Annotated in this window: 54 protein-coding genes and 6 pseudogenes (2 of these 60 only partly in view); 31 read left to right on the top strand and 29 right to left on the bottom strand. The window is 69.0% G+C overall.

The features are described from left to right. Positions 1–792: the 5' portion of an SDR family oxidoreductase gene (locus ABD378_RS03005; protein ID WP_344518719.1), read on the bottom strand. It extends 69 nt beyond the left edge of the window; the window shows 792 of its 861 coding nt (coding positions 1–792); it begins with the start codon at positions 790–792; the stop codon falls past the left edge of the window. Between the two features lie 92 nt (positions 793–884). On the opposite strand from ABD378_RS03005, the gene ABD378_RS03010 reads away from it, so the two are divergent. Then, positions 885–1,397 carry a MarR family winged helix-turn-helix transcriptional regulator gene (locus tag ABD378_RS03010; RefSeq protein WP_344518721.1) on the top strand — a complete coding sequence of 171 codons (513 nt, stop codon included), beginning with the start codon at positions 885–887 and terminating at the stop codon, positions 1,395–1,397. 57 nt (positions 1,398–1,454) lie between these two features. Here the strand turns inward: ABD378_RS03010 and ABD378_RS03015 are convergent, their stop codons facing one another. The 3 genes from ABD378_RS03015 to ABD378_RS03025 are packed head-to-tail and all read right to left on the bottom strand — an operon-like array spanning position 1,455 to position 4,738. Then, the gene (locus ABD378_RS03015; RefSeq protein WP_344518722.1) at positions 1,455–2,690 is read right to left on the bottom strand and encodes an NAD(P)/FAD-dependent oxidoreductase; all 1,236 of its coding nucleotides are present in this window, start codon (positions 2,688–2,690) and stop codon (positions 1,455–1,457) included. 58 nt (positions 2,691–2,748) lie between these two features. Beyond that, on the bottom strand, positions 2,749–4,320 hold the full coding sequence (locus ABD378_RS03020; protein ID WP_344518723.1) for a multicopper oxidase family protein: 1,572 nt from the start codon (positions 4,318–4,320) through the stop codon (positions 2,749–2,751). Then, positions 4,313–4,738 carry a hypothetical protein gene (locus ABD378_RS03025; RefSeq protein ID WP_344518724.1) on the bottom strand — a complete coding sequence of 142 codons (426 nt, stop codon included), beginning with the start codon at positions 4,736–4,738 and terminating at the stop codon, positions 4,313–4,315. The genes ABD378_RS03020 and ABD378_RS03025 overlap by 8 nt, the downstream gene beginning before the upstream one ends. 98 nt (positions 4,739–4,836) lie before the next feature. Here ABD378_RS03025 and ABD378_RS03030 point away from each other — a divergent pair, with 98 nt between their 5' ends. After that, positions 4,837–5,733, top strand: a complete 897-nt coding sequence (locus ABD378_RS03030) for a LysR family transcriptional regulator (RefSeq protein ID WP_344518725.1) — start codon at positions 4,837–4,839, stop codon at positions 5,731–5,733. A gap of 62 nt (positions 5,734–5,795) precedes the next feature. On the opposite strand, the pseudogene ABD378_RS03035 reads toward ABD378_RS03030, so the two are convergent. After that, positions 5,796–6,211: pseudogene (locus ABD378_RS03035) on the bottom strand (MarR family winged helix-turn-helix transcriptional regulator). Between ABD378_RS03035 and ABD378_RS03040 the strand changes: the two are divergent. From ABD378_RS03040 to ABD378_RS03060, 5 genes are all read left to right on the top strand, one after another. Continuing rightward, positions 6,176–7,108, top strand: a complete 933-nt coding sequence (locus ABD378_RS03040) for an NADH:flavin oxidoreductase/NADH oxidase (RefSeq protein WP_344518798.1) — start codon at positions 6,176–6,178, stop codon at positions 7,106–7,108. The pseudogene ABD378_RS03035 and the gene ABD378_RS03040 overlap by 36 nt on opposite strands. 2 nt (positions 7,109–7,110) lie before the next feature. After that, positions 7,111–7,644: a hypothetical protein gene (locus ABD378_RS03045; protein ID WP_344518726.1), complete on the top strand. Its 534-nt coding sequence runs from the start codon at positions 7,111–7,113 to the stop codon at positions 7,642–7,644. Positions 7,645–7,699: 55 nt separating this feature from the next. After that, on the top strand, positions 7,700–8,722 hold the full coding sequence (locus tag ABD378_RS03050; RefSeq protein ID WP_344518727.1) for an alcohol dehydrogenase catalytic domain-containing protein: 1,023 nt from the start codon (positions 7,700–7,702) through the stop codon (positions 8,720–8,722). Between the two features lie 137 nt (positions 8,723–8,859). Continuing rightward, the gene (locus ABD378_RS03055; RefSeq protein ID WP_344518729.1) at positions 8,860–9,480 is read left to right on the top strand and encodes a TetR family transcriptional regulator; all 621 of its coding nucleotides are present in this window, start codon (positions 8,860–8,862) and stop codon (positions 9,478–9,480) included. Between the two features lie 359 nt (positions 9,481–9,839). Further along, entirely contained in the window at positions 9,840–10,826 is a 987-nt protein-coding gene (locus ABD378_RS03060; RefSeq protein WP_344518730.1) for an aldo/keto reductase, read from the top strand. Between the two features lie 147 nt (positions 10,827–10,973). Here the strand turns inward: ABD378_RS03060 and ABD378_RS03065 are convergent, their stop codons facing one another. Next, positions 10,974–11,903 (bottom strand): helix-turn-helix domain-containing protein, encoded by a 930-nt coding sequence (locus ABD378_RS03065; protein ID WP_344518731.1) that lies wholly within the window; start codon positions 11,901–11,903, stop codon positions 10,974–10,976. An 88-nt stretch (positions 11,904–11,991) separates the two neighbouring features. Between ABD378_RS03065 and ABD378_RS03070 the strand changes: the two genes are divergently transcribed. The 3 genes from ABD378_RS03070 to ABD378_RS03080 all read left to right on the top strand — a co-directional run bounded on the left by ABD378_RS03070 (position 11,992) and on the right by ABD378_RS03080 (position 14,124). Next, positions 11,992–12,387 (top strand): MmcQ/YjbR family DNA-binding protein, encoded by a 396-nt coding sequence (locus tag ABD378_RS03070; RefSeq protein WP_344518732.1) that lies wholly within the window; start codon positions 11,992–11,994, stop codon positions 12,385–12,387. After that, positions 12,384–12,752 carry an MmcQ/YjbR family DNA-binding protein gene (locus ABD378_RS03075; RefSeq protein WP_344518734.1) on the top strand — a complete coding sequence of 123 codons (369 nt, stop codon included), beginning with the start codon at positions 12,384–12,386 and terminating at the stop codon, positions 12,750–12,752. Before ABD378_RS03070 ends, ABD378_RS03075 begins: the two co-directional genes overlap by 4 nt. 67 nt (positions 12,753–12,819) lie before the next feature. Beyond that, positions 12,820–14,124, top strand: a complete 1,305-nt coding sequence (locus ABD378_RS03080; protein ID WP_344518735.1) for a replication-associated recombination protein A — start codon at positions 12,820–12,822, stop codon at positions 14,122–14,124. Positions 14,125–14,744: 620 nt separating this feature from the next. On the opposite strand, the gene ABD378_RS03085 is transcribed toward ABD378_RS03080, so the two are convergent. Both ABD378_RS03085 and ABD378_RS44110 read right to left on the bottom strand, forming a co-directional pair. Continuing rightward, positions 14,745–15,407, bottom strand: a complete 663-nt coding sequence (locus tag ABD378_RS03085; RefSeq protein ID WP_344518736.1) for a restriction endonuclease — start codon at positions 15,405–15,407, stop codon at positions 14,745–14,747. A 243-nt stretch (positions 15,408–15,650) separates the two neighbouring features. Then, positions 15,651–15,751, bottom strand: a pseudogene (locus tag ABD378_RS44110) (IS982 family transposase); the annotation flags it as partial. A 149-nt stretch (positions 15,752–15,900) separates the two neighbouring features. On the opposite strand from ABD378_RS44110, the gene ABD378_RS03090 reads away from it, so the two are divergent. Then, a complete protein-coding gene (locus tag ABD378_RS03090) occupies positions 15,901–16,632 on the top strand; it encodes an alpha/beta fold hydrolase (RefSeq protein WP_344518738.1) in 732 nt (243 codons plus the stop codon). A gap of 377 nt (positions 16,633–17,009) precedes the next feature. Here the strand turns inward: ABD378_RS03090 and ABD378_RS03095 are convergent, their stop codons facing one another. The 4 genes from ABD378_RS03095 to ABD378_RS03110 all read right to left on the bottom strand — a co-directional run bounded on the left by ABD378_RS03095 (position 17,010) and on the right by ABD378_RS03110 (position 23,465). Then, on the bottom strand, positions 17,010–19,700 hold the full coding sequence (locus tag ABD378_RS03095) for an NACHT domain-containing protein (protein ID WP_344518739.1): 2,691 nt from the start codon (positions 19,698–19,700) through the stop codon (positions 17,010–17,012). Positions 19,701–20,160: 460 nt separating this feature from the next. Continuing rightward, entirely contained in the window at positions 20,161–20,817 is a 657-nt protein-coding gene (locus ABD378_RS03100) for a DUF7691 family protein (RefSeq protein WP_344518740.1), read from the bottom strand. Between the two features lie 680 nt (positions 20,818–21,497). Further along, positions 21,498–22,538: a hypothetical protein gene (locus ABD378_RS03105; protein ID WP_344518742.1), complete on the bottom strand. Its 1,041-nt coding sequence runs from the start codon at positions 22,536–22,538 to the stop codon at positions 21,498–21,500. Between the two features lie 183 nt (positions 22,539–22,721). Then, positions 22,722–23,465 carry a TetR/AcrR family transcriptional regulator gene (locus tag ABD378_RS03110; protein ID WP_344518743.1) on the bottom strand — a complete coding sequence of 248 codons (744 nt, stop codon included), beginning with the start codon at positions 23,463–23,465 and terminating at the stop codon, positions 22,722–22,724. 87 nt (positions 23,466–23,552) lie between these two features. Here ABD378_RS03110 and ABD378_RS03115 point away from each other — a divergent pair, with 87 nt between their 5' ends. The 5 genes from ABD378_RS03115 (at position 23,553) to ABD378_RS03135 (ending at position 26,985) form a co-directional block, all read left to right on the top strand. Then, entirely contained in the window at positions 23,553–24,512 is a 960-nt protein-coding gene (locus tag ABD378_RS03115) for an ATP-binding cassette domain-containing protein (protein ID WP_344518744.1), read from the top strand. After that, positions 24,512–25,333 (top strand): ABC transporter permease, encoded by an 822-nt coding sequence (locus ABD378_RS03120; protein WP_344518745.1) that lies wholly within the window; start codon positions 24,512–24,514, stop codon positions 25,331–25,333. The genes ABD378_RS03115 and ABD378_RS03120 overlap by 1 nt, the downstream gene beginning before the upstream one ends. Positions 25,334–25,484: 151 nt before the next feature. Continuing rightward, positions 25,485–26,117 (top strand): FMN-dependent NADH-azoreductase, encoded by a 633-nt coding sequence (locus tag ABD378_RS03125; protein ID WP_344518747.1) that lies wholly within the window; start codon positions 25,485–25,487, stop codon positions 26,115–26,117. A gap of 287 nt (positions 26,118–26,404) precedes the next feature. Further along, entirely contained in the window at positions 26,405–26,659 is a 255-nt protein-coding gene (locus ABD378_RS03130) for a recombinase family protein (RefSeq protein ID WP_344518748.1), read from the top strand. 26 nt (positions 26,660–26,685) lie between these two features. Beyond that, complete coding sequence (locus ABD378_RS03135; protein ID WP_344518749.1) at positions 26,686–26,985, top strand: serine integrase family protein; 300 nt, start codon at positions 26,686–26,688, stop codon at positions 26,983–26,985. 100 nt (positions 26,986–27,085) lie between these two features. Here the strand turns inward: ABD378_RS03135 and ABD378_RS03140 are convergent, their stop codons facing one another. Then, positions 27,086–27,802, bottom strand: a complete 717-nt coding sequence (locus ABD378_RS03140) for a TetR/AcrR family transcriptional regulator (protein ID WP_160502304.1) — start codon at positions 27,800–27,802, stop codon at positions 27,086–27,088. A 98-nt stretch (positions 27,803–27,900) separates the two neighbouring features. On the opposite strand from ABD378_RS03140, the gene ABD378_RS03145 reads away from it, so the two are divergent. Next, positions 27,901–29,103, top strand: coding sequence for an FAD-dependent monooxygenase (locus tag ABD378_RS03145; protein ID WP_344518751.1), 1,203 nt, complete (start codon positions 27,901–27,903; stop codon positions 29,101–29,103). On the opposite strand, the gene ABD378_RS03150 is transcribed toward ABD378_RS03145, so the two are convergent. The 3 genes from ABD378_RS03150 to ABD378_RS44115 all read right to left on the bottom strand — a co-directional run bounded on the left by ABD378_RS03150 (position 29,097) and on the right by ABD378_RS44115 (position 30,369). Further along, entirely contained in the window at positions 29,097–29,840 is a 744-nt protein-coding gene (locus tag ABD378_RS03150; protein ID WP_344518752.1) for an ATP-dependent DNA ligase, read from the bottom strand. The two genes, ABD378_RS03145 and ABD378_RS03150, sit on opposite strands and share 7 nt — an antisense overlap. Continuing rightward, positions 29,755–29,940 carry a hypothetical protein gene (locus tag ABD378_RS03155; RefSeq protein WP_344518753.1) on the bottom strand — a complete coding sequence of 62 codons (186 nt, stop codon included), beginning with the start codon at positions 29,938–29,940 and terminating at the stop codon, positions 29,755–29,757. Before ABD378_RS03155 ends, ABD378_RS03150 begins: the two co-directional genes overlap by 86 nt. 198 nt (positions 29,941–30,138) lie before the next feature. Beyond that, entirely contained in the window at positions 30,139–30,369 is a 231-nt protein-coding gene (locus ABD378_RS44115) for a DUF7701 domain-containing protein (protein ID WP_425583808.1), read from the bottom strand. On the opposite strand from ABD378_RS44115, the pseudogene ABD378_RS03160 reads away from it, so the two are divergent. Continuing rightward, positions 30,345–30,560 (top strand): annotated as a pseudogene (locus ABD378_RS03160) (transposase); the annotation flags it as partial. The gene ABD378_RS44115 and the pseudogene ABD378_RS03160 overlap by 25 nt on opposite strands. A gap of 201 nt (positions 30,561–30,761) precedes the next feature. Here the strand turns inward: ABD378_RS03160 and ABD378_RS03165 are convergent. Both ABD378_RS03165 and ABD378_RS03170 read right to left on the bottom strand, forming a co-directional pair. Continuing rightward, positions 30,762–31,025, bottom strand: coding sequence for a hypothetical protein (locus ABD378_RS03165; protein ID WP_344518754.1), 264 nt, complete (start codon positions 31,023–31,025; stop codon positions 30,762–30,764). 232 nt (positions 31,026–31,257) lie between these two features. Continuing rightward, complete coding sequence (locus ABD378_RS03170) at positions 31,258–32,121, bottom strand: immunity 49 family protein (RefSeq protein ID WP_344518755.1); 864 nt, start codon at positions 32,119–32,121, stop codon at positions 31,258–31,260. 384 nt (positions 32,122–32,505) lie between these two features. On the opposite strand from ABD378_RS03170, the gene ABD378_RS03175 reads away from it, so the two are divergent. Further along, complete coding sequence (locus ABD378_RS03175; RefSeq protein WP_344518756.1) at positions 32,506–33,177, top strand: HNH endonuclease family protein; 672 nt, start codon at positions 32,506–32,508, stop codon at positions 33,175–33,177. Positions 33,178–34,346: 1,169 nt separating this feature from the next. Further along, entirely contained in the window at positions 34,347–36,671 is a 2,325-nt protein-coding gene (locus ABD378_RS03180) for an NACHT domain-containing protein (RefSeq protein WP_344518758.1), read from the top strand. 116 nt (positions 36,672–36,787) lie between these two features. Here ABD378_RS03180 and ABD378_RS03185 read toward each other — a convergent pair whose 3' ends face one another. Together ABD378_RS03185 and ABD378_RS03190 are read right to left on the bottom strand one after the other, a co-directional pair. Beyond that, the gene (locus ABD378_RS03185) at positions 36,788–37,240 is read right to left on the bottom strand and encodes a hypothetical protein (RefSeq protein WP_344518759.1); all 453 of its coding nucleotides are present in this window, start codon (positions 37,238–37,240) and stop codon (positions 36,788–36,790) included. Between the two features lie 130 nt (positions 37,241–37,370). After that, positions 37,371–38,270: an aminoglycoside phosphotransferase family protein gene (locus ABD378_RS03190; protein WP_344518760.1), complete on the bottom strand. Its 900-nt coding sequence runs from the start codon at positions 38,268–38,270 to the stop codon at positions 37,371–37,373. Positions 38,271–38,536: 266 nt separating this feature from the next. On the opposite strand from ABD378_RS03190, the gene ABD378_RS03195 reads away from it, so the two are divergent. Together ABD378_RS03195 and ABD378_RS03200 are read left to right on the top strand one after the other, a co-directional pair. Next, positions 38,537–39,142, top strand: a complete 606-nt coding sequence (locus tag ABD378_RS03195; RefSeq protein WP_344518761.1) for a hypothetical protein — start codon at positions 38,537–38,539, stop codon at positions 39,140–39,142. 480 nt (positions 39,143–39,622) lie between these two features. After that, positions 39,623–40,008: pseudogene (locus tag ABD378_RS03200) on the top strand (single stranded DNA-binding domain-containing protein); the annotation flags it as partial. A 91-nt stretch (positions 40,009–40,099) separates the two neighbouring features. Here the strand turns inward: ABD378_RS03200 and ABD378_RS03205 are convergent. Continuing rightward, positions 40,100–40,489 carry a RidA family protein gene (locus tag ABD378_RS03205; RefSeq protein WP_344518762.1) on the bottom strand — a complete coding sequence of 130 codons (390 nt, stop codon included), beginning with the start codon at positions 40,487–40,489 and terminating at the stop codon, positions 40,100–40,102. 72 nt (positions 40,490–40,561) lie between these two features. On the opposite strand from ABD378_RS03205, the gene ABD378_RS03210 reads away from it, so the two are divergent. After that, a complete protein-coding gene (locus tag ABD378_RS03210) occupies positions 40,562–41,470 on the top strand; it encodes a LysR family transcriptional regulator (protein ID WP_344518763.1) in 909 nt (302 codons plus the stop codon). On the opposite strand, the gene ABD378_RS03215 is transcribed toward ABD378_RS03210, so the two are convergent. After that, positions 41,467–41,874, bottom strand: a complete 408-nt coding sequence (locus ABD378_RS03215; protein WP_344518765.1) for a MarR family transcriptional regulator — start codon at positions 41,872–41,874, stop codon at positions 41,467–41,469. The genes ABD378_RS03210 and ABD378_RS03215 overlap by 4 nt on opposite strands. Positions 41,875–43,017: 1,143 nt before the next feature. On the opposite strand from ABD378_RS03215, the gene ABD378_RS03220 reads away from it, so the two are divergent. Next, positions 43,018–43,818 (top strand): SAM-dependent methyltransferase, encoded by an 801-nt coding sequence (locus ABD378_RS03220; RefSeq protein ID WP_344518766.1) that lies wholly within the window; start codon positions 43,018–43,020, stop codon positions 43,816–43,818. 416 nt (positions 43,819–44,234) lie between these two features. Further along, on the top strand, positions 44,235–44,669 hold the full coding sequence (locus ABD378_RS03225; protein ID WP_344518767.1) for a VOC family protein: 435 nt from the start codon (positions 44,235–44,237) through the stop codon (positions 44,667–44,669). Between the two features lie 72 nt (positions 44,670–44,741). Here the strand turns inward: ABD378_RS03225 and ABD378_RS03230 are convergent. Next, positions 44,742–45,227, bottom strand: a pseudogene (locus ABD378_RS03230) (transposase family protein); the annotation flags it as partial. Between the two features lie 17 nt (positions 45,228–45,244). On the opposite strand from ABD378_RS03230, the gene ABD378_RS03235 reads away from it, so the two are divergent. Then, positions 45,245–45,805: a dihydrofolate reductase family protein gene (locus tag ABD378_RS03235; RefSeq protein ID WP_344518768.1), complete on the top strand. Its 561-nt coding sequence runs from the start codon at positions 45,245–45,247 to the stop codon at positions 45,803–45,805. Positions 45,806–46,096: 291 nt separating this feature from the next. On the opposite strand, the gene ABD378_RS03240 is transcribed toward ABD378_RS03235, so the two are convergent. The 3 genes from ABD378_RS03240 to ABD378_RS03250 all read right to left on the bottom strand — a co-directional run bounded on the left by ABD378_RS03240 (position 46,097) and on the right by ABD378_RS03250 (position 49,274). After that, positions 46,097–47,095 (bottom strand): bile acid:sodium symporter family protein, encoded by a 999-nt coding sequence (locus ABD378_RS03240; RefSeq protein ID WP_386542767.1) that lies wholly within the window; start codon positions 47,093–47,095, stop codon positions 46,097–46,099. Positions 47,096–47,256: 161 nt separating this feature from the next. Continuing rightward, on the bottom strand, positions 47,257–48,294 hold the full coding sequence (locus tag ABD378_RS03245) for an NAD(P)/FAD-dependent oxidoreductase (protein WP_344518770.1): 1,038 nt from the start codon (positions 48,292–48,294) through the stop codon (positions 47,257–47,259). 68 nt (positions 48,295–48,362) lie between these two features. Next, entirely contained in the window at positions 48,363–49,274 is a 912-nt protein-coding gene (locus ABD378_RS03250; protein WP_344518799.1) for a LysR family transcriptional regulator, read from the bottom strand. 199 nt (positions 49,275–49,473) lie between these two features. Between ABD378_RS03250 and ABD378_RS03255 the strand changes: the two genes are divergently transcribed. The 3 genes from ABD378_RS03255 to ABD378_RS03265 all read left to right on the top strand — a co-directional run bounded on the left by ABD378_RS03255 (position 49,474) and on the right by ABD378_RS03265 (position 51,872). Beyond that, complete coding sequence (locus tag ABD378_RS03255) at positions 49,474–50,106, top strand: NADPH-dependent F420 reductase (RefSeq protein ID WP_344518772.1); 633 nt, start codon at positions 49,474–49,476, stop codon at positions 50,104–50,106. Positions 50,107–50,198: 92 nt separating this feature from the next. Further along, positions 50,199–51,134, top strand: a complete 936-nt coding sequence (locus tag ABD378_RS03260) for an SDR family oxidoreductase (RefSeq protein WP_344518773.1) — start codon at positions 50,199–50,201, stop codon at positions 51,132–51,134. Positions 51,135–51,212: 78 nt separating this feature from the next. Then, the gene (locus ABD378_RS03265; protein WP_344518800.1) at positions 51,213–51,872 is read left to right on the top strand and encodes an NADPH-dependent F420 reductase; all 660 of its coding nucleotides are present in this window, start codon (positions 51,213–51,215) and stop codon (positions 51,870–51,872) included. Positions 51,873–51,965: 93 nt separating this feature from the next. Here the strand turns inward: ABD378_RS03265 and ABD378_RS03270 are convergent, their stop codons facing one another. Both ABD378_RS03270 and ABD378_RS03275 read right to left on the bottom strand, forming a co-directional pair. Next, positions 51,966–52,103, bottom strand: a complete 138-nt coding sequence (locus tag ABD378_RS03270) for a hypothetical protein (protein ID WP_344518774.1) — start codon at positions 52,101–52,103, stop codon at positions 51,966–51,968. 928 nt (positions 52,104–53,031) lie between these two features. Further along, on the bottom strand, positions 53,032–53,625 hold the full coding sequence (locus ABD378_RS03275; protein WP_386542768.1) for a CGNR zinc finger domain-containing protein: 594 nt from the start codon (positions 53,623–53,625) through the stop codon (positions 53,032–53,034). Between the two features lie 90 nt (positions 53,626–53,715). On the opposite strand from ABD378_RS03275, the gene ABD378_RS03280 reads away from it, so the two are divergent. After that, positions 53,716–54,516, top strand: coding sequence for an MBL fold metallo-hydrolase (locus tag ABD378_RS03280; protein WP_344518777.1), 801 nt, complete (start codon positions 53,716–53,718; stop codon positions 54,514–54,516). A gap of 55 nt (positions 54,517–54,571) precedes the next feature. Next, a pseudogene (locus tag ABD378_RS03285) lies at positions 54,572–54,679 on the top strand (IS5/IS1182 family transposase); the annotation flags it as partial. A gap of 41 nt (positions 54,680–54,720) precedes the next feature. Here ABD378_RS03285 and ABD378_RS03290 read toward each other — a convergent pair. Beyond that, a protein-coding gene (locus tag ABD378_RS03290) for a phage baseplate protein (protein ID WP_344518778.1) crosses the window boundary here: on the bottom strand, positions 54,721–55,318 show its 3' portion. The gene runs 392 nt beyond the window's last position; only the last 598 of its 990 coding nucleotides appear in the window; its start codon lies off the right edge, out of view; it ends in the stop codon at positions 54,721–54,723.

A 55,318-nucleotide genomic window follows, 5' to 3' on the forward strand; every position in this document is an offset into this window, starting at 1 on the left:
CCGACCCAGGATCCGTTCCACGGTGTCGTAGGTGCGGCCGGGCGTCTTGGCGTAGTCGGCCAGCGAGCCGAGCAGCCGTTCGGAGACGTCGGCGGGCAGCCCTTGGGCGAGCATCGTGCGGCGGACCTGCTCGGGGTCGACCTCGTGGAAGGCCAGCTCGCGGTCGATGGTCTCGCCGATGATCCGGACCTTGTCCCGCTGGTCGAGGGACCGGGGCCCGGTCAGCGCGAGGGCCTGCCCCGTGTGTCCGGGGCCGGTGAGCGCGCGTACGGCCACCTCGGCGATGTCGCGCGGGTGGACCGGCGACGTGGCAGCCGCGGCGTAGGCGCCGTGCACCGCGCCGCTCGCGCGGATCTGTGGAGCCCAGGCCAGGGAGTTGGCGGCGAAGTCGGCGCACCGCAGGACCGTCCACGGCAGCCCGGAGGCGCGCACCACGTCTTCGAACGCCCGGAACTCCTCGATGAACCGCGGGTGACCGACGGGCTGTTCCACGGTCAAGGCCGACAGCGCCACAACCCGCTTGGCTCCTCGCTCGGCTGCCAGGGACAGCAACTCGGCGCCTGCGGTGCCTACCGGACGCGGGCCGAGCAGCAGCGCTTCGATGCGGTCGGGGAGGGCCGAGGCCAGGGATGCGGGGCGGGAGGGGTCGCCGCACACGGCGTGCGCGCCGTCCGGCAGGACTGCGGAGGGGCGGTCGCTACGGGACACGGCAGCCACCTCCTGACCTCTCTCCAGCAGCAGCCGCACGGCTTCGCGCCCGACGTGGCCGGTCGCTCCGATCACTGTGAACATGACGGTGCCTTTCTGTCGAGTCTGTCCGGCTCAGTAGTCCGAGTGCCGTAAGATACGAGAACCGTAACACTTTATTTTGGAGCCCGTACATTATGAATCCCGTAGCAGGTGGGTCGGCAGGATCGTCCGGGCCGGCCGGGCCCGAAGGCCGCAGCCGCAGCCGCAGCCGCGCGACCGCCGGGGTCAAGCAGGGGCTGCGCGAGCTGGACGCACAGCTCACCCTGCTCAACCGGCAGGTCGGCGCCCGGGTCGGCCTCAAGGATGTGGACATGGACTGCCTCGACCTCATCAACGCCCACGGGCCGCTGAGCCCTGGCGCCCTTGCCAGGCGCGCCGGTTTGCACGCCGCCACCATGACCGGCGTCCTCGACCGGCTCGAACGCGCCGGTTGGATCGCCCGCGAACCGGACCCCGCGGACCGCCGGGGGTCCCTTGTCCGGGCGCTGCGCGAACGCAACGCCGAGCTGCTCAAGCACTTCGCCGGGATGGCCGCGTCCGTGGACCGGATCTGTGATGACTACCCGGACGCCGAACTCGAACGCTTCGCCGAGCTCCTCCAGCGCCTCGCCGAGGCCGGGCGCACCGCGGCGGAAGACCTCACATAGCCGGTGGTCTCGCAACGCGCGCTGTCGAACCGGCCGCACTGCTCCGGGGGCGGGCGGTCAAGCTGCCGGGCGGGCCAGGTCCGGCAGGGGGACGCCTGGATCTCCCAGCCGGTCGGCGTCCACGGGCCGGGCGGCGGCGACCAGGGCGCGCAGGTGTTCTGCCGCGCCCCAGTTGTCCAGCGTCATCGCGGCGACGGGGACCTCACCGTCCAGCCAGAAGGCCGTGAAGCCGGGGGAGTCGGGTGTGCCGCGGGTGATGACGCGGTCCCAGCGGAGGGGGTGACCGACGTATTCAAGGGTCGAGGCGTACTGGGTCGAGAAGAAGTACGGCACGGCGTCGACGGCCGCCGACGTGCCGGTCAGCGAAGCCGCTGCGGCCGTGCCGTGGACGATGGCGTTGTCCCAGTGCTCGACCCGTACGGGGTTGAGGTGGCGCGGATGGCGCTGGCGGGCGACGTCGCCCGCGGCGAAGGCCGCCGGGCAGGAGGTACGCAGGTCGGCATCGACGAGGATGCCGGAGTCGGTCTTCAGCCCTGCCCGTTCGGCGAGCTCGGTGTTGGGGATCGCGCCGATGCCGACGATGACCAGGTCGGCGGGGATGGTGTCGCCCGTGGTGGTACGGACGGCTTCGACCGCATCGGCGCCGAGGAGGGCCTCCACGCTCTCGCCGCAGCGCAGGTCGACGCCGTGGTCGCGGTGGCGTTGGGCGAAGAGGCCGCCGATCTCGGGGCCCAGCACCGCGTAGAGCGGGGTGGGAAGTGGGTCGATGACGGTGGTGGTACGGCCCAGAGCGCGGGCCGCCGCGGCGAGTTCGGAGCCGAGCCAGCCGGCACCGACAATGACCACGTCGGCGGCGGACCGCAGCGCCGCCCGCAGCCGGTCGCTGTCGTCGCGACTGCGCAGGTAGTGGACGCCGGGCAGGTCGGCGCCGGGTACGCCGAGCCGTCGCGCCCGTGCCCCGGTGGCGATGACCACCTGGTCGAAGGCCAGGTCTGTGCCGGTGCCTGTGCGGAGTCTGCGGGCCTCGAGGTCGAGGTCGGTGGCGGTCTCGCCGAGGAGCAGGGTGATGTCCTGGTCGCGGTAGAAGCCGACCGGGTGGACGTCGAGTCCGGCGGCGTCCGCGGTGCCGAGCAAGTAGCCCTTGGAGAGCGCCGGTCGCTCGTACGGGGCGTGGGCTTCGTCGCCGATCAGGGTCACCGGGCCGTCGTATCCGTGGGTCAGGCGCAGGGCCTCGGCGGCCTTGGCGGCGGCGAGGCCGGCGCCGATGATCGCGATTCCGTGGTTCGTCGGCATGGTGCAGGGATCCGTTCGTAGGCGGTGGTCGGTGGTCGGTGCCTGTTATCCGCTGATGTCAGGTGATTTCGAGGTTCGCCATCATTCCCATGTCCTCGTGCTCGGCGTTGTGGCAGTGGAAGAGGTAGCGGCCCCGGTAGCCGTCGAAGCGTGTGATGATCTCGGCCGACTCGCCGGGCCGCAGCGAAACGGTGTCCTTCAGCCCCGCGTCCTGCGGCAGCGGCGGGCCACCGCCGCGGGAGAGCACGCGGAAACCCACCAGGTGCAAGTGGATCGGGTGGTGGACGTCGGCGACGAACCGCCACACCTCGACCGCACCGAGCCGGGTGGACACGTCCGTACGCCCGGGATCGAAGGCCCGCCCGCCGATCAGCCAGCCGCGGCCGTGCTGCATGTGCCCGGCCCGGAAGGCGAACTCGCGGACCGCGGTCGCCTGCGAGCGACGCCAGACCGGCAGGTCGGTGGCGAGCCGCCTGGGTATGCGGCTGGCGTCCTTCGCCTGCCGCGCGATACGGAAGGCCAGCACCTCGCGGGTGCGCCCGCTGCCCAGCCGGTTGCGCAACCGCACCCGGGTGCCGGGCTTCAGGCCGCCGAAGTCGACCACCACGTCGTAGCGTTCCGCCGGTGCGATCGGCAGCCGGGTGTGGGTGACGGGGCCGGCCAGCAGGCCCTGGTCGGAGCCGACTTGCACCAGGTCGAGGCGGCGGCCGTCGTCGGTGACGACTTCGAGGTCGTAGTGGCGGGCGTTCGAGCCGTTGAGCAGCCGCAGCCGGTAGCGGGCGGCGTCCGCCTCGTGCACCGGCCAGGGAGCGCCGTTGACCAGGATGACGTCCCCGAGCACCCCGGCCGCGTACGGGCCGCGCACCCCCGGGCGATCGCGCAGCGCCGGATCGAGGGCGGGGTAGCGCAGCGCGCCGTCCGCGTCGAAGGACCGGTCGCAGAGCAGCAGCGGCAGCTCGCGCTCGCCGCCGGGGAGGTCCAGGGCGTCCTCGACGTCGTCGCGGACGATGTGCAGGCCGGCGAGGCCGCGCCAGATCGCCGGGGCGGTGAAGTCCATCCGGTGGTCGTGGTACCAGAGCATGGTGGCGCGCTGGTCGTTGGGGAAGACGTACTCCCGGGTGACCCGGCTGGTCACGGCGCGCGGATCGGCCATCGCGTGCCCGGCGCCGTGGTGCTCGCGCGGCCAGTCGGCCGGCAGGTTCAGGTCGGTCGGGTAGCCGTCCGAGTCCGCCGGCGTGCGGCCGCCGTGCAGGTGCACCGCAGTCGGCACCGGCAGCTCGTTGCGGTGCACCACGCGGACCGTACGGCCACGGCGGGACTCGATCGTCGGTCCTGGGAAGGTCCCGTTGTACGTCCACAGCCTGGTCCGCGTCCCGGGCAGGATCTCCGCGCTCGCCTCGCGCTGGGTGATCTCGTACCGGCCGGCGGCCGGGCTCAGCACCGGCGGGACCGGCAGCGGCACGGTGTACGGCTCCGGCCCCGGCCCCGCGCTGCGCAGCACTCCGCCGGTATGCGCGGGGCGGTGGGCGAGCGCGCCGGAGAGTCCAAGACCGCCCCCGGACAGCAGCCCCAGCGCCCCGCCGACTGCGAGCACCTGACGCCGCGAGGGCCGCGTGCGGGGCTCAGCCATCGGACCGCACCCGGCCGGGCAGCGGCCGCGTCCACACCACGGCGAAGAGCACCACCAGCGCCGCGATGACCGCCACCCCGAGCGGCAGGTGCAGCCACAGCGCGCCATCCATGCCCGCCATGTACTGCACCGACTCCGCCACCACCAGCAGCAGCGACGCCGACGCCGGCCACCACCAGCGCGTCCGTACGGAGAGGACGACGCCCGCGACGGCTTGCGCCAGGCCCAGCGCGAAGACCACATCGGCGCCCCTGGCATGCAGTTCGAGGCCGTCGATGTCCCCGGTCAGAAAGACTCCGGCGAACACCGGCTGGCCGAAGGCCACCACGGTGTGCAGCGCCACCGAGGCCCGGAACAGCCCGCCCGCGACGCCAGTACGCGTATCGCGCGCCGCAGTTGATTCGTGAGTGCTGGTCATGCCTCCACGGTCATGCTCGGTGAGGCATCACGTCAAAGATCAATATTGCTAACTCGCTATAGTCCCAGGGTTATGTGCCCTGCGGGGAGGGAGCGGACATGGACCTGCACGCACTCCGGCAATTCCTGGTGATCGCACGCCTGGAGCACCTCAGCCGGGCCGCGGAACAACTCCGCGTGGCCCAGCCGTCGTTGAGCCGCACCATCGCCCGCCTCGAGGCGGAGCTCGGCGCCCCGCTCTTCGACCGCGGCGGGCGGCTGCGGCTCAACGAGTCCGGCAGGCTCTTCCGCGACCACGTCGAACGGGCCCTCGGCGAGCTGGAGGAGGGCCGGCGCGCGGTGGCCGCGGCCACCCGCGAGGGGATCGGCGGCGTGCGGCTGGCCTCCGAGACGTTCCTGACGGTCACCGGCCCGCTGGGGGCATACAAGCAGGCCCACCCGGACATCGACATCCAGCTCCACCAGATGGCGGCAGCGGAGATGCACCGCGCGCTGCACGCCCGCGAGGTCGATCTGTGCGTGGCCTCCCAGCCGATCCCGGGCGACGGCCTGGAGAGCGTCCACCTGCACGATGAGCCGGTGTGGCTCGCCGCCCCGCCCGGCCATCCCCTCGCCGCCCGCGCCTCGGTCGCGGTCGAGGAGCTGCGCGACGAGCCGTTCGTCATCTCCCGCCCCGGCCACTGGCAACGCCGCCTGCTCGACCACCTCTTCGCCGCCGCCAACCTCACCCCGCGCATCGTCTGCGAAGGGGAGGAACCGGCCGCCACGGCCGCCCTGGTCGGCGCCGGAGTGGGCCTCACCCTCATCCCCGCCGTGGCCCGTACGTCCGACACGGGCACACCGGTCGCCTGGATCGCCGTCGACGCCCCGTCCTGCCGCCGCACGCTCACGCTGTACAGCAGGTCGGGAAGCCGTCTGTCCACGGCGGCGCGACTGATGCGCACCACCCTCACGACGTGGCCGTGGAGCACCACGGCCGAGCGTCAGCCGGGGTGAAGTCGGCCGTGCGGAAGCCGCCTTCGACAGGTTGGCCCTGACCCCGATGCCGCCGCGAACGGTCAGGGGTGTGGCGCCTCGTCGGTTCCGCCTCCCGCGTTCCCGTCCAGCTTCGCGGCGACGTGTTCCAGGGCAGCGAGATCCTCGGACGTGAGCCGATCGACGAAATGGCGCCGCACCGACGCGACGTGGGTGGGGGCGGCGCCCTTGAGCGTGTCCAGGCCGTGTCGGTGAGGATCAGGAGGCAACCTCTGCCGTCCGCCGGGTCGGGCGCACGCCGGACGAGACCGCGCACTTCCATGCGAGTGGCGTGCCGGGACAGCCGACTGCGCGACCAGTCCATCTTGGCGGCCTGTTCACGCAGGGTGCTGGTGTGTTCGGGCCGCTCCGACAGTGTGCTGAGCACCTCGTAGTCGGGTTCGGAGAGCCCAACCGTGGTCAGATCCCGCGCCGTACCCGCCTGGACGGCGGTCACCATGCCGCCCCGGACACAGGGGCGCCGACCGACTTCCACCTCACCCACCTGGCCTCGCGCGCTGCCGGCGGCGCCGGTCTGGTCATGGCCGAGGCCACCGGCGTCCGTCCCGACGGGCGCATCAGCCCGTGGGACCTAGGTCTGTGGAACGACCGCCAGCAGGAGGCGTTCACCCGCATCCCCGAGGCCATCAAGGCCCACGGCGCCGCCCCGGCCATCCAGCTCACCCACGCCAGGCGTAAGGCGTCGGTGGACAAGCCCTGGCTGTCCGACCGCTACCTGGCCGAGGACGAGAACGGCTGGCAGCCCGTCGCCCCCAGCCCGGTCGCCTACGACGGACTCGCCGTCCCGCACGAGCTGACCGTCGACGAGATCCACCAGCTCGTACGCGACTTCGCCGACTCCGCTCGGCGCGCGCTGGCCGCCGGGTTCCAGGTGGTCGAGGTGCATGGCGCCCACGGCTACCTGATCAACTCCTTCCTCTCCCCTGCGTCCAACCAGCGCACCGACGCCTATGGCGGCAGCTTCGAGAACCGCATCCGCTTCGCCCTGGAGGTCGTCGACGCCGTCCGCGCCGTTTGGCCCGAGGACCTGCCGGTCTTCTTCCGCACCTCGGCCACCGACTGGCTGACCGAAAACCCCGAGGACACCCGCGAGGGCTGGACCGGGGAGGACACCGTCCGCCTCGCCAAGGAACTGACAGCCCGCGGCGTCGACCTGCTCGACGTATCCAGCGGCGGCATGGTCCGCGACGCGAAGATCGTCGCCGGGCCGAACTATCAGGTTCCCTTCGCAGACCAGGCCCGCAACCAGGCCGGAATCCCCACCGCCGCCGTCGGCATCATCACCGAGCCGCAGCAGGCCGATCGGGCGCACACCGCGATGTCGACGTGCTGCTGAGCATGGCCAGCGACGACATGGGCTGGTGGGTGGCGAACGACCTCGACCGGTTCGACCCGCACACCCTTGACGCCGTCACCGACGAGGTCGCGACGTGGCGCATTTCCCGCTCGCGCGCCCAGAAGGTCGTCGATGCCTACGGCCAGGGCGGCCGTACGCCGGTCGAGGTCCGCGCCGCACTCATGGCGGACTACCTCTTCGCGCTCCCCGCGGCCCGCGGTGCCCTGGCGCACGCCGCCGCGGGCGGCAACGCCCGTCTCCTGATGATCGGGCCCGCCGAGGGTGCGCCCGCGTACCACGGCACCGAGATGTACGGCCTGGTCGGCCAGGAACAACCGGGTCGCAGCGCGGAGCAGGCCGAGCGTGACACGCGTATCCGCGACATCGTGCTCGACTTCGCCACCGGCGAGCAGTCCCGTCCGCGGCCTGCGGTCACGGACCGGCCCACCTCGGAAAGCGTCGGCAACCCGCCCTTCGAGGTCACTGCCCATTACGAGGCGGCCCTCGACCTGTGGGAGGGCATCGACCGCCCCTGACAGACGGCGGGCGATACGGAACAGCGCAGGAGACAGACAGAGTAAGGAACTCGGCATGAGCCAACCGACAGCAGCTGGCGACTCCGCACCAGCAACCATGCGGGCCGTCGTCGTCACCCACCCCGGCGGCCTCGACGCACTGGAGATCAAGGACGTTCCGGTGCCCGCCCGCAAGCCCGGCTGGGTACGGATCAAGGTCAAGGCGTTCGGCGTCAACGAGTCCGAGGTCACCACCCGCAAGGGCGAGTCGGACGCGGAGGTCACCTACCCGCGTATCCCCGGCATCGAGGGCGTTGGCGTGGTCGATGAGGCCGACGAGGACAGCGGGCTGCAGCCGGGCCAGCAGGTCGCGACCATGATGGGCAACATGGGCCGCTCCTACGACGGCGCCTACGCCCAGTACGTGACCGTCCCTGCCGGGCAGGTCATCCCGTTCGAGACCGGTCTGCCGTGGGACGTTGTCGGCGCCCTGCCGGAGGTGTTCCAGACCGCCTACGGATCGCTGACCCGTGGCCTGGACCTCAAGGTGGGGCCGACGCTGCTGATCCGCGGCGGCACCTCCACCGTCGGGCTGAGCGCGGCGACGATGGCCAAGGAGATCGGCGCCACCGTCATCTCCACCACCCGCAACGCCGACCGCGGCGACGACCTGCGGGCGATGGGCGTCGACCACCCGGTCGTGGACGACGGGCGGATCGCCGACAAGGTCCGCGACCTGGTACCGCAGGGTGTCGACGCGGCGCTGGAACTGGTGGGCTGCACCGCCCTGCCGGACACCTTCGGATGCGTACGGGTGCACGGCACCGTCTGCTTCACCGGCGCTCTGGCCGGCGGCTGGTCCATTCCCGACTTCACCCCGTTCATGATCCCCAGCGGGGTGCAGCTGACCAGCTACGCGGGCGAGGCAGCCGACCTGCCGCCCCAGGTGTTCCAGCAACAGCTCCAGGCGATCACCGACGGCCGGCTCAAGACCCCGGTCGCCAAGACCTACCCCGGTCTTGAGCAGGTACGTGACGCCCAGGCTGACGTCGAGTCCGGTACGACGCCCGGCAAGCACGTGGTGCTCCTCGACGACTGAAGAAGCACCGACCATCCCGCACCGGCCTGACCGCGCCGGGTTCGTGGCCGTTCCGCGTTTCCAGGTCGCCCGCCCCCGAGGGAAGATCTGACTGCAGGGCCGGCAAACCGAACGGTTTGGCCGTCTATCGTGTACCTATGCCTCGCTCCGCCGTCTCCCGTAAGACCTCGAACTCCTCGACCGCCGATACCAGGCAGCGGATCCTCGCCGCAGCGAAGGACGAGTTCGCCCGGTACGGCATCGCCGGCGCCCGAGTGGACCGCCTCGCCAAGCAGGCGCGGACCAGCAAGGAACGGGTATACGCCTACTTCAGCAGCAAAGAGGCCCTCTACCACCACATCGCCGGGCACGAAACGGCCGCGCTCATCGAGGCCACCCGCATGGACCCGGCGGACCTGCCCGGCTACGCCGGCATCCTCTTCGACCACTTCACGGCCCACCCGGACCACTATCGGCTCATCGCCTGGGGCCGCCTCGAACTCACCGACGGCGAAGCCGACAGCGACACAGCTGACCCCATGCTGACCACCATCACCGGCAAGGTCGAACAGCTCCGCGCCGCGCAGCGCGCCGGCCTGATCGACCCCGCCTGGGATCCGGTCGACGTGCTCGCCCTGATCAATCAGATCGCCACCACCTGGGCAGGTCAGCCGGAGATCGGCGCCGCCGCGGCCAAGCTGGCCGCGGACACCTCCGTCGGCGCACGTCGCGCAGCCCTGGTCGCCGCCGTCGAGCACCTATTCCCCCGCCCACGCTGAGCCTCAGACCGAACTCCGAAAAACCCGGCTCGCACGCACCTCAGTGGGCTCCAGCAGGCCCGCGAGCCAGGCCCCACCACCGAGGGGTGAGTGTGGCGCAGGCGGCCGCTCCCAGGAAGACGATGAGCGGCAGCGGTGCCGCCCCCGGCTTCTTCATGCTTACTCGATGATCAGCCCCGGCGATCCCTCGCAGGGAGAACTCGGCCTTGGCTGCGCTCACGATGCGGTTACAGACCGATTCTGCGCCGGTTGAGGAGCCACGCCTCCAAACCGTCCGACCAAACCGTTTGGTTTGTCGCTGAAGGGAGACTGGCGTACGATTCAAACAGAACCGTTTGGTTTGATGTGAGGAGATGCGCATGCAGCACAGGACACTCGGCACCCAGGGCCTGACCGCCTCGGCGATCGGCTACGGATCGATGGGCCTGACCATGGCCTACGGCCCCGGCGACGAGGAGGCGGGTATCGCCGCCATCCGCCGCGCCCACGACCTGGGCGTCACCTTCTTCGACACCGCCGAGCTCTACGGCTTCGGCACCGGCTCCAACGAGATCCTGGTCGGCAAGGCGGTCAAGGACTTCCGCGACGAGGTGGTTCTGGCCACCAAGTTCGGTTTCGATCTGTCCGACCTGTCCCAGGGATTCGGTGCCCTCAACAGCCGCCCCGACAACATCCGCAAGGTCGCCGACAACAGCCTGCGCTACCTGGGCGTCGACCAGATCGACGTCTTCTATCAGCACCGTGTCGACCCGGACGTGCCGATCGAAGAGGTCGCGGGGACGGTGAAGGAGCTGATTGACGCGGGCAAGGTTAAGTACTTCGGCCTGAGCGAGGCGGGCCCGGAGACGATCCGCAAGGCGCACGCCGTCCAGCCGGTCTCGGTCCTGCAGACCGAATACTCGCTCTTCGAGCGCGAGGTCGAGCAGCTCTTCCCGCTCCTGAAGGAGCTTGGCGTCGGCTTTGTTCCCTATTCGCCCCTCGGCCGCGGCTTCATCACCGGTACCGCGAAGCCCGCGGGACAGTACGACGTCACCGACATGCGCAACTCCGACCCGCGCTGGCAGCCCGGCAACTTCGAGAAGAACGTGGACGCCGTGGACCGGCTCGGCCAGCTGGCCACCGCCAAGGGCATCACCGTCTCCCAGCTCGCCCTGGCCTGGCTGCTCGCCCAGGGCGACCAGATCGTCCCGATCCCGGGCACCCGCAGCGCCGCCCGCATGGAAGAGAACGCCCGCGCCGCCGACATCGCCCTCACCGAGGCCGATCTCGCCGCGATCCGCGAGATCCTCCCGAACGGCGGATTCGGCGCCCGCTACGCCGAAGAGCATGCCCCCAACTGGGTCTGACCCTCAGCGACCTGGAGCGGATCAAGGAGCTCTTCCCCAAGGGTTCAGCGAGCAAGCCGTTGCCCGGAGCTCAGCCGGACGCCTTCACCGCCGGCTGAGCTCCGAACCGCCCTGCTCTCCGTCAGATCACGCACTGACACGGCACAGCTACGCGCGTGTTGCATCCCGGGCCGCGAAGGCGGCCGGGGTGAGACCGGTGCGGTCGCGGAAGAAGCGGCCGAAGTTCGCGGGATCCGTGAAACCGAGGTGGCCGGCCACGGAACGGGCGTCCCACTGCGCACCGCCCAGCAAGCGCCGGGCTTCGAGGAGGCGCCGCTCGTCGATGAGCTCGCGCACTCCCTTGCCGGTGACTTCCCGGGCAGCGCGGCTGAGGGTGCGGACCGAGCAGCCGAGCAACTCCGCGTAGTCCGCGGCCCGGTGTAGTTCGCGGAAGCGCAGCTCCAGGGCGTCCGTGAACCGTCCGTAGGTGTCACCACGGACGGTGCCGGCACTCGTGTCGGCGAGGGTGATCCGGGGGGCGCCTGCAAGGCGCAGCAGCAGTGATTCGAGCAGGCTGCGCCGCAGGGCGTGGTGGACGTCGAGGGGTCGGCGCCCCAGTGCGCGATGTTCGTCCAGGAGTTGGAGTGCCGTCTGGTGGAGCCAAGCGGCGTCGTCGGGCTGCGGGCTCAGCACAGCAGGGGCGTCGTGCGCAGTGAGCGGGGCCAGCAGGCGGGCTAGGTCAGGCCGCAGTACATCCGGTTCGAACAGGACGAAGGTGCCGCGGGCGGCGCCGGGCGGATGCCAGCACTGCGTGTGTCCGGGACGCACCCACAGCCACTGGCCTGGGACGACAGTCCGCGTGAGATGGTCGACGTCGTGCCGCAACTCGCCCTCGGTCACGGCGATGAGGTAGTGGAAGGTGGCCCGGCCCGGACGAGGCGGCTTCCACGGCCAGTCATCGTGCTCGGCGAAGAAGTCCTCGACGGTACTCACCTCTAGGCCGTACGGGGTGCCGACCGGGGGCTGGAAACCATACAGCGGGACCTCGGCCGGTCCGGCCGGTCCGCTCGGGCTGGGGTGTCGCTTGTCGACCATCACGTGTCCGCAGCCTACGGCCCCATTTGTCGGCTTCTCGGGAAGGATGGGGTGTGCCGCCGCAACCACCTCGTGAGGAAGGCAACGCCCCGTGAACGGAACGGCCCTGCACAAGACCGCCGCCGACTGCGCCGAGGAGCTCCCCGGAGCCGAGCTGGGGCATCCATTCGGGGACGACTGGGAGGTCTTCAAGGTGCGCGGCAAGGTGTTCATGCTGATGACCGCGGTCCCGGGGCGTCCTGTCGTGATCCTCAAGTCGGACCCAGGCGAGGCCCATGCCCTGCGGGAGCAGTACAGCCGTATCACCCCCGGCTACCACATGAACAAGAAGCACTGGATCACGCTGGAGGCCGGGGAAGGTGTCGACAAGGAGTTGGTCAAGGAACTCGTCACCGACTCCTACCGGCTCGTCGTCGCCCACCTGCCCAAGGCCAAGCAGCCCGTCGGCCCCCACACCTTCGGCAGCAGCACACGGGCAACCTCGTGAGCGCGGCCGGCGACCAGCTCCAGGACACCGCCCGCCAGACGGCGTCGGCCCTGTCCCGCGTCAGCCACGGACACCCCTTCACCCCCCAGCTCGACGTGTACAAGGTCGCAGGCAGGGTGTTCCTCATCGTCACCGACGACCCGGACGAGCAGATCATCACGGTCAAGTGCGACCCCGAACACGCCCGCGCCCACGTGCAGGCCCACGCCTCGATCACACCGGGCCGCTACCTCGACAAACGACACTGGATCACGCTCGGGCCGGGACCCGGCATCACCAAGCGGCTGATCACCGACGTGGTCGAGGAGTCCTACGACCTGGTCGTCGAGGGGTTGCCACGACGCGATCGCCCCGGCCCCCGATGAGCACCCTCAGCGCGCCCACCAGCGGCTGAGCCGACGCCCCGTGCCTTCGCCACCGACCGAGAGACTCATGGAACCGACCCTGCCGCTCTTCGGCGAGGAGCCCGCCCGGCCACTCGCCGACCGCCTGCGCCCCACCCAACTGGAAGACGTCGTCGGACAGGACCACCTTCTGGCCCCGGACGCCCCGCTGGGCCGCATGGTCGCCCAGCAGCGCCTCGGCTCCGCCATCCTCTGGGGGCCGCCCGGCGTGGGCAAGACGACTATCGCCCGCCTCCTCGCGGACGGCAGCAACCTGGCCTTCGAACCGGTGTCGGCCACCTTCTCCGGAGTGGCCGACCTGCGCAAGGTCTTCGCCGCCGCCCGCAGCCGGCGCACCATCGGCCAGAGCACCCTGCTGTTCGTCGACGAGATCCACCGCTTCAACCGCGCCCAGCAGGACAGCTTCCTGCCCTACGTCGAGGACGGCACGATCACCCTGATCGGCGCCACCACCGAGAACCCGAGCTTCGAACTCAACGGCGCCCTCCTCTCCCGGACCCAGGTCCTCGTCCTCAAACGCCTCGACGAAGCCGCACTGTCCACGCTCCTCGACCGCGCCGAGGACCTCACCGGCCACCGACTGCCCGTGGACGACGACGCCCGCCACGCCCTGATCGCCATGGCCGACGGCGACGGCCGCTACCTCCTCAACATGGCCGAACAGCTCCACGCCCTCCCGGACCCCGACACTCCCCTGGACACCGCCGCGCTCGCCCACCACATCCAGCAGCGCGCCCCGCTGTACGACAAGGCGCAAGAGGGCCACTACAACCTGATCTCCGCGCTCCACAAATCGATGCGCGGCTCCGACCCGGACGCGGCCCTGTACTGGCTCGCCCGCATGCTCGACGGCGGCGAGGACCCCCTGTTCGTGGCCCGCCGCCTGGTCCGCTTCGCAAGCGAGGACATCGGCATCGCCGACCCGCACGCCATCCAGCAGACGCTTGCCGCCTGGGACGTGTACGAGCGACTCGGCTCCCCCGAGGGCGAGTTGGCGATCGCCCAGGCCGTGGTCTACCTCGCCACCGCCCCCAAGTCCATCGCCGTCTACCGCGGCTTCAACGCCGCACACCGCGCCGCCCGCCGCACCGGCTCACTCATGCCACCCGCCCACATCCTCAATGCCCCGACCAGGCTGATGAAGGACCTCGGCTACGGCAAGGACTACCAGTACGACCCGGACACCACCGAGGGCTTCTCCGGCGCCGACTACTTTCCCGACGCCATGGACCGCGAGACCTACTACCGGCCCACCCGCAACGGCTACGAAGCTCAGATCGGCGAACGCATGCGCCAATGGGCCGCCCTGCGTGCCCGCCGGCGACGCGACTGACGCCACAGATGCTGTGCTCAGGCGCTACCTACCCTGCACCGGTTCACAACGTGCCCGCCATCGACGTGCTGCCCGTCGTCGCGATCGGAGCTGGCTGGCCACAGGACGTCGAGCCGCTCGCCCCGTAAGCGGTGCAGACCGACGGTGCGGCCGCGTGGGAGTCCGCGCACTTGCTGGTTGCTGTGCCGCTCCCGCGCCCCCAAGAGCGGAGTCGACGTTCCGCGCCCCTTCTGCTGATCGCTCGATCGAGACCAGAGGGCCACGATCAACACGGCGCGACCGGTTGCTTCCTCGTGCTGTCCAACGTGCAGCGTCAGCCCCACTCCTGCTGGCCGCCGCAGCCGTCCAGCAGCAGCCCGCACCGGAACGTGTGGTGCTCGTGCCGGTGGCGAAAGGCGTCCAGATCGATCGCCTCCAAAGGCAGCATGAGTGGCTCCTCCGAGTCCGTGCTGCCCAGCACTGCGGTCTGGCTCTGCCGCCTGTCACGATGCAAGAAGACCCCTCCGATTTGCTCCAAATCAGTCTGCCACCAGCGGAGTTCAGCAGCCAGATCGTGTCGGAGAGTCAGTCCATATTGCGAAACCCGCACCGTGGAAGTCCACGCCGGAGGCAGTTCCCCGTCAGGCACGTGGGCGTCGCGTGGTGCCGCCGCCGCTTCCGTTCAGCGGGATCAGGGTCTCCAGGTGAGCGCCCTTGACCCAGGAGCCCAGCAGGTCACGGTGCAGGGCCACGATGTCCTGGCGCACCGCCTGCCCGAGGGCGGCCTTCGTGAACGAGCGGCAGGTGGTGACCAACAGGGCGACCTCCGCGCCGTGCTCCAGGCGGGCGGTGCCGACGAACTTCTGCATGTCCTGCGAGGACACGCTGCGCTCCGCCGCGTACTTCTTGCACTGGACAACGAGTTTGCGGCCGTCGGAGAGATAGCCGACGACATCGGCGCCCAGGTCGCCGCTCTTGCCGCTGACGACGACCTTCGTACAACCGTCACGTCGGCACAGATCGGCGACGTAGTGCTCAAACTCCTGCCAGGACAGCGCGTCGACCTCCGTCATCGACAGCTCCCGCGCCCTTGCCTCCTCCTGTGCCCGCCACTGCCGGTCCCGCCCGACCTCGAGCCGGTGCGCGCGCCACAAGCCCCACCCGGCCCCGCCCAGCATTGCGATGGCGAGCACCGCCACCAGGACGGGCCACACCCTCGCCCAGTTCCCAGCCACCCACACCGCAGCGATCAGCGCCGCGGCCGCTCCCCAGCCCTGTAACTGCCCGCGCGTACGCTCCCTCATCCGCCGGCGCCGTCGTGCTGCCATCACTCCCCGCTCCCCCGCCCGTGATCCGCGGTGTGAAAGGCATGCTCGGCCCCAGCAAGAGGGCCTGGCCCCCGCACCGGGGGCTGCCACGCTCACCGGTCCTCGAACCGGATCGGGTACGAAACCGTCGGCCGCGGCGCTGGCTTCGGGTCCTCCCGCCCCTCGAAGTGCACCGGGTACGTGTCCGTCGACGTCGCCCGCGGCCCCGAGCCCCCGCTATCCCACGGCTGGCCGCCACGGCGCCAAGTCCGGGTGTCCTGCAGCAGATCGTCTGTTGCCGCATAGAGTGCTGTCGCGAGGGTGTCCAGGTTGTTCGTCACACAACGATCTTGGACGTCCTCGTTGTCGTCTCCGCGTGACCAAGCGCCACACAGTTGGCCTTTTGAGCAGCTTCTGGCATCTCCCTTGATCGCGAGGAAGATCCCGCCGGTAGAGTCGGCTTGAGGACGGTGTCACCTTGGGGGGACTGATGACAGCAGCGGATGCAGTGCCCATAGTCTTCGTTCACGGGACGCGCTTCAGCGCGGGACAGTGGAGCATGCAGCTTGCCGCACTCCGGGACGAGTTCCCGGTAGTCGCCGTCGACCTGCCCGGCCATGGGGAGCGCTCGGCTCAGCCCTGGAGCCTGAGCGCTGCGACGGAGATCATCGCTTCCGCGGTGGACTCGCTTGACCGCGGGCCGGCTCTGGTCGTTGGGCACTCGCTCGGCGGATATGCCTCGCTGGAGTTCGCGCGGCGCTGTCCGGAACAACTGCGCGGGCTGATCCTCGCGGGAGCCAGTGCCTCCACCCGCGGCCTCCGGGCAGCGCCATATCGGTGGGTCGCCAGGCTGGTCCCTCGTATGCCGGCGGATCGCCTGGCCCGGTGGAACGACCGGTTGCTGCGGCGGCTCTACCCACGGGAAGTGGTGGAGGCGACCATCCGTTCCGGCTACGCCTTCCATACCCTGCCAGCAGCCTGGGACGAAGTACTCGGACGCTTCGACGCGGGTGCGATGCGTCGCGTGAAGGCCCCGGTCCTCATCCTGAACGGCGAGAAGGACGCCATCTTCCGCGCCGAGGAGGCAGACTTTGCCCGCGCGCATCCGCACGCTCGCGTCGAATTGATCCCGCGGGCACGACACCTCGCGAACTTCGACGACCCAGATGCCTTCACTGATGCCGTCCGCCGCTTCGCCCGCCAGCTCCCTGCCGTCAGCTGAGCGCGCCACAGACGGGATTACCTGGCGCCCTGAACACCTCGACAGCGACCACGCACTCAGCTGTGATGCTCAGTCACAAGACACCCCTTGGAATTGATCATCTAGGTGCTCGGCTATTGCGGCCAGCCCACGATCTCGGCTCACTATCACCGTGACAGATCGCCAGTTGGTGACGAGGGACCCGACAGATTTCGGGGCTGCATGAACCACGGCGACGGGGGTACTCACGCGCCGCGGGCGGGGAAGCGTGTGCCACCTGGGGAGGTCGTCCTCTGCTTCCCCGCCCCCGAACCGGGAGCGAAGCCGCCGGCCACGTCCGTCCAGCCCGTGCCGTGCTCAGGGCGCGATCAGCAGTCGCCCGGCGGGAACGTCGGGGCTCATCCGTTCGGTCGCTGCCTGCTCGCACAGCTTCCAGAGGCCGCTCCGGTTCGGCAATGGGCCTGACACGGCAGGTTCGGGTGCGCGGCGAGATGGTGCTGCAGGTCCTGGTGGCGGAATTGGTAGACGGCCCCGACCTGGCGCAGCACGAAGCGCCGTTCGTGGGCATCGGTGAGGAAGGCTGCGAGATCGTAGGGGAGTCGGTGTTTCAGGGTGAGGTAGGCCCGTGCGAGGGTGTGGGGCCACCAGGCGGTGCGGCTGAGTGCGGTCGCCAGTCCGACGGTGACTCCGGCGGCCCCGAGGGCAAGGGCATACGCGAGCGCCCGTACGGCGAGCGGGAGATGTTCCATCGGGTGGCCCGTACGAGGTTGCCCGCCCGGGGCGAGGGCCAGGTCACCCGACCCCAGGGCTGACACGGTGTAGATTCCGGCGAATCCGAGACCGGCCGCGACGGCTGTGATCGGGACCAGCTTGCGGAACGTGCTGTGGTCCTGAGCGAGTGACGTTGCCGGGTCTTGCGATGTGCCCTCGTCAGCGGGACGGACGTGCAGGCTTGCGGCAAGCCCGACACCGAGGCCGTACAGGGCGGTGTAGTAGATGTAGTTGCCGGGGTGGTCGGCGAGGGAGAAGCGCGCACTGTTCAGCAGTGCGGGCATGGCGTCCATGAGGAGCAGGACGAGTCCGACGGCCGGGCCTGCGAGCAGGCCAAGAGCCAGGGCGCGTCCGTCGAAGGACCATCTCAGTGTGCTGGCCGGTGCGGGATTTTCGCTGATGCGGCGGGTGACTGAGCCGAGCAGCCCTCCGGCCAGGGCGTACATGAGGGCGTTGACGCCGGCTGTTGCCAGAGCTGTGGTGGTGCCCAACCAGGCAAACGGGAACCATAGCGACAGGCCTGCTGCCAGGCCGGTCAGGCACGTTTTCCAGTGCCAGGACCAGGAGGGCCTTCGAGCTGCGGCATTGGTTGTGTCACGGCGGGCGGTGCTGGTGGCGATGAGGCTGCCGATCAGTCCGCTGGCGAATCCGAGGGCGATTCCACCGATGGGAACGTAGTCGGAGGGAAAGCGTGGTTCTGCCGAGGCGGGGTCGACCAGCCAGAAGGCGGCGCCGTCGGCCAAGGTGCTGGTGAGCCCTGCGGCTACGCCCGCAGCGATTCCGGAGGCGAGCCCCGCGGACAGTCCGCCGACGATTGCGGGTTCCGCGCCCAGCACCCACCACAGGTTCGCCTCGGGCGTGAGGCTGGAGGCGACGAAGGCGGCGAGGAATGCGGCGGCCCAGGCGCTCAGTCCGATCATGATGCCTGTGATCAGGGGGCATAGGCGGCGTGGCAGGGCGGACTGCAGCTGCCACCAGGCGAGGTCGGTGGAGCCGCTGAGTGTGCGCTGGAGATGGGAGGCCAAGAAGCGCAGGGTGTGTGCGGCTTGCTGCGGGCTCCACCTGCAAGGGTGGAGCGGATGCGGCCGGTAGGCGGCGGGCACGTAGGCACCCAGCAGATGGCGTTCTGCCGCGCGGCGGTCCGGCAGGAGGATGCGGTCGCACAGTTGCGCAGGATCGGGCAGTTCAGCCGGGTGTTCTCCGCGGCGTGGGTTGTACACGTCGGCGGCAAGCGTCAGCATCAGCGGATTGGTGAGCAGGTCTTGGAGCATGGTCGGCGAGGGGGCAGCGAGGTCGGCGGCGACTGAATGCCAGCGCACCGCCGCGCCGTCGCCAGGGGCACCGGCGTGACGCAGGAGGTAGTCGGCGGCTGCCGAGACGTTCAGTGGTCGCAGTTCGACGGCTGCCGCGGCGGCCAGCCTGGCGGGTAGAGCTGTACCAGGAGCCGCAGTTTCCCGGTAGGCGTCGGCCCTGCTGGACAGCACCACGGCTTGCCCGAGCGCGAGTGTCTCGTTGATCAGGTCGAGTGCCAGGGCCCGTGCTGTGGCGGGCAGTTCGTCAAAGCCGTCCAGTAGCGGCAGGACAAGGCCTGCCTTCACCAGGGCGACGGCGGATTCCGACGCACCGTCGTGCGCATCCAGGGGCCGGCCAAGAAGCGGGTAGTCACGGGTGAGCCGCTGGGCCATCCAGCGGTCGAGCGGCTGCGCAGTGGGGTCCCAGGAGGCCAGCGGAAACAGCACCGGTACAGGGCCGCCGACCGCGCGCTTGTGCATCATGCCGAGCAGTAAGCGGATCAGCAGCACCGTCTTGCCCGAACCTGGCGATCCCAGGACGACCAGCCTGCGGGTGGGCACGCGCCGCGCGAAGACCTCAGCGATCTCCCCGTCCTGGCCGGCCAATTCCGCCGGGCCGCTCGCCCAGCCGCCCACGTCCGAAAGCGGTCCACCGGGCCAGCCGAGTGCGATCTGACACAGCAGCTCCCAGGGTTCGGACAGGGCGGGGTCGGCGGCGTCCCATGAGACCGGCAGTGGGTAGGGGTTGTTGACTCCGCGGAGCCTGATCTCGGCGTTCCACTGCTCGCCCGCTACTGCAGCGAGCAGGCCCAGCTCTGCGGGACCTCGGGTCTGTCCGTGCGAGGCGTTGCGGAACGTCGCCCATGCCAGGTACATCCCGGCAAGCGAGGGCAGGAACGCGGTAACGGTGCTTGCGACGGGCAGGTCGAACCGGCAGGCGAGCCACACCGCGCCGGCTGTCCCGACCAGCGCAAGACTGAAGTAGACGCAGCCGTCGCGCCGGCAACGTATGTCCGTGGTCATCATGGGCAGTTGTGGCGTCCTCGGGGAGGGGGATATCCCCCCTCCCTACTGACTGTAGGCAGCCCGGCGTGGCGGAATGCATGGCATTCACCCTGCCGGGGTCTGCGGGCCGGCGGGCCATCTGGTCAACTGCCTCTCCCGCCGTTCGACGCAATCCTCTGGCCTGGGCACTTAACCATCGGTGAGAACGGGTGCCGGTCACCAGACTTCGCTGAGAATCGCACAACGTTCGCTGCAAGAGGTCAACGAGCCCGCAGCCGCCCATCCCCTGACGTCCCCGGCGCATTTCCGTCACCCCCGGAGCCGCATTTCGTCGGTTCCCCACGTCCAGGTCGGGGTCGGAGAAGGTGACGCAGTACGGCCCTTCTGCGGGTTCGTGACCGAGTCGATCCGCCCGCGGGTGCCCGGTATGTGCGCCGCGTGCGCTCTGGTGCGCTCTGGTGCGCTCTGCCGCAGTGGTCGGTCAGCCGGTGATGGAGAAGAAGATCGTGTCCTGCGTGTACCAGTCGCGGTCCTGGCTGCACTCCTGCCAGTTCTCGTGCTCCAGGTCGAGCCTGTCGATGAGTAGTTTCAGGTCGTAGGTGAAACTCTCCTCGACGCGCTCCAGGACGGCCCGGTAGGCGTCGGCGGCGGGCCCAGTTTTCTCCAGCGGCCAGGAGCCGAAGTTCTCCATGGCGTGCTCGGGCAGCGGGAGAGAGAAGGGGAAGTCCTGCGGCAGCCCGCCCATGACGTACTGACCGGGCAGCAGATCGGCGCTCACCCCCACGCGGCGCAGCTCACCATCCAGGGCGTCGAAGAACGTCTCCGGCCTGGAGTACACCGCCAGGTCCAGTGAGTCCGAGGAGTTGGAGTCGATGAGGACCTGCATCGCGGCCGCGTACCCATTGCCCGCGGCAACGGCTGTGGACGAGGCATGTCCGGCCAGCAGGTGGTCCAGCGCCTCGGGGACGGTCAGACCCCAACCCAGTGCCTGCCGTTCCACCTCGGCCTGCGCGGCGCGTGCCCGCTCAGATATGAACGGGACGATGCGCTGCTGCTCCTCGGTGAGGTGCCTCGCGGCTCCCAGGAACCCGATGATGTGGGACTTGTCCGCCGTGCTGAAGGAGATGATGCGACTCATGCCACGACGCTAACTCCCAACACTGACAACGCCCCCGGGCCTAGCCGAATCAGGATCCGCCTCGGGGATCACGCCTCCTTCAGATCCACGAACCCGGCGCCGATACGGCAAAGGTGACCAACCATCAATGCCTTGAGTTCACCTGCCCCCACTGGTGCAGCATGCACAGCTGCCCCGAGGACCACACGGGTGCGTACGGAAACGATGTGACCCAGGTGCTGCACATGGGCCCCATGGCGGGCCCACGCTGAACCACCACAGCTTCAACCGTGACGCCGGGTTTCGACATGAACCTGTACGCGTACACGCTGCCCACCGGCGCTCCTGGCCGCCCGTTCGTCCGGGTCGCAGATGGCGACGACACCTCATTCGACTACTTCGATACGTCCAGCATGGAGGCGCTGCAAACATTCCGGGACGCCCTCATCGGCACTCTGGCCGGGCTCACGGAGTCATGCAGGAGATCCAGGCATGGGGCCGGGCAGCGAAGGCTGCGGCACTGGTCTGGGAGGACGCAGCGCAGCGCAGCAGGCCGTGCCAGGGAAAAGCGGGGAAAGCGGAGCGTTGCGCCCGGTGTGATCCTGCCGGCGGGCCTCGCCCGCTGAGCTGCGGTGGGTGGAGCTGCTTCACGCCGTGTCGCCCTACTGGCGGACGGGCGAGTGCCGGGCTCGCTCCCGACGTCATGCCCCTGTCGGCCGCCGCGTTCCGCGCTGGCCGTCGTGGACTGCGGCGAGCACGTCCTCTCCGCTCGGCTGCTGGTCCGGGCTCAGATACCGAATCCCCTCGCCTTGCGGAGGATGCCCCGAGTCCCAGCCGATCGGGTGGCGGCGGCTCGTCGACGTACGCCACCCGTAGCGCTCGTCCCACACCAGCGCCGGCGCCGGAGCATCTGCGGACAGCACCACGGCCGCGGCCACCACATCGTCGGCCACGTGCACCATGGCGACGTCCTGCTCCTGCGCCAGGCTGGCGGCCACGAGCTTGTCGGCCACGGCCTGGACGTAGGGCCGGGCCTCGCGGCCGCGCAGCTCGGTTCGGGCGTGGGCGATCACGGCACGGTGTACCGCGGTCGGATAGCCGAGCCGACGCGCTGCCTGCTCCAGTGTCAGGTCCGGCTCGGCGGCGACCTCGTCGGCGATGCGCTGCCCGCGCAGGCGGGGAAGCACCCGAGCCGCGGCCGAGTAGGCGATGCCCAGCTGCTCCTGCACCGTGGCGAGCGTCAGTCCAGGATCGTCGTCCAGGAGCTCACCGACCCGGGACTCGAGTTCGTCGCGGGGCACCATGTCGCCGCTGCCCTTAGGACGGTGTGCCGGCGCCCGGTCCTGATCGAGCACCGGGTCACGATAGGCGCGCAGGATGCCGCGCGGGCAGTGCTCCACGCCCTTCACCTTCACCAGGTGCGGCGCGATCCGCGGATCCTTCTTGTACGAGTCCCAGGTCTTCGGTGTCACGTCGAGAGCGGCCGCGGCCTCGGTGCGCTCCAGCAGGTCCTCGTCATCGTCCGTGTGCGGCAGTGCCGGCACCTGCTTGCCGGCGAGGAAGGCCGCGGTCTGCTCGCCGTCCCACAGCTTCGACTTCGCCTCCGGCGCGCTGATCGTGTCCGGGAACCCGTCCTGCTCGTACGGCTTCTGATTGCGGAAACTTCCGATCTTCAGGCCCATGGCCGCGGCCAGGTCCGCACTGTGCTGCACGAAGGAACGGCGTCCCGCGCGAATCATCATTCACTCCCCGTCAGGTCGGCGCTGGCAGCGAAGCCCGGCCCCGGCCGCACACGCGCGCTGCGCAACTGGCTCGGTATGAGGACTTCGACGCGGCCGACACCCACGCGCCATCGAGAGATGGCTACGGGACTTACATCACATGCCGCAAGGCGCGTGTCCGGCTGTCCGGTCTTCCCGCCCCTCTCAGTGCGCCGACGTCGGAGACTCGGCCGTTGATGGGAGGGCATCGGCGATGCAGTCGAGGACGCGCTGAAGCCCGTGCCGGAACTGGGCTTCGCGGCTCAGATGCGGCTGGCGCGCCTCCATCACGATCTTGGTGAAGATCGGGTACTCCCCGCTCTTCACCAGCCGGTCGATGTACGGGTAGTTCCGCGCCATCCATTCCGACTCGCTGAGTCCGCTGCGTTGGACTTCCCTGGCCGTGCTGATTTCCTCGCGGACGGTGCCCTCGGCGTAGCTGTTCAGCAGGGCCACGAGGTCGAGGTTCTCGTCGATGGGGACGAAGGCGTCGAGCACCCCCATCAGCCGTTCGACCAGGAGCAGTTGGTTGGGGCCGAAGCTGGGGAGGGAGCGCTGCACGGTGGCGATCCACGGGTGCCTCATCCACATGGTCCGCAGTCCGTCGGCGTAGCGGGTCAGGTCGGCGCGCCAGTCGCCCGAGGGCATGTCCGTGACGTCGATCTCGCCCATCACCTGGTCGGCCATGAGCTCGACCAGGTTCTCGCGGCTCGGGACGTACCGGTAGAGCGACATCACGCCGGCGCCGATCTCGGCGGCGATCCGCCGCATGGTGGCGGCCTCCAGCCCTTCGGCGTCGGCGATCCGGACGGCGGCCTCGGTGATCTTCGCTCGGCTGTAGACCGGCGTGGGCCCGTAGGTCGCGCGCTCGGGCCGCATCCAGATGTTCACGTACTCGGCGTCAGTCACCGTTCCACCTCCTTGGTTGCGTACATAGTACCCAGTCGCTTAGCGTGTCGGTCGAGACCGCGTACAAGGTACCCAGTGGAGGGTTTTATGCCTGATCCGATCGTGGTCGCCGAAGGGCTGCACAAGTCTTTCGGCGGCACCCACGCCTTGCGGGGTCTGGACCTGAGCGTTCCGAGAGGAACGGTCTGTGGCGTGCTGGGGCCGAATGGCGCGGGGAAGACGACCGCGGTGCGCATCCTGGCGACCTTGTCCGATCCTGATGCCGGGCATGCCCGTATCGCCGGATACGACGTTGTGCGCGAGGCCGGCATGGCGCGCGCCAGGATCGGGCTCGCGGGCCAGCATGCTGCCGTTGACGAGAAGCTCACCGGCCGCGGCAACCTGCGCATGTTCGCGCGCCTGTCCCATCTGTCCCGGCGCGAGGCGCGCCGACGGGCCGACGAGCTGCTGGAGCGCTTCGCTCTGATGGACGCTGCCGATCGGCCGGTCGCGGGCTACTCCGGCGGCATGCGCCGCCGCCTCGACCTGATCACCAGCCTCATCCTGCGCCCCGAGGTGCTCTTTCTGGACGAGCCGACCACCGGCCTGGATCCGCGCAGCCGTGGCGAGATCTGGGACAGCATCCGCGAGCTGGTGGCGGACGGCACCACGGTGCTGCTCACCACGCAGTACCTGGACGAGGCCGACCAACTGGCCGACGACATCGCGGTCGTCGACCACGGACGGGTGATCGCCACGGGCTCTCCCGACGAGCTGAAGACCACGATCGGCGATCGCCTGGATGTCGAACTCGAAGACCCTGCCACCCTCGATCCGGCGGCGGCCGCGCTGAAAGCACTGGCCGGGGCCGATCCCCTCGTGACGGGCGCCGACCGGCTCAGCGTCGCGCTGCCGGGCCGCAGCTTCCGGTTCACCGAGATTGTGCGCGAGCTCGAACGAGCCGGTGTCGCCGCGGCCGACGTGCAGCTGCGCCGCCCCACCCTCGACGAAGTGTTCCTGCGCCTCACCGACCAGACCGACCAAACCGATGAAAAGGAGCTGGTCTGATGAGCGACCTCGCCCCGCCGCTGGGCAACCGCCTGCGGTGGACGTTCACCGACGGGCTGACCCTGGTCGGCCGCGAGCTGGGCCGACTGCGGCAGGCTCCGGGCGAAATCGTCGCGGCGCTGATCTTCCCGGCCGTCATGGTCGTGCTGTTCGGGTACGTCTTCGGCAGCGCGATCCAGGTGCCGGGCGGCGGCGACTACCGCGAGTACCTCATGCCCGGCCTGTTCGCCATGGTGACCTTCTCCGCGTGGCTGGGGGTCATGACGCGGATGGCCGCCGACGCCTCCCGCGGTGTGATGGACCGGTTCCGCTCCATGCCGATGGCGCGCTTGGCGGTACCGTTCGGGCAGACCGGCGCTGACCTGCTGACCGGCCTGATGATGCTGGCCGTGATGGTGAGCACGGGCCTGCTCGTGGGCTGGCAGCCGCACCGCGGCCTGCTCCCCACCCTCCAGGCGTTCCTGCTGATGATCGTGCTGCGGTACGCGCTGAGCTGGGTGGGCGTCTATGTGGGCCTTGCTGTGAAGAACGACCAGGTCGCCGACGCGATGGTCCCGCTGGGCCTGCCGTTCACGATGCTGTCGAACGCCTTCGTCCCGACCGACGGCATGCCGGGCTGGCTGCGCTTTTTGGCCGACTGGAACCCGGTGAGCGCGCTTACCGCCGCCGCACGGGAGCTGTTTGGCAATCCGGGTGCCCCTGCCGGAAACGTGGCCTGGCCACTCGAACATCCGGTGACCACCGTCCTGCTCTGGTCGGCTGCGCTCCTGGTGATCTTCGTTCCGTTGTCACTGCGCGCCTACACGCGCAGAGGGCGCTGAATGCTGCGGTCATCTGCCTGAATGCCCCGCGCCGCGCCAGCGCGGTGCGCAACGCCACCGGCACCCCCAATCGATGAGAGACCGCGCACCTCACACCGCGTCGAGGGACGCGAACCACTGGATCGCGCGACTACCCACACTTGGAGACGTTATGAGCTTGTTCCGACTCGACGCCAGCATCCTTCCCGGTACATCCGCCAGCGCCGAACTCGCCGACCTCGTGGAATCGGAGTGGACCGCAGTCCACCCGGACGTGCCGGTGGTACGCCGCCACCTGGGCACCGATCCGCTGCCCGCCGATGCCTGGGCGCACGCCCACACCGGCAATCTGACGCCCGAGCTCGACCGCACTCCCGCCCAGCGCGACGCGCTCACCCTGGCGGGGTCGCTCACCGCGGAACTCAAGGCCGCCGAGGCGGTGGTGCTGGCCGTGCCGCTGTACAACTTCGGTGTCTCCCAGCACTTCAAGACCTGGGTGGACCTGATCATCGCCGGGTCGCCCCTGGGCAGTCCGGTACTCAAGGACAAGCCAACCTTCCTGGCGACCGTGCGAGGCGGCGGCTACGCCCCCGGCACTCCGCGCGAAGGCTGGGACCACTCCACCCCCTACCTCAAGCGCATCCTCGCCGACGTGTGGCAGGCCGACCTCGTTGTCATCGAACGCGAGCTCACCCTCGCCGCGGCCTCCCCCGGCATGGAACATCTGCGGGACCTCGCCGCCGAGCTGCATACCAAAGCCCTGGCCGCGGCCCGCGACGCCGGCCGTGAAACCACAGCCAAGTGACGCCGCCCGCATCGGTGCACTTTGCATCCGCCGGGCCAATGACGGTTGATGGGCAGTGCGGTCAGCAACACCCTCATGGAACAAACCGGGGTTGTGAGTGACGGCTTCAAGCGCGTGGAAGCGCATGCCTGCCCGTTGTCGACCTGTGCCGCCCCCGCGGGCTCGCCCTGCCGCACCGGCAAAGGCAAGGGTGACCCGCCAGTACCACACCGCCCGCTTCCGCCTCGTGCCCCAACTCGCCAAGGCCCTCATCGTGCCGACCCCCGCCGTGCGCAAGTCGGGTCGGTGTGGGCCGAGCTGCCGAGGCCGGGGGGTCGCGGGTCTTCTCGGAGAAGATCTCCACCCGTGCCACGAAATGGCCCGAGCTGGAGGCCGTCGTGAAGCTCGCCGGGGAGATCCGCTCCTCCGGCGCCGCCGTGACCCTCGTCGTCCATGAGCACAAGCGGCTCGGTCGCGGCATCGAACTCGCCATGCTCGCCGAGGAACTGAAGGCGAGCGCTGTCGGGCTGGAGTTCCTCACCGGAGAGCTGCCGGAGAGCTGAAGGGCTCGCATGACCCGTCCGGCATCGTGTTCACCGTACTCGCGGCCATGTCCGGGATGGAGCGCGAGTACATCCGCGACCGCACCCTCAAAGGCCACGAGTCCGCCCGCAGGCGCGGCAAGACCATCGGCGGCGCGGGCGTCACCGACGAGTCCATGCTGTCCATGGCCCTTCATCTACGCGACCAGGAGATGAGCTTGCGCGACATCGCCAAGCAGCTCGTCATCACCACCGGCACGAAGAAAGGCCAGCACCCCTCGCCCGCCACCGTCATGCGGATGCTGCGCGAACACGACGAGCAGGTCGCTACGGCGGCGAGCGCGTGATCACCCCGCTACTTTGCGGCTGGTGTCTGAGCTAGGACACCGGGGCCGTCACTGTGCGGTGCTCAGCAAGGAAGCCAGACGGCTGTGATCCAAGCCGCGGTCAACGTGCGCGTTGGTCGATGAATGTGGCCAAACCGTCCAGGATCCGCTGCAGGCCGAAATCCCATGCCTGATCTTGCCCGTCGGACTGGGCGGCTGAAGCGAAGGCCGCAGTGAGCGCGGGGAATCGCTCGCCGTGAGACTGCATCAGATCGCCGAGGATGGCGCCCAGTTGGGCTTCGGGGTTGCCTGCGGGGCCTGCCGCACGGGCCTGCTGGCTGATGCCGCGTACGTGACCGACCAGCAGGACAGCCGCGTCCATCCGCTCGGCACCGCTCAAACCGGTGCCGTCCAGGGCGGACACGGCACGCTCCAGCCAGGACAGCTCTCCAGGCCCCATGATCCGCGGCCCGACGGTGGCGTCCAGTGCCCAGGAGTGCTGACGAAAGACAGTGAGCAACTGGCGGGCCCATTCCTCCAGCTGCTCACGCCAGCCACCGCGCGGAGCCTTCGCCGCCGGGTAGGGGCCGATCGCGGTGTCCACCATCAGAGCGACCAGCTCGGCTTTGCCAGGCACGTACCGGTACAGCGCCATCTTGGTCACGCCCAGTTGCGCGGCGACCCGCTGCATGGACACATCGGCCAACCCCTCCGAGTCGGCGATCTCGATCCCGGCCCGCGCGATGCGGTCCAGGTCGAGTGTCGGCCTGGGGCCTCGCGCGGGCTTGGGGTGCGGCCCCCACAGCAGCCGCACCACCTCGGCGTGCTTGCCACCCATGGCCGCCCTCCTGCCCTGCCTTGCCGAATCAACTGTGTCTAGAGTACACAGTAATTATCAGTGTCCATTGGACACAGTTTTTCGAGCGGAGGGATCCCGTGAACAGGAACGTCCTCATCTCCGGCGCGAGCATTGCCGGCCCGGCGCTGGCCTACTGGCTGGGACGCCACGGCTTCCAGCCCACCGTCGTCGAGCTGGCCCCGGCCCTGCGCCAGGGCGGTCACGCCGTCGGCTTCCGCGGCGAAACGCACCTGACCGTGCTGGAACGCATGGGCCTGCTTCCCGAACTGCGCCGCGTCCAGACCGGCGGCACCCCGATGCGCTTTGTCGATGAACGCGGCCGCACACGTCTGGACCTGCCGGCCGAGTTCGCCGGCGGTGAGATAGAGGTGCTCCGCGGAGACCTGGCCCGAGTGCTCTACGAACACAGCGCGCCCTACACCGAGTACGTCTTCGGCGACTCGATCGTCAGCCTCACCGAGACCTCCTCCAGCGTGCGGGCCGACTTCCGAAGCGGAATCTCGCGCGACTTCGACTTGGTCATCGGCGCGGATGGGCTGCACTCCAACGTCCGTCGGCTCACCTTCGGACCGGAGGAGGATTACGTGAGCCACCTCGGCTACTACGCCGCCACCTGGCAACTGCGCAACGACCTGGGAGCAGGAAGGGGGTCGATCGGATACAACGTGCCGGGGCGGTTGGCCTCCGTCGGAACCGACCACCGGGATCCGGCACGGGCAGGGGCATTCTTCGTCTTCGCCGCACCGGAGCTGTCGTATGACCGTCACGACCTCGAACAGCAGAAGCGTCTGATCGACAACGCGTTCTCCGGCCTCAGTTGGGAGGTGCCACGCCTGCTCGACTCGCTGCACCAGGCCCCCGACCTGTACTTCGACTCGATCAGCCGGGCGGACGTGGACACCTGGTCCACAGGGCGCGTGTGCCTCGTCGGCGACGCCGCCTGCGGGGCCACCATCGGCGGCATGGGCACGGGAACCGCGGTGGTCGCCGCATACGTCCTGGCCGGCGAACTCGCGCGAGCCCAGGGCGATCACCTGGCGGCCTTCGCCCGCTACGAGAGCAGGCTCCGCAAGTATGCCGAGGGCTGCCAGGCAGGCGGCGACCGCACCGGTAAGTTCCTCGCCCCCGCCACCGCTACCGGCATACGCCTCCGCAACACCCTGCTGTCCCGGCGCCTGTTGCTCAACGGCATGCTCAAGCTGGGCGAGAAAGTCAGCAGCACCGTGGCCCTGCCCAGCTACCCAGCCGCCTCAGCTGGTGACTGGCACGGTCTTCACTGAGAGCCGGAACCGCCCGCATCGTCAGCCGCTCGGAGCTGCCCCATTCGCCGAGCAATCGCTGGACCGCGGCCACGATCTCCCGGCGACGCCGCGAACCCTGCTCGTCCCGCTGACTGCCACCAGTCGGCCCTGCCTTCATCGCGTGCACTCCCCTTCCGCCAGGTTGGCCAGACAGCCCCCTCTCCCAGGACTGCGGTACGGATGATGGCGGCGTGGCGACGCCGCATCCGAGCACAGCGAGACTCGGATGCTGATCGGTACGGGGTCAACACGCGGGACTTGACAGGGAAGATCAGGTGGGCAGGATTGCGTGCGGATGCCTCTACCGCTGAGCGGCCCCGGCAGCGGGCGCGGGCCTGCAGCAGACCAAAGCCCAACCGGCCGCCTTCATGGACGACCAGCTCGCCATCGAGGACCACAGTGCCGTGCTCGGCCAGCCCGGCGGCGGCGCGGGTGATCTCGGGAAAGGCCGGGCCCAGGTCCGAGCCATTGCGCGACTGGAGATGGGGCGCGCCCGGCCGGGCGAAGACGATCGCACCGTAGCCGTCCCCTTTGGCGTCGTACTGCAGGTCCGGTTGCCGGGGCATGGCTCCGACCGGACGGGCGAGCATCGGCTCCACCGGCGGCCGGAGCACCATCCCACGCGCGCGATCAGGAATCGTGCGCGGAGATGACGAGCTTCCAGCCGCTGGTGGTGCAGCCCTCGTTCGGCGGCGGAAAGCGGTGGCCGCGCACATCGGCGCTGTAGCGGTGGTGCTCCCCGCACTCGCACTCATAGATCCCCAACTCGGGGACGATCTCGCCGGGGCGGTAGACCTGCTCTTCACTGTCGCTCATACATCCGGTCTAAGGGACCGCAGACCCTCGCGCGACTCGGGCGCTCCGGACGGCGCGCTGACCGTTTCCTCGCGCCCCTTTGAGGGCTGCGCTTGCTCACGTGGCTGGGCACGTAGCGAGGACAGCGTGCCACGACGTCACCCTCGCCGGGCGGGGCTATGAGTCGCGCGGCCAGGCAACGCCTGGCAGGTCTCCGAGTCAAAATCGCGGAAGGGCACCAACGCCTTGTGGTGGCTGTTGGCCGACTGCATCCCAGGCTGACCAGGCATCGTGGACATCTTCTTCGGTAAGCTGCTCTCCCTTGGGCCTCAGAGCTCGTAACACGATCTTGTTGAAGTGTCCTGGTCGGGCGTGACCGATGTGATGATCCGGCCGTTCGGGAGGGTGTGAGTACTCGGCCGTGGATCGTGGACGACGACTTGTGGGCACTGATTGAGCGGCTGCTGCCGCCCTGGCCGGAGAATGCGCCGGGGTCGCGACCGGTGGACGACCGGCTGTGTCTGCAGGGCATCCTGTACGTGCTCCACAACGACATAGCCTGGCAACTCCTGCCCCTGGAGCGGGGGTTCGGCTCCGGGCAGACCTGTTGGCGGCGCCTGGACCGCTGGCAGCAGGCCGGCTGGAGACCGCCGGTGGCTGCATCCAGATCCGCGAGCCCGAACGAGGGGCTCTGTGCCGCACCAGGCGCCAGGACATCGCCGACCATGTCCCCCAGGAACGTCAATTTCCGGGGCGCGGGCTTGATCGCGGGCGTGCTCTCGCTGTCCACCGTGTCCTCTGCCGTGTCGATCGCGTCGATGTTGCTCACCGGGCCGGTCCGTTCAGATGTAGGTGACGGGATTACGGGACAGGTGCGGACTGCGGGTGGGCCGCCCGACGCGTGGGTCACCGCGCAGGAGTTCACCTTCCAGGGCGTAGCGACCGCCGTGCTGGGTAATCCCAGTGACCTTCACAACGGCCAGGACCGTGCCCTCGGTGTTGATGATCTGCACCTCGTCCTGGGAGAGGGCCCGGTCGGCGTTGAACTTCCAGATGCCGCGGCCCGCTTCCCAGGCCTGGGTCTCACTCAGATCAGTGAGCAGCACGCTTGGAGTGGTAGGGGCAGGGCCCGGCGAACTTAAGGCGGCCTGGTCGGCCCCCCCCCTGCGCAGAGGGGAATCACTCTGCGGACGAGGGGACCGCCTCCGTTCCCGCCCTCGCGCCAGCCGCCCACCCTGCTGGTGGTCAGCAGGGTGGGCGGGACCTGAAAATTACGTCAGAAGCGGGGCGAGTCCCGGGTGAGCCTCGTTCGCTTGGCGCGATGCCGTCGATGTTGCCTCAGGTGGCGAATTCGCCGAGCCAGCTGTGCTGCAGGAGGTGCTGGGGCAGGTACTCCGACTCGATCTCGATGGGGATCTTTCCGTCGTAGGCCAGGCAGGCGATGGCCAGCGGGCCCAGAGCGATGCTGCCGTCGATGTCGCCCGTGCGGTCCTCGTTCAAGGTCCAGTACATCCGGTGCAGTTGTAGCGCCTCGGCCAGAGCCGGGCTGAAGCCCTCTTCGTCCTTGGTGACGAAGCGGTAGAAGAGATGGATCGGCGGATAGAGGATGCCGTCCAACAGGTCACGCGGGGCAACGGTTGCCGCCGACGGGTCGGACGCTTCGAACGTGGCCGTGAGCTTCTCCACGAGGCCGGGGCGGCGCAGCCAGTAGGTCTGCAGGGTGTCCACCCAGTGGTAGATGTACTGGTCGTACTGCCCTTGCGGAGCGCGCAGGCGGTCCAGCGGGATCGCGCACAGTTGCGTCATCCGTTCCTGGTCGCGGCAGATGACAGCCAGCCAGAACGCCTGCAGCCAGGTGCCCGCATCCGCTGTAGAAAGCGGGCCGACAGCCCGCAAGCTGCGCACCTTGCGGTCGATACGGCACTCCACGGTGCCCTCGCTGACGCCCGTGACGGCAAACAGCGCCGACCCCACCTGCATGGCCGTGACCGCGGCCTCCCACGTCTCCACCGCCGCTGCCCGCGGATCAAGGACACAACGCGCCCGCAGGTTCAAAACCGATGTGTCGAAGTCCCCGTCGATGACGGCCGCGGACTCCTCCAGCTGATCGATCCTGCTGACGAGGTACTGGCCGAGCCGTTGCGCATAGTCTTCGGCCTCGGGCCCTGACGGCAGTTCATGCCGGTCGATGCGAACAGTCACGGATGAATCTCCTCGTTGATGTCGAACCGGCGAAACGCAATTGCTGGCGAACGAAGCCGAAGTGCCCCCGCAATCGACGCACCCAGGTCCAGAGAAGGCTCTCAGAGGCAGGGCCGATCGGCGGAGGCGGGGCAGACTGCCAGTCGCTCCGGCCTGCGACGGTTCTTTATTCCGGCCCGTCCGCGAGGCGGTCATCATGCCCATCAGCAGATGAGCTTTGACTGCGGGGCAATGTGACCGCCAGAGCCGAGGGCGGACCTGATCCCCGCGGGTGGAGGCGATGGAGTTCAGTACAACGTTTCTGCGGTGAACTTCGCCCCCCACACGGCGGAGAGTCCTGCCGAGCTCTTCGGCCACACACGTGTGCACCGTTAAACCTGCAGGGTGATCAAGAACTTCGTTCGCGGCCTCGCCGCGCTCAGCCTGTCCCTGACCCCTCTCCTCGCCCCGGCGCCGACGCAGGCCGCCGGTCCCGCCGAGACCACGACGTTGGCCGACGCCGTGCACCGTATCCCGGTCGCCGGTGAACGCCGCGAGGGCTACACCCGCACCGCCTTCAAGCATTGGAACGCCGGGGCGGTGAAGAACGACGGCTGCAACGCGCGCGCCGAGGTTCTGATCGCTGAGGCCAGTGAGGAGCCGTCCGTCGGCGCGAAATGCAAGCTCAGCGGTGGTGAATGGCTGTCGTATTACGACGCCCAGGAAGTCGAGAACGCCAAGTCGCTCGATGTGGAACACATGGTCCCGTTGGCCGAGGCATGGGACTCCGGTGCCTCCGCCTGGAGCGCGGAGCGCCGGGAGGCGTACGCCAACGACCTGGGCGCCCCGGCTTCGTTGGTGGCCGTCACCGGCCGTGCCATCCGGTCCAAGGCAGATCAGGATCCGTCCCAGTGGCTGCCGCCGCTGCCGGCCGCACACTGCCGGTACGTCTCGGAGTGGGTGGCCACCAAGCTGCGTTGGGACCTGGCAGCCGACCCGGCCGAGCTCGACGCCATCAGCGTCTTCGCCTCCGGCCAGTGCAAGGACACGGCGGTCATTTACACCGCCGCCCTGTAGCCGATCGTGCCGTCGCCGAGCCGGTGCTGCAGGAGGGCGTAGGTCGAGGTCGGCAGTCCTGGCAGGCAAGGGTTGGTTCACAGACAGATGGCACCGGTGGCGGGACAACGACCCCGTTCCAATGGCGGAAGTCGCTACCGGTGCCGATCTCTCACCAGGGCCGTCGCACCGACACGTGGTCCCACGTCACACCCCGCTCGACTCGGGTCGGCGTGCAGGGGGAGGCAACCGACAGCACGTCTGCGGCTCGGACGTCCCCAGCATCCACTGGTGCCGGAGGCGTCCCGACAGGTCAGGGTGTAGGCGAGGCCTCGGTCAGTGACATCCAGTCTCGGACCGTCTCCTGGTGCGAACCGTTGGCTGTGCGGCCCCTCGTCCTACTCACCCGAGCAGGAACGCCGTGCTCCGTCGAGGACGCGAGGGCCGTGGCTAGGAGGCCGACGGCATCGGCGACCTCGTCGCCCACCCGCAAAGACGCGTACGGACGCATCAGCAGTTCGAAGCCAGACCGTCTCCAACGGAGGATCGTGGTGATCGACGGCCGTCACGTGCACGAGAGTGGGTTGCACGCCGACGCGGCAGACGTCTCCCGCCTTCAGCTGTTCGGGGGGGGGAGGGTCGGTGCGAAACAGCTCGGCCTCTACATCAGGCGAGACGCGCCCACCGCTGCCTACGCCCAGGGCGACGATCCCGTTCCAGTGCCCGAACTCGCCGTCGGTGTCGATTTCCCACCATGGCCATCGCACCGCCACGTCGTCCCACGAAAGGCCCCGCTCGACCGTGGTCGTCGTGAAGGGACACGCGACCGACAGCACGTCGCCGACCCGGAAGTCCCTCGCATCCATCATTTGGCCAGGGTAAACAGGTCACCTCGGCGGTCTGCACAGTCTGCACAGGCCCACCTGCCGGAGCGCCGCTCGGTCCTGTGAGCCACCTGACAACGCTCACACGGGCCAACCAAGAGATTCTGAACGCGCTTCCGTGATGACTACGGTCAGTGCTCGGTCGGGTCGTACCGCGTCGAGCCGACCCACTGCGAAAATCAAGGTCACAACCGCTCTGCCAGCCTATCGGGTGGATTGCGAACCAGCCCTCCAGATCTGCTGCACCCGTCAGACACGATGCGGTGTATGCGACGGGGGGCTTCATGGTTCCAGCGAGTGCTGTGGGTGGTCGGCCTGGCGTCGGCGTGCTCCGGTCTGGCCGTCTTGTGGTGGATGGCAGACCAACTGCGCGGCCCTCTGGACAAGTTGACCGAAGTGCTCGGCGTCGGCGTCGGCGCCTTGGGAGTAATTGTCGGCGCGGCCGCGCTCGCGGTCTCCTGGCTCGGTTACCGGGCTGACCGGCGTGAGTACGCGGTCGGGCTGCCGGTCGGCGGTTTCGCGGACGCGTTGGCGCTGGCGGTACGCGACCAGTGGGAGGCCGAAGCCCGGCTGCGGCGCCTGAACGACCCCTACCCGCTGCCCGTGTCCTGGCGTCCCGCCGACGCAAGCCTAGTGGAGCCCTGGCCCCTGCTCCTCCAGATGGCCAATCGCTACGCCCCGCAGAACCAGTGGGCCTCGCGCCCTGAGGACCTTGTCGGCACCGACACCGAGATCACCGACGTCTTCACCCACCGCGTTCCCGGCCGCCGCCTGCTCGTCTTGGGTGAACCCGGAGCCGGCAAGACCATACTGCTCGTCGTCCTGCTGCTCGGCCTTCTCGACCGACGCAGCCCCGGGGATCCCGTTCCGGTGATCTTCCCGCTCGCCTCGTGGAACCCCGTACAGAGCCTGGAGAGCTGGATGGCAAGCCGGCTCACGGCCGACTACCCGGCGCTGAGCCAACACCCCACTGAGTTCGGCAGGCGGAACACGGCCCGAGCCCTGCTGGACAACCGGCTGATCCTCCCGATCCTGGACGGGCTGGACGAACTCGCTCCCGCCAGTCGCAGTACCGCTCTCACCGCCATCAACGCCGCCCTTCCCCCGGGCCGTCCCGTGATCCTCTCGTCCCGGAGCACCGAGTATGCCCAGGCGCTGCACCCCGACACTGGAGTCCCCCAACGCCTCAACGGCGCCGCGGGCCTCGTCCTTGAGCCACTCACCCCGGGCACCGTCGCCACTTACCTACGCCGGGACGCCGGCGGCGAGGGCACCCCGGCCGCCGACCGCTGGAACCCCGTCCTCGACCACATGCCCCAACTGCCCCCACTCGCCATAGTGCTCACCACGCCCTTGGCACTGTTTCTGGCCCGGACGATCTACAACCCTCGCCCAGACGAAGCCGGCCCCCATCTGCCCGACCCCGTTGAACTCTGCGACACCGAACGCTTCCCCGACCAAACAGCCCTGCGCACCTACTTGCTGAACGCCTTCATCCCCGCTGCCTACCGACCCCACGCCCTCCACCCCTGCCGCTGGACACCCGCCCGAGCGGAACACGTCCTGCGCAAGGTGGCACAGCATCTGGAACGCAGACGACACGGGACTGTGGACATCGCTTGGTGGGAGCTGCGGTACGCCCTGCCTGCCCCGGTGCTCACAGCGATCACCGGAGCCATAGTCGGCCTGTTCACGCTCATGCTCTCGGCGGCGGGCCGTGCCATCACGTTCTACGAGGCGTACCACCCGGGCTACCGATTGCTCTACGACAACTGGGCGGTCAGATGGCTCTTCGGCTTCAAGCGCTTCCCCAGCTCCATCCTCAACGTGCTGCCACTCCCGTACACGAACTACGGCCACCCTGTCGAAGACTGGTGGCTGCTGTTCCTCGACTATCCAACCCGTGGTGTGGTGAGTGCCTCGGCCTTCATCGCGTTCGGCTTCGTCGTCAGCGTTGTCGCACGACTGAGAAGCCGCTTCGTTCCTGCCCGACGCCTCCGTTGGTCCTTCAACTCGCGCGCTCTAGCTCTGAGTCTGTTCTGCTCGCTCCTCATCGGAGTGCTTCTTGCATGGCGATACGGCCCTCTGGCCGTCCCCTGGGCCATCATCGGCTTCTTTGCCTGCACCATCGTCGCCGGTTTGACGGCGCTACCCGCCCATGCACGTAGTGCTGCGACACCCGCTGCCCTGCTGCGTGAAGATCAGCGCAGTTTCGCGCAGTTTCTGCTTGTACCTGTTCTTGTCTGGAGCCTTCTCCTCGGCCCCGGCATTGCGCTCGGCAACACCGCAGTCAACGTGTCCCGGCTTCTGGGCATCTCCGTCATGTTCACCGGAAGTGGTGAAGGTTTCTGGGTCGGATGCGTCCTCGGCCTGGCCCTCGCGTTGAATCGGACCGCCACTGGACGCTTCCTCCTGATCCGCCTGTACCTGGTCTTCCGCTGGAGGCTTCCGTGGAATGTGATGGCGTTTCTCGACGACGCCCACCGTCACCGCGGCGTACTGCGGCAAGTCGGATCGGTCTACCAGTTCCGGCATGTCGACCTCCAGCGGCACCTGTTAGCCCTGGAGGAGCCGCCGCCGACCCTGTCGGCTGCGAGTGCTCCGCCGCCCTCCACCGATCCGCCGGCATGACCGAGACAGTGCGGCCAGGACTTACCCAGCGATCCTTTACGAAGCTCGGCCGTCCCGTCCCAGGAACGTAAGGCCCTATCTGGCACCGCTTGCCAACTAGAGCGCTCACACGTGTGTCAGTGGAACCAGACGACAAGGCGTACGTTTTCCGAGCCGTGCACCTCACTGAGGATGGACATGACGCGCCAGACTCGGCCCCAGCCGGAGTCGGTCCCCGCGGCCGCGGCGCGGCTTCGCGTGCCGGAGGCGTCTGTCTCCTGCCAGTCGGTGGCCGCGAGCTCAGCCCACGTCAGCCAGGTGGTGCCGTGCACATCGTCCGGGCCGCCGTAGGCCGCGAACTGACCGCGCAGCCCGTCCGAGGCGTCGTCCGGGAGGCCGCGGCGCTCGGCCAGGGGGCGGAAGCCGAAGGAGTTGCGGATTCCGAAGAGGCAGGCCAAGCCGTCATAGGCGTTGCCCCTGTTGAGCAAGAAGAGATCGATGCCGGCTTCCCACACGGAGTCCTCGTCCTCCGGACCCCAAAGTCGGGCCCCCGGCCGACACTCGATCATTCCGCTGACATCGGTCGACATGCCGCGATCCTGCCTGAGCTCGGCGACCATCGCATGCGCATTTCACTCACGGCACTGCCCCAGACTCCTGGGAGGCGATCTGCAGCACCTGACGTGTCAGAAGCCGCTGGCCAGATGGGCCGATCCTCGCTTAGTGCTCTAATTGAAGAACACGATCGAGCGCTGCCCGGCCTGCGGGTCCCCATGTCGGCTTGCCGCCAGGAAGGCCACGGTCTCCGTTCTGGCCCATCAGCATGAGGAACAGGCTTTTCATAGCGGCCAGCCCGCGGGCGCGCCGGATCGCCGCCTCGTCTGCATGCGCGTATGTGTCGAAGAACCGTGAGGCCGTGCCCGCGGGAAGCAGCACCCATCCGGCGGCGAGGTCCCAGGCCGGATCGCCGGCGAACATGGCGCCGAAGTCGACGATGCCCGAGAGCGTTCCGTCCGAGACGACGACGTTCGCGGGATGGAGGTCGCCGTGCACCCACACCGGCGGGCCCTCCCACTCGGGGGCCGCAACGGCATCGTTCCAGACGGCCCGGACCTCGTCGGCAATGCCGCCGGGAACAACGGCTTCAAAGAAGTAGTCGAAGCTGTCCGTGCACTTCTTGGGGTGAGCGCCGAAGTCCGAACTGATCGGCGCGTCGGCCGGTGCCTCCACGTGGAGCGCTCTGAGGAAGCCCGCCAGTGTGTCGGCCGCATGGGCGCCGCGGCTGATCAGGCCGTGGTCCAGAGGCTCGCCGGGAACCCATGTCATGACGGTCCAGTGCTTGGGGAAGCGCTCGGACGGTTCCCCGAACCGCACCGGGGTCGGCACTGGGAGCGGCAGGCGCGGGGCCAGCACGGGTAGCCACCGTCGCTCCTTGAGCTGGAGTTCCGGGGTGGGGTCCATGCGCTGCATGCGTACGGCCAACTCGTCCCCGAGACGCCACATTTGATTGCCCCAGCCGCCCGCCACCTCGCGGATGGCCAGCCCTGCAAGGTCTGGATGCTGCTCCACCAGCAGGTCGCGCACCAGGTCTGCGGTGATCTCGATCTCGGAGTCGGTCATGCGAAGCCACGGTACTGGGGCAGTCGGAGCGGCTCTCGCTCTCTGGAGAATCTTGCCCCTCAACCTTCCCTGCGAGAGATCAGTCACCGGCATCACGTTCGCAATCGCCCAGCCAGCCACGCGCACCAGTCCGCCCCCACCATCTCGCGGCCTGTGAGTGACAGATAGGCCGCTCGAGCGCCATAGTTGGCCCTTGAGCGCGCTGCTGGCCCCAGAGAGGGGCGGTTGGCCCTCAGGGGTGAGTTCTCCTGTCCTACGCTGACCCGATGGGTGTGGGGATAGAGGTGCTGATCGTGGACTGGCCGAGCGTGGAGGCGTTCGCGGCCGACGACCGGGAAGCGCTGCTGACCGATGCCGCCTTCGGCGAGGTGTACAGCGATGACCTCTTCGAGCATGGCTGGTCGTGGCCCGCACAGCCGGGCACGGATTGGTACGGCAGGTATGCCTTGCGCAACACGTGTGGTTCGTACAAGCCGCACTTTTGGGCCGGCCACCGCTGGGAGCACATGCGGGACTTCGCCGAGCCGAAGGTGCGTGACCTGCTGGACCGGTTCAACGACGTCCTGTTCTGGCATGGCTTGGAAGACGTCACCGGGGTCAGTTCCGAACTCCCGGAACGGTCGTGCACGTGGGACTCGGACCTGTTGCTGGGATGTCCGCCCGAGTACGTGCCGCTGATCGCGGCGTGGTGGCGACAGGCTGCGCCCCAGCTGGAATCGCTGCGCGAGCCGTTCACCCGGCATGCCGCGGAGCCTGGCGACAGCGGGTGGATCGCGACCTTCGAGTCGTTTGCCGACTTCCTCACCGACTGGGGAGAGATCGTCACGGAGGCGGAGCGCCGTGGCTGGGGCATCGTCGGCCTGCGCTGCTGACCGCCACCAACCGCTTCAAGATCCGCATCGCAGCAGCAGTGAGCGGCACTGACCAGGTAGCTCTTCGCTGCCTTCACCATCCAGGATCGGGTGACACTTACCGCAGCCTCGCCCACACTCTGCCCCCTCGGAACGCCTACAGCTCACGCCCGTGACTGAGCAGGGACTTGGCCCTTCGGGCCACCTAGGCTGCACGGTCCCAACGGGTTGCGGATGCGCGCGGCGGGGCGCACGTCGTCGAGGCGCGGTGGCGCGTCACGCTGCTGGCGCAGGACGCGGGCGGGTGGGCGCGGCTGTGCCGGATCGCGTCGGCCGCCCACGCCCGGCCGGTGTACGGCGTGCCGGTGGCGGCCTGGCCCGTGCTCGAGGAGCACCTCGGCCACGGCCTGGTAGTGCTGCTCAGTCCCGGCTCGGAGTCAGTGGCTGCGCTCATCTCCGGGCGCCCCGATCTGGCGGAGGAGCTGCTCGCGCCATGGCGGAGGATCGCGGAGGCGCGACCTCGCCTTCTTCGAGGACTCCCACTAGGCCTGCGCCACGTCATTTTCCATTCCGGGCTGCTGCTGGTCCGCGGAACGGTGGAGGCGCGCGGTCCGCGCCGCACCATGGTCGGCGAAATGGTCTGGGACTTGGAAGCAGTGGCGGCCACCCGCCGCGATCACGGCCCTCAGGCCGCCCTCGACCTGATCGGCCACACCACCACCGCGCCCACCACGCCCGTGGCCGCAGGCGAGGGGGCCTCGGGCCGGGCACTCCAGGACGGCACCGCCGGATCCCAACTGCACGCGTGGGCTGATCTCCAGCCCACCGGCAGCCGTGCGGCCGACCTGCGCCGCCTTGGCCACCGCTCCTCCGGATCGGCGGGCTGACGATGGCCAGCACCCCGGTCCGACGGGCAAGCGCCACACGGTGCATCGCCCGGGTCCACTTCGCGTCTCCCAGATCCGCTTGCGCGGGCGGTCACGCGGTTGCCTGCCGTGCGTACACCTCGATCTCGATCTTCATACGGGGATCGGCGAGGCCGCACATGAGCATCGTGGCGGCCGGTCGGGCCTGGCCGAAGGCGCGGCGCAGCACCGGCCAGCAAGGCTCGAAGTCGGCCCTGTCGGGCAGCAGATAGCGCACCCGCACCACGTCGGCGAAGGTGCACTTCGCCTCGGCCAGCGCAGCCTCGATGTTGTGGAGGCACTGCTCGGCCTGCTCCACCACGTCCTGGGAGATCGTCATGGTGGTGTAGTCGAAACCGGTCGTCCCGGACACATGGACCCAGTCTCCGTCGACCACGGCGCGGGCATAGCCGATCTGCTCTTCGAAGGTCGAGCCGCTGAGGATGGAACGTCGCTCTGTCATGCGCCGAACGCTAAGTGACCAGCACAGATACGTCTAATACACCTTCAGGCATGGGGTGATATCTCTAAGCGTATGGAGCGCCCTGAACTTCCCCTTCCGCAGCTGCACGCCTTCGTCGTGCTCGCCGAGGAGCTGCACTTCAGCCGCGCCGCCACCCGCCTGGGCATCGCCCAGCCGCCACTGAGCCAGCAGATCCGGCGTCTGGAGGACAAGGTCGGCCACGCGCTGTTCAGCCGCGAACCGGGGCGCATCACCCTCACCCCGGCGGGCAGGGAACTCCTCCCCGCCGCACGGCAGGCCCTCACCGGCCTCGCGAACGGCCTGGCCGTAGCCCGAGAAGTCGGCAGCGGCAGGGCCGGCCGCCTGCGGATCGGCTTCGCCGCCTCTCTCGCCCTGACCGTCCTGCCCGGCCTGCTGCGAACCTTCCGGGAACGGTTTCCCGCCGTGGAGCTGGACATCCATGAAATGACCACCACGCCTCAACTGGCCGCTCTGCGCGAGAGGACCATCGACATCGGCCTGCTGCGCGAGCCGCCGGCCCACGACGCGGAACTCGATTTCGCGACCGTGCTGAGCGAGCCGTTCGTGGCCGTCCTGCCGTCCACGCATCCTCTCGCGGCGCAACGCGTCGTCCGCGTCGAGCAGTTGGCAGGCTGCCCCTTTGTGCTCCTGCCCCGCGCCGTCGGCCCGCCGCTGTACGACCAGATCACCGGCCTGTGCACCGCGGCAGGCTTCACACCCCGGGTGGCTCAGCACGCCGTGGAATGGCAGACCGTCTGCGCCCTGGTGGAAGCCGGCCTGGGCGTATCACTGGCACCGCAGAGCATCCGCCGCATCCGCCTCAAAGGGGTCGCCTTCCGCAGGATCGAAGCCCACGCCACTCGCACCCGAGTCGCCGTCGCCTGGCGCAAGAACGACTCAAGTCCCCTGATCCCACGCCTCCTGGCGGCTCTCGACCAAGCTCCGCCGGACAGGCCCTAGGAGTTCCCGGCGCCCTCCACGTTGGCGACCATCCTGCGCAGCACCTTGCGCGCGGCCACGTACTCCTCGTCGCTGGTGCCTTCGTGGACCACGGCACGCACCTCGGTCGCCAGCTCGCGCAGCCGCACCCTGGCAGGCTCCCCTGCGTCGGTGAGCTGCAGGCGCTGCCCGGCGCCGATCCGCAACCAACCGCGGTGGACCAGCTGGTCGACGACTCGCGCAATCTCGTGCGGCCCGTCCGCGACGGGCGTCAGATGACCGACGACTTCCTCGCGGCTCGGCGCCTCGGGCCCGCCATTCACGCAGTTCAACACCCAGTACTGCGGCTGCGTGGCCAGCATGTCGTCGGCAGCAGCAGCCGGACTGGCCGGGGCCTGGTCAGTGATCCCAGTCAGCGGTTTCATGATCGTGACCCTAGCTTCGTATCGCGTGAGGCCAAGAAGTGGCTGATTCGGTCAGGACGTTCCCTGGGGCTGTGGGGTGTGTGTAGTGTCGTCGATCCCGTCGCTGGTGGTCATCCGGACTCCGGGGTGGCTGGCGATGTATTCCAGGGCCTGGTCGAGGTACTTGAGCCAGAACGCCTGGCCTGACCGCTGACGAACAAGTGCAGGGCCAGGGACATGACCCTGCCGGCCGATCCGGCGTGGAGCTGGTCAAGTTGGTCCTTGACCATCTGCACGAAATCCGGCCGGCCCGCTCAGGGCGTGCATCGTGGAATCGCCGAGCTCGTCCAGCTTCAGGGCGTACGGCACGTCAGCGTTCCGGGCACGTTGAGCCGGCAGGGCCGGTCGTCGTTCGTCCAGTCCAGGACATAGTTCAGGCCGAGCTCGGCGAGCAGCGCCGGGGTCTGGAACGTCTCGGTCAGGGCGGCCCCAGCCAGCCGTGCGGCGGGCGCTGCCCGGTGGCCTTCACGATGGTGTCGACGACACTCGTCAGACAGGCACGCTCGTTTCGTCGGCCGGATCGGCCTGCAGGTTGGAATTGTTCTGGCCGCGGGCCAGCGGCATGTCTCCTCCTCTTCGCGCCGTTGGACCCACCGTCGTCCGCACTCGGTGCGTGCGCGGTGGGTGATCTCCTGGATCAGGGCCGGGAGGGTTGCCCCCCAGGCGCCAGCGTTGCCGGACTCCCCAGCGAGAGCGCGTCGGCCTCGATGCGGGTAGGTGCGCCACAGGGGCAAGGCCACCCCCCCTGCTCAGCCAGTCCGCAACGTGCCCTGCGTTGACGAAGACCCGCAGCACCAGGGCACAGGGGCCTCCGTCCCGCATGCCGATGGTCAGCCTCCGAATTTCGGAAGTGATACCGCCGCACTGCCTCGGTTCCGAAGACCCGTACGCCACCTCCAGGTGCCCGCTCACCCAGGCCGGTCCCAACGGTCAGGCAGCCGCCTCCTCATCGTGGTTGCTGGCCCGCCTGAGCACCTGACGCTCAATCAACTTCACGTGACCCGCCCCTCGATGGCGCCGTGGCGGTGTCAAGCTGTTCGAGCAGCGGCTCGACCCGCTGTAGCGTCTGAAGACCATAGTCAGCGGTGAAGAGCGGAGCGGCCCATGCACAACGCAGGCGATCGGATTGACACCTCCACTGCGCATTCGGCGCGGGTGTACGACTACATCCTGGGAGGCAAGGACCACTACCTTGTCGACGCAGAGGCAGGCGACGCCATGTGCCAGCACTGGCCGGCGCTGCCCGTGCACATGCTGGAGAACCGGCGGTTCATGCACCGTGCCGGGCGCTTCCTCGCCCAGCAGCACGGCATCCGGCAGTTCCTCGACATCGGCACCGGCCTGCCCACAGCCCCCAACCTGCACGAGGTGGTGCAGGAGGTGGCACCGGAGTCCCGCGTCGTCTACGTCGACAACGACCCCATCGTCCTGGCTCACGCCCGCGCCCTCCTGCAGAGCTCGCCGGAGGGGGCGACCGCCTACATCGACGCTGACATGCACGACCCGGACGCCATCCTGGACAGTCCCGAATTCCGTGCGCTGATCGACCTGAACGAGCCGGTCGGCCTGATGATCATTGGGATACTGCACTTCATCCTGCCGCCGGACGACCGGCGTCTGGTGCGGCGACTCCTCGAACCGCTGCCATCGGGCAGCTTCCTGGCGATGACCATCGGCACCGCCGACTTCGCACCCGAAGAAGTCGGCCGGGTGGCCGAGGAATACACCCAGCAGGGCATGCCCATGGCGCTGCGCGACCTGCCGACCGCCACCTCCCTCTTCGACGGAATGGACCTGGCCGACCCAGGAATCACCCAGGTCCACAAGTGGCGGCCGGGCCCTGAACAGGACGGCATCGATGACCGGGCCATCGCCATGTACGGGGCAGTGGCCCGCAAGCCCTGACACGTCGCGCCGCCCGGGGAGTCCCACCCCCGGCGCCCCGACGGCGCTCAGACCCGCAACTCGGGGGCGGACCGTCGGTGGTCAGCCGGGACGCCTCCGGTGGGCCCCGGTGGGCGTCTGGCGCGCACCTGGCCAAGCGAAAGTTCTGGCGACATCCCCCGTGAGGCTCCGACTCAGTGCCGTACGGCGTGCGCACCGCACTATGGGTTGTCCCGCAACTCATGTCACCCTGAGGGTGGTTGGTCAGGACCGGATCCTGGGGACCACTGGAGCGCTCCGCCGCCACGGTCGCGTCGTTCCCGTGGACTGGGTTTGTCACTTGGTGTCCAAGGCTGCCCAGGAGGCGACGGACGACGGGCGGATCCTCCTGGGGAAATGAGCGGCAGGGTCCTCCTGGCACGCGGTACGGTGCGCCGATGTCAGCGATCAAGAAGTTCCAAGTCACCTTTGACTGCGCAGAACCTGAGCGCCTCGCTCGCTTCTGGTGTGAAGTGTTGGGGTACGTCATACCGCCGCCACCGGAGGGGCTCACCACCTGGGACGATTTCAACCGCACCCTGCCGCCCGAGAAGCAGGGATCATGGTTCGCCTGCAGTGATCCCTCAGGCGTGGGCCCGCGCCTGTACTTCCAGCGCGTCCCTGAAGGAAAGATCGTTAAGAATCGGGTGCATCTCGACGTCCGGGTCGGCACTGGGCTCGTGGGGGACGAGCGCCTCGCCACGCTCGAAGCCGAGTGCGCACGGCTGGTCGCGCTCGGTGCGACCCACGTACAAACGCTGTACGCCGATGAGGAAAACGAGTCGTGCATCCCGATGCTGGACATCGAGGGCAACGAGTTCTGCATCGACTGAACATTCTCCGAGCCGGCGAGGTGGGGAGCCACCTTCCTTAGGCCTCTCTGGTCTCGTATGGGGCGGGAGCCACCCCGCCAGGGCGAGGTTGTCCAGCCGGGCGATGCCGAGCATCGCGGGGTAAACACCGTCGCCTTCCAGACGACAGTCACGAAGGATCTTCCATGACTTCATCCGCGCGAAGACGTGCTCGACGCGGGCCCGGACCTTGGGGTGAGAGGTGTTGTGCTCCTCTCTCCAAGCCGGCGGTTCGGTCTGGCCGCGTTCACGGCGGTGCGGAATGAGCAGGCCGGTTCCCCGATAGCCGCCGTCCGCGATGACCGTGGCCCGGTCGGCGACGGCCTTCGCACCGGAGAGTTCCCACGCCCGGCCGTTGTCCTGACGACAATCGAGCCCTTCACTGAGAACCCGGACGGTTTCGGACAGCGGCGGTCCCGGCGGATATCGACCGTCGGATCGTTCAGTGTCTGCGGCGCCCGAACGGTCCGAGATGCGCCGATGAGTTTGGGGCGTCCGTCTGGTCTGTCTGTGCAGCGGGTGCTTCCGCGCCGGCACGACGAGCGAAGGAGCTCCAGATGTTGGACATCGAACCGCAACAGGCCGCCGGCAAGGTCCTCTTCCACTTCAGCATGTCGCTGGACGGGTTCGTGGCGGGACCGAACCACGCCATGGACTGGCTGACCGGGGTCACCGGCCGCGAAGGTGTGGAAGAGGAGTACATCGAGACCACCGGCGCGGTCCTGGGCGGGCGGAACGGCTGGGACCGCGACCCGAACGCCCGACCCTACAGCGAGGACTGGAAGGGCGCGATCTTCGTCCTCACCCACCACCCCGAAGACGCCACGCCCGCCGACGGCGTCACGTTCCTGAACTGCGACGTGGCCGAGGCGGTACGCATCGGCCTGGAGGCCGCCGACGGCAAGAACCTCGAAGTCCTCTCCCCGACGATCGGCCGCCAACTGCTCGAACGCGGCCTGATCGATGAAATCGACCTGCACATCGCACCCATCCTGCTCGGTGACGGCATCCGGCTCTTCGACAACCCCGGCGGCCAGCCGATCCGGCTGCGGCACGCCCACGGCTCACACCCCTTTGCCGAGGTCGATGTGCGCTACCACCTCGCTGCAGAAGCGTAGGAACCGCGCCAGCCCCGACCGGACCGTGCAGGTTCGGATGCCGCCGGGCCAGCTCGGGCGACTGTCCAGGCAGCGGACCCACCACTACGAGGACTCGCTCGCCAGAGTTCCGGCCCGAGTCCCGCATCTCGCCGCGGAGATCCCCGCGAGCACGTCGCGCTCCACCACCCGGCCCTCCTCAACTCCCGGGCATCCGCTCCCGCGTCGCGGCCCACTCCTCGGGTTCGTCACCCCCCTTGGTCACCCCTGTGGCCGTGAATCACGCTGTCGCACCGGGCCCCATCGCTGGGGTCACAGCCTGTCCCGGCCGACTGCGGGCCGCCTCCGTGCCGGCCACGGAAACCGCCGCGGACCCACCCGCTTGCTCGGCGTCCCACTCTCGGCTGCGGACGCCGGAGGTGCTCCCGCGCTGCCGGCGGCAGTCTCGGCCGGGGCGATGCGGCGCAGCAGGAAGCCGGCGGTCAGGGCCATGACGAACATCGCCACCGCGTACACCGCCGAGGGGATGGCCATCCGGGTGCTGTCCAGCAGCGAGGGGCTGAGGGCGATCGCCATCGACAGCGTGGTGTTGTGCATGCCGATCTCGAAGCAGGTGGCGACGGACTGCCGGTGGTCGCCGCGGGCCAGCCGGGTCGCGCCGTAGCCGAGGGTGAGGGAGATCGCGCCGAAGAGGAAGACGACGAGGCCGACGTCGGCGAGATAGCCGAGCACGTTCTCCCGCTCGGCGGCTAGCGCGGCGATGATGATGCCGACGAGCGCGGCAATCGCCGTCACCTTGACGATCCGCGTGGAGCGCTCCGCGAAGCCGGGACGGCGGTGTCGGACCAGCATCCCCGCCGCGACCGGCACCAGCACGATGAGGAAGACCTGCAGTGTCTTGTCGAAGCGCAGCCCCAGCGCCTCGTCCGTGCCGGTCATGAAGTGGTCGAGGGAGAGATTCACGACGATCGGCAGCGTGACGACCGCGATGACCGAATTGATCGCGGTCAGCGTGACGTTGAGGGCGACATCGCCGCCGAAGAGATGGCTGAAGATATTGGCCATCGTGCCGCCGGGAGAGGCCGCGAGCAGCATCATGCCGACGGCCAGCGCGGGACTCAGGTCGAAGGCCAGCACCAGGCCCAGACAGGCGGCGGGCAGCAGCACCAGCTGGCAGACGAGCGCGACGGCCACAGGCCGCGGATACGCCGCGATCCTGCGGAAGTCGGCCACACACAGGCCCAGTCCGAGACCGAACATGATCACGGCGAGGACGGCAGGCAGCAAATAGGTGGTCAGCGGCGAGTCCACGGGAACAGACTCCGGGAAGCTGCTCGAAAAGTCCACGACCATACAGAACAGCTCCCCGCACGGCGCCCGTTGGCTGTGTCAGCGTCTGCGGATGCCGTTCGCGATGACTTCGGGAGTCGCCAAGCCCGGACCTTCTTGATCAATGCCGTCGAGAAGTGATGTCAGCGAGCGCGCGGGCGGCAACGCTGTAGCTCGGGGGCTGGCCTGCCGGTCACGAGTTCGTCGGCGATGAGCCGTCCGACGGTGGGTGCCAGGGTGATGGCGGAGTGCATGACGGCGACATAGACGGATCGATCGTTTGTTGCGTAGCCGATGACGGGTCCGTGCGCGGGCATGGGGCGTTGGCCGGTGCGGTAACCCAACAGGCGGCACTGGTCGCTTCCTTGGAAGGCCGTCTTCAGGTGCTGGAGCGCGTCTTGAGCGGCCTGCGCCAACGCTGCTGTGCCTTCAACATGCGGCACTACCAGCAAGAGGTCGCCGTCCCGTACCTCTCGGACCTCGAAATCAGGTCTGGCCACGATGGTCTTGACCAGGCCAGGCGGTGCTGTGACCCGCGCGAGGGTGGCCGGGGAGGCAGCAATGGCCAGGTCCGCCGAGAGCGGCTCGCAGAGCTTGGGGACGCCTGTTCCGGCAGTGAGCACTACGGTTGCGGCGGCGTGGAGACCGGTCGAGGTCAGCACTCCCCCGACGCGTCCGCTGGTTACCTGCAAGGAGGTGACCGCGGTGTTGTGCAGCACGGTAGCTCCATGGGCGCTGGCGGCTGCTACCAGTGCGTATGCCAGGGCCGTTGGGTCGACGCCTGCGTCGCTCGGGGTGTGGATGGCCTGGTCGGGCGGGTGTCGGAGGTTGGGCTCCAGGGCTGCGATGTCACTTCGTCCGATACGGAACTGGCCTGGCCCCGGCCGTGAGTCCTGCGCCGGTGTATCGGCCCAGGACAGCGAGCCGGTCCGGCGGACGGTGACATGGGGTAGTTCGTTCTCCAGGCGTCGGTAATCCGCCAGGGCGTACTCGCGGAGGTCTTGAGCTCCGCCGGGCCAGTGACCTCCCGAGCCGCGGACCCAGGCGAACGAGTCTCCCGTGACCCCGGTGGCCGGTGCAGGCCCCTGCTCGAGCAGGGTGACCGGGATGCCCCGACGAGCCAGGTGGTAGGCCACTGAAGAGCCGACGATTCCCGCACCGACAACAACAACGGCTGACATGAGGTCCTTCTCGATAGGTCAACGACCGTTCAGGCTGTGGCCGCAGCCCTCGGGGTCAGTCGAACTGCTCAAGCGTGCCTTGTGACGGCATCGCCTCCAAGCTGCCACATCTCATAGTTCCCACATTCTGCCGTGATCTCGGCCGTCGACTGAGCTGCAGTGACGAAGTCATCCACTACCGGCGAGGTGTGCGATGCCGCCACCGCGAGGCACACCTGTTCGGGCGTCAGATCCGGGATGGGCACATAGACGACGTCTGGATGCGAATAGAACACGGACGCCGAACGGGCCAGGAAGGAGATGCCCCGTCCGGCCGCGACATGCTCGAGCGTCTCGTCCACCCCGCGCACCGCGTACCCGGCATTGGGGAGTGGGCGCCTGGTGGGCTGCGTGCTCGGGTCACCGTGCCAGACCAGCGGTTCGCCGGCCAGGTCGGCCTCGGTGACCTCCTCCTTGCCGGCAAACCGGTGTCCGGCGGGCAGTACCGCTACCCGCGGCTCGGTGTACAGCGGGATGACGCGCAGGCCGGCCTCGTCGATGGGCAGCCGCACATAGCCGATGTCGATGCGGCCGTCGAGCAGCATCGCAGCCTGGTCGTCCCCTTCGATCCGCTGCACGTCCACGACCACGTCCGGGTGCCGGTCCTCGAACGCCCGCGCCGCCGGGATGACCGGGATGCCGGCCCGGAAACCGACCATCAGCCGCCGCTGGCCGCTGGCCGCCGCGGCCACCCGGCGGCGGATCGCGTGGGTTGAGGCGAGCAGCGGACCGGCGTCGGCCAGCAGTTGCCGACCCGCATCTGTCAGCTCTACGCCGTGGCGATCCCTGGTGAACAGCGTGGCGCCGAGATCCTGCTCGAGCGCGCGGATCTGCCGGCTGAGCACCGGCTGTGCGATGTGAAGCTCATCGGCGGCGCGGCCGAAATGCAGCCGGTCGGCCACGGTGACGAAGTAACGCAGTTTGCGCAGATCAAGATCCAGCTGCATAGAGCCCCCCAGGCCGGTGATACCTCCAGGGTATCACCACGGCTTCAATAGGTCTTGGACGCCACTCAGCCCCAATGGCAGCATGAAAACCAGGCACTTAAGGGCGTCGAGTGAATTCGGCACAAGAATTTGATACCGGAATTTGATACTGGAATTTGGCAGCAGGGCCAAAACACGGAAAGCAGGAACACCGATGAGCAGCATCAGCATTATCGGACTGGGAAACATGGCCCGCGCTTTGGCCGGCCGAGCACTCGCCGGCGCCAACGCCGTCGAGATCATCGGCCGCGACCCGGCCAAGGCCAAGGAATTGGCCGCCACGCTCGGCGGCGCCACGGTCGGGACGGCCGGGGCCGCCCCGACCGGGGACATCGTTATCCTCGCCGCGCCGTACGCAGGCGCGGCGGCGGTGGTGAGGGAGTACGGGGACGCACTGCGCGGCAAGGTCATCGTTGACATCACCAACCCCATAGCCCCCGACCTGCAGGGCTTCGTCGTCCCTGACGGCAGTTCCGGCGCACAGGAGATCGCCAAGGCGGCTCCCGACGACGCGCATGTCGTCAAGGCGTTCAACACTGTGTTCTCCCACGTTCTGGCGGCGGGCCCAGCCGAGGGCCACCCTCTGGACGTTTTCATCGCCGGCGACAACGCGCAGGCGAAGGCACGCGTGTCGGCGTTCGTCGAGAGTCTGGGGCTGCGCCCCTGGGACATCGGGGAACTGTTCATGGCGCGGACACTGGAGAACGTCGGCCTGCTGGAGCTGGGCCTCATGAACCACTCCGTCAAGCACACCAATTTCTCCCTCGGCATCACCCTTCTCGGCTGAGCGCACCCCTACCACTACCTCTCATACCGCATTACGCCAATTCACTAACGGCACGAAAAAGACCCTGCACCTACGCTCACAAGGACAGTTGAATGCGCATATTCGTCGCTGGAGGGACCGGCCATTCCGGTTCGTACATCATTCCCGAACTCATCGCCGCCGGGCACGAGGTCACCGGCCTGGCCCGGTCGGACGCTTCCGCGGCGGCCCTGTCCGCGCTCGGCGCGCAGGTGCGTCGCGGCGACCTTGAGGATCTCGACGGGCTCAAGGAGGCAGCCTCGCGCTCCGATGGCGTCATCCACGTCGCCCACAGGCAGGATCTGCTGCCCTCCGGCGGGATGGACGCCGTGTCCGCTGCGGAGCTCCCCATCATGCTCGCGTACGGCGAGGCACTCGCGGGAACCGGAAAGCCGCTGGTCACGGCGGGAAGCATGGGCTCGCCCGGGAACCTGGAGCGGCCGGCCACCGAGGAGGACCCGGCCCTCCCCACCGGCGAGGAGCACAAGGGCACCCTGCGGGTCCGCAACGTCGTGGAAAGGGCCGTTGTCGACCTCGCCGAGCAGGGGGTGCGGTCTTCGGTCGTGCGGATCGCCAACATCGCGCACAGCACGACCGATCGTGCCGGCTTCCTCCCCACGCTGATCGCGCTCGCGAAGGAAAAGGGGTTCGTCGGCTACCACGGCGACGGCGCGAACCTGTGGAACGCCGTGCACATCCGCGATGCCGCCACCTTGTTCCGCCTGGCGCTGGAGAAAGGGCCGGCCGGCAAATACTGGCACGCGGTCGAGGACGAGGGCATCACGTTCCGCGACATCGCCGAGGCCATCGCCAGCCGCCTGGGCCTGCCCGCCGTGAGCGTTCCCAACGATGCCCTGATGACGCCGGGGTACTTCGGGTTCCTCACGAATATCGTCACGCAGAGCTACCCGGCATCCAACCTCATCACCCGCCGGACCCTCGGCTGGGAACCCGCGCGGCCCGGCCTGCTCGCCGATCTGGACAACGGCCATTACTTCCCCGCCGGCTGACGGCGGGAACCCGGAGCGTAACGAGTCCGGCAACCGGCAAGTTCGGCTCTTCTGAAGGACGTTGAGATTATGACGACTGTGGGATTCATCGGAAGCGGAAGCATCGGCAGGACCCTCGCGCGACTCGCTGTCGGGGCCGGGCACCAGGTCGTGCTCAGCAACTCGCGCGGTCCCGAAACGCTGGTGGACACGGCCGAGGAACTGGGGCCGCGGGCGTCCACGGCGACGAGCGAAGAGGCCGCAGCGGCCGGTGACATTGTCGTGGTCACGGTGCCGGTCAGCGCCTTCCCCCACGTGCCCGCCACGCCATTGGCCGGGAAGACGGTCATCGACACCTGCAACTACGGCCCCGAGCGTGACGGGCACATCCCCGTGCTCGACAGCAAGTCCCTCACCTCAAGCGAGCTGCTTCTGCGGCACGTCCCGGACGCCATACTCGTGAAGGCGTTCAACAACATCTTCTTCAAGCACCTGCTGTCACTCGCCCGCCCGGCAGGGGCAGCCGACCGCTCCTACCTGCCGATCGCCGGGGACTCCGCACCGGCGAAGGCTGCGGTGACCGAATTCGTCGAATCCATCGGGTACGGCGTGGTAGACGCGGGACCGCTGGCCGACAGCTGGCGGCAGGCGACGGGCACGCCCGTGTGGGGGACCCCGTACGGGCCGTACTCGAACGAGAAGGGCCAGCCGGTCGGCGAGGACGCCATCCGCGCGGCACTGGCCACCGCAACGCCGTAACCGTAAGTTGGCGCGGGCCGCGGTACGGTCCGGCCGTGCTATGCCCCCGTCCGGGGGATACCGGGTGCGGGCGGGGGCATATTTCGCGCGGAGTCACGTTCGACGTCGCCGGGTCAGGTCGCGGACTGCTCCCTGGGCGGCCAACTGCCCGCGCAGATTCGTGTTGGCCTCCTTGAACTGGTGGTTCTCGATCTCCAGGACCTGGACAATCCGGGCCAAGAGCTGCGCCACGAGGATCGGTTGTCGCTCACGGTCAAGCACCGTCGATGCGGTCGAGCAGTGTTGGGCTTCGACGGTGCGGTAGTGGTCTGGGCCGAAGGAGGCCAGACAGGCGCTGTGAGCAGCTGCGGCCTGGAGGCGGGCTTCGGGATCACGGCGCAGCCCCAACAGGGCGGTGGCAAAGGCCAGTTCGACAGCGCCTGTATCTGGATGGCGCTGCCCCTCGGACAGACCGTGGTAGAGCTCGGCGGCGTCCTGCGCCTTGGCCAGGGCCTCTTCGTGGCGGGCTTGGCCGTTCAGGCTGCGTGCCAGCCCGAGCCGCAGGACCAGGGACGCCCGGTCGGGTGCGTTATGGGCGGGCCGAGGCCTCGCGGGCGAGCGTACCTACCGAGGGAGGTCATCTGCTGGGCGCGGTCCGAGCGCAGCTTCAGGGTGAGCCAGTGATCAGCTCCGAATATCCTGCTGAAGGTCGGCAGCGCTTCGTCGTACGTGGCGAGCGCCTCCGTGTGGCGGCCCTGAGCGCCAGTCGCGATCGCGGCGATGTCAGCGCCGCCGCCGCGTACTCGTCGTCGCGTGGCCGCGGCCGGGCCACGGCGCGAGCCTCGGCCTCCACCTCGGCGTAACGCCCGGCCTCGTAAAGCGCTTTGGCCTGAGCCACAGGGGTTCCCGTCATCCGCCTGGCGTCACTACGGCCGCGCGGCCGGAAAAATCTCATGGCAGGGGGCACAGGGAGCATACGGATGCTGCGTACGCTGCTCGGTCAGGAGCTGGAGCTGGTCGGTAGCCCTGAGGACGGGCAGGCGTGGGAACTCGTATCCCCGAGGGGAAGCGAGTCGATGGCGGAGCGCCTCCTCGCGTCGACAGCGCAGTGCCGTGCCCGGCGTCAGCGTTCGGAGCCGGTTGGTGCGCGGTGATCTGCTTGGCCGGCGATGCGGCGTCGTCAGTCCATCGTGGTGCGGCGGGCGTAGGCGCGGGCGGCGCGGGCGCGGTCGCCGCAGCGGGTGGAGCACCACTGGCGGCGGCCGTGCTTGAGCAGGAAGCGGTTGCAGGGCGGGGAGGCGCAGGCGATCAGGCGAGTGGCGTCCGGGGAGGTGAGCAGGTCGGCGGCGTCGGCGGCGATGGCTGCGAGGGCGTGCTCGACGATCGCGGTGGTGGGGTGGGGCGTGGCGCGGTAGGGGCCGGTCTTCTCGTCCCACAGCAGCAGTGATGCGGTGGGGACGCGGGTCATCGCGTCGTTGATCGCCGTGACGGCGGCAGGCAGGGCAGGCTGCCCGGCGACTCGGGAGGCCAGCAGCGACCTGATCTGTTCGCGCAACGAACGCAGCTGCGTCGCGCACACTTCCGCCAGGCCGGCGTCGGCCGGGGCGAGGTCGCGCTGCGCCAGCCACTGCTCGGCCCGCGCCGGGGTGCCCAGGAGGTCGGCCGTGTGCCCGCCGGGCAGCGCGACGGCGCTGTTGGCCAGGCCCAGGGAGGGATGCTCCGCCTCGCCCGGCGCCGACTGCAGGACGGCTTCTTCCATGACGAACTCTTCCATGCTTCTCATGGTACGGGTTGCATTCATCCGTGAGGCATGCGTACAGTCCCTCACGGTTAACGCCCATTCTATCCGTGAGGAATCCTTCTCGTGTCTTCCCCGACCCCGCAGACCGTCACCGTCCCCTTCCCCGTCCGCGTCTTCGGCGGCCCGACCGCCCTCTTCGACTACGGCGGCCTGCGCTTTCTCACCGACCCGACCTTCGACGGCCCCGGCGACCACCAAGCACCGGCCGTCGTGCTGACCAAGACGGCGGCTGCTGACGGCAGCCCGACCGATCTCGGCCGCGTCGATGTGGTCCTGCTCTCGCACGACGAGCACGCCGACAACCTCGACACCTCCGGCCGGGCCCTGCTCGCCGATGTCCCGCTGACGCTCACCACCCCCGGCGGCGGGGAGCGTCTCGGCCAGGCGGCCACCGGCCTCGCCGACTGGCAGTCCATCGAGCTCGAGCGCCGGGACGGCGGGCCCGGCACGGTCACCGTGACCGGCGTGCCCGCCATCCACGGCCCCGGTCCGCGCGAGGAGGTCGAGCCGATCACCGGCCAGGTCGTCGGCTTCGTCCTGACCGGCGAGGGCCTGCCCACCGTCTACGTCAGCGGCGACAACGCCTCCCTCGACGCGGTCAGAGACATCGCCGAGCGCTTCGCCCCGGTAGACACGGCCCTCCTCTTTGCCGGAGCGCCCCGCTTCACCGAAGTCTTCGACAACGAGGTGATCGTCTTGGACAGCGCCCAGGCCGCCCAGGCCGCGAAGATCCTCGACGCCGGCCGCGTGGTCCCCGTCCACTACGACAGCTGGGCCCACTTCACCGAGGGCCGCGACGAACTCGTCGCCGCCTTCGCCGCCGCCGGCCTCACCGACCGCGTCGACTTCGGCGTCCGCAGCTGACCCCACGCACGGCTACTACTACCCTCACCTGCGACGCTGGCTCTCCTTACATCAAATCTGCCACCGCATCGCCCGCGAGGGTACCGAGTCCTCCCAGCGCCTGGGGCGACACCGCTGGGTCGTGGAACGGACGGTGTCCTGGCTGTCGGGCTGCCGCCGCCTCCACCGCAGACTCGCCAAATGAAATGGCGTCTCAGTACATGGCTACAGGGTGGGCAGGCCGTAGAGGGAGAACTTTCGTCCGCCGGCGGGGCCCGAGGCGAAGCCCATGCACAGCTGCGGTTCCCGCGCCTGGGGCCCGTGCAGCACGGCAAGGCCTTCGGGCTCGCGGTACGTGAGCTGGCGGCCGGCCTGGGACTTGTGCTGCTGCACTACCGCCCCCGTGCGCAGGTCGATGCAGTGCAGCAGCACCGTGTTGTCCGGCTCTGAGGAGCTGTTGGCGGCGCGGCCGAAGCCCATCAACTGGTACGCGTAGTCGCCGTCCAGTGTCATGCCCTGAAAGGGCAGGCCGAGGTCCAGGCCCGGCTGAGCGAAGTCGATCAGCGGACTGAAGAACCCGGCAGTGAAGGTATCCAGGTTGTAGAGCGCGTAGCGGCGGCGGTCGGGGAGCGCGTAGCGCAGCAGCAGACGGCGGTTGTTCAGGTCGAGGGCGGCGCAGTTGGCGCTCGAGCCGGGGTGCGGGCGGTAGACGGTCACACGGCGGTCAGCGCTGTGCAGCACGGTGTTCTCGGCGTACGGGAAGCGGCCGATCGCGCGCCCGTACCCGGAGGCCGGGTTGGCGTCGCACTCGACCCACAGCCTG

It is taken from the genome of Streptomyces rectiviolaceus (genome assembly GCF_039533825.1).
GTDB classification, from domain to species: domain Bacteria; phylum Actinomycetota; class Actinomycetes; order Streptomycetales; family Streptomycetaceae; genus Streptomyces; species Streptomyces rectiviolaceus.

Excerpts from the sequence above, each read along its gene's own strand:
- ABD378_RS03220 (WP_344518766.1), top strand. The coding sequence starts at position 43,018 with ATGCACAACGCAGGCGATCGGATTGACACCTCCACTGCGCATTCGGCG.
- ABD378_RS03030 (WP_344518725.1), top strand. The coding sequence starts at position 4,837 with ATGGACCTGCACGCACTCCGGCAATTCCTGGTGATCGCACGCCTGGAG.
- ABD378_RS03045 (WP_344518726.1), top strand. The coding sequence starts at position 7,111 with ATGGCCAGCGACGACATGGGCTGGTGGGTGGCGAACGACCTCGACCGG.
- ABD378_RS03275 (WP_386542768.1), bottom strand. The coding sequence starts at position 53,625 with ATGGAAGAGTTCGTCATGGAAGAAGCCGTCCTGCAGTCGGCGCCGGGC.
- ABD378_RS03195 (WP_344518761.1), top strand. The coding sequence starts at position 38,537 with ATGGGTGTGGGGATAGAGGTGCTGATCGTGGACTGGCCGAGCGTGGAG.
- ABD378_RS03190 (WP_344518760.1), bottom strand. The coding sequence starts at position 38,270 with ATGACCGACTCCGAGATCGAGATCACCGCAGACCTGGTGCGCGACCTG.
- ABD378_RS03020 (WP_344518723.1), bottom strand. The coding sequence starts at position 4,320 with ATGGCTGAGCCCCGCACGCGGCCCTCGCGGCGTCAGGTGCTCGCAGTC.
- ABD378_RS03150 (WP_344518752.1), bottom strand. The coding sequence starts at position 29,840 with ATGTGCGCGGCCACCGCTTTCCGCCGCCGAACGAGGGCTGCACCACCA.
- ABD378_RS03255 (WP_344518772.1), top strand. The coding sequence starts at position 49,474 with ATGAGCAGCATCAGCATTATCGGACTGGGAAACATGGCCCGCGCTTTG.
- ABD378_RS03085 (WP_344518736.1), bottom strand. The coding sequence starts at position 15,407 with ATGAGGGAGCGTACGCGCGGGCAGTTACAGGGCTGGGGAGCGGCCGCG.
- ABD378_RS03120 (WP_344518745.1), top strand. The coding sequence starts at position 24,512 with ATGAGCGACCTCGCCCCGCCGCTGGGCAACCGCCTGCGGTGGACGTTC.
- ABD378_RS03060 (WP_344518730.1), top strand. The coding sequence starts at position 9,840 with ATGCAGCACAGGACACTCGGCACCCAGGGCCTGACCGCCTCGGCGATC.
- ABD378_RS03245 (WP_344518770.1), bottom strand. The coding sequence starts at position 48,294 with ATGTCAGCCGTTGTTGTTGTCGGTGCGGGAATCGTCGGCTCTTCAGTG.
- ABD378_RS03010 (WP_344518721.1), top strand. The coding sequence starts at position 885 with ATGAATCCCGTAGCAGGTGGGTCGGCAGGATCGTCCGGGCCGGCCGGG.
- ABD378_RS03260 (WP_344518773.1), top strand. The coding sequence starts at position 50,199 with ATGCGCATATTCGTCGCTGGAGGGACCGGCCATTCCGGTTCGTACATC.
- ABD378_RS03225 (WP_344518767.1), top strand. The coding sequence starts at position 44,235 with ATGTCAGCGATCAAGAAGTTCCAAGTCACCTTTGACTGCGCAGAACCT.
- ABD378_RS03050 (WP_344518727.1), top strand. The coding sequence starts at position 7,700 with ATGAGCCAACCGACAGCAGCTGGCGACTCCGCACCAGCAACCATGCGG.
- ABD378_RS03140 (WP_160502304.1), bottom strand. The coding sequence starts at position 27,802 with ATGGGTGGCAAGCACGCCGAGGTGGTGCGGCTGCTGTGGGGGCCGCAC.
- ABD378_RS03210 (WP_344518763.1), top strand. The coding sequence starts at position 40,562 with ATGGAGCGCCCTGAACTTCCCCTTCCGCAGCTGCACGCCTTCGTCGTG.
- ABD378_RS03105 (WP_344518742.1), bottom strand. The coding sequence starts at position 22,538 with ATGATGATTCGCGCGGGACGCCGTTCCTTCGTGCAGCACAGTGCGGAC.
- ABD378_RS03155 (WP_344518753.1), bottom strand. The coding sequence starts at position 29,940 with ATGAGCGACAGTGAAGAGCAGGTCTACCGCCCCGGCGAGATCGTCCCC.
- ABD378_RS03080 (WP_344518735.1), top strand. The coding sequence starts at position 12,820 with ATGGAACCGACCCTGCCGCTCTTCGGCGAGGAGCCCGCCCGGCCACTC.
- ABD378_RS03185 (WP_344518759.1), bottom strand. The coding sequence starts at position 37,240 with ATGTCGACCGATGTCAGCGGAATGATCGAGTGTCGGCCGGGGGCCCGA.
- ABD378_RS03125 (WP_344518747.1), top strand. The coding sequence starts at position 25,485 with ATGAGCTTGTTCCGACTCGACGCCAGCATCCTTCCCGGTACATCCGCC.
- ABD378_RS03055 (WP_344518729.1), top strand. The coding sequence starts at position 8,860 with ATGCCTCGCTCCGCCGTCTCCCGTAAGACCTCGAACTCCTCGACCGCC.
- ABD378_RS03115 (WP_344518744.1), top strand. The coding sequence starts at position 23,553 with ATGCCTGATCCGATCGTGGTCGCCGAAGGGCTGCACAAGTCTTTCGGC.
- ABD378_RS03015 (WP_344518722.1), bottom strand. The coding sequence starts at position 2,690 with ATGCCGACGAACCACGGAATCGCGATCATCGGCGCCGGCCTCGCCGCC.
- ABD378_RS03235 (WP_344518768.1), top strand. The coding sequence starts at position 45,245 with ATGTTGGACATCGAACCGCAACAGGCCGCCGGCAAGGTCCTCTTCCAC.
- ABD378_RS03215 (WP_344518765.1), bottom strand. The coding sequence starts at position 41,874 with ATGAAACCGCTGACTGGGATCACTGACCAGGCCCCGGCCAGTCCGGCT.
- ABD378_RS03100 (WP_344518740.1), bottom strand. The coding sequence starts at position 20,817 with ATGAGTCGCATCATCTCCTTCAGCACGGCGGACAAGTCCCACATCATC.
- ABD378_RS03090 (WP_344518738.1), top strand. The coding sequence starts at position 15,901 with ATGACAGCAGCGGATGCAGTGCCCATAGTCTTCGTTCACGGGACGCGC.
- ABD378_RS03205 (WP_344518762.1), bottom strand. The coding sequence starts at position 40,489 with ATGACAGAGCGACGTTCCATCCTCAGCGGCTCGACCTTCGAAGAGCAG.
- ABD378_RS03095 (WP_344518739.1), bottom strand. The coding sequence starts at position 19,700 with ATGATGACCACGGACATACGTTGCCGGCGCGACGGCTGCGTCTACTTC.
- ABD378_RS03025 (WP_344518724.1), bottom strand. The coding sequence starts at position 4,738 with ATGACCAGCACTCACGAATCAACTGCGGCGCGCGATACGCGTACTGGC.